Annotated in this window: 53 protein-coding genes and 1 tRNA gene; 40 read left to right on the top strand and 14 right to left on the bottom strand. The window is 71.1% G+C overall.

Annotation, left to right across the window (positions count from 1 at the left end; translation table 11 throughout):
* Positions 1-507: carbohydrate ABC transporter permease (locus AB0N73_RS13235; protein ID WP_363564192.1), on the top strand; the 507-nt coding region annotated here is incomplete at its 5' end.
* A 9-nt stretch (positions 508-516) separates the two neighbouring features.
* Here the strand turns inward: AB0N73_RS13235 and AB0N73_RS13230 are convergent.
* Positions 517-1,329 carry a shikimate 5-dehydrogenase gene (locus AB0N73_RS13230; protein ID WP_363564190.1) on the bottom strand — a complete coding sequence of 271 codons (813 nt, stop codon included), beginning with the start codon at positions 1,327-1,329 and terminating at the stop codon, positions 517-519.
* 105 nt (positions 1,330-1,434) lie between these two features.
* Here AB0N73_RS13230 and AB0N73_RS13225 point away from each other — a divergent pair, with 105 nt between their 5' ends.
* The 3 genes from AB0N73_RS13225 to AB0N73_RS13215 all read left to right on the top strand — a co-directional run bounded on the left by AB0N73_RS13225 (position 1,435) and on the right by AB0N73_RS13215 (position 2,803).
* Positions 1,435-1,701, top strand: a complete 267-nt coding sequence (locus AB0N73_RS13225; RefSeq protein WP_363564188.1) for a hypothetical protein — start codon at positions 1,435-1,437, stop codon at positions 1,699-1,701.
* 95 nt (positions 1,702-1,796) lie between these two features.
* Complete coding sequence (locus tag AB0N73_RS13220) at positions 1,797-2,435, top strand: acyl-CoA synthetase (RefSeq protein WP_363564186.1); 639 nt, start codon at positions 1,797-1,799, stop codon at positions 2,433-2,435.
* Positions 2,432-2,803, top strand: a complete 372-nt coding sequence (locus tag AB0N73_RS13215) for an amino acid transporter (RefSeq protein WP_363564184.1) — start codon at positions 2,432-2,434, stop codon at positions 2,801-2,803. The genes AB0N73_RS13220 and AB0N73_RS13215 overlap by 4 nt, the downstream gene beginning before the upstream one ends.
* A 167-nt stretch (positions 2,804-2,970) precedes the next feature.
* Here AB0N73_RS13215 and purB read toward each other — a convergent pair whose 3' ends face one another.
* Complete coding sequence (purB, locus tag AB0N73_RS13210; protein WP_363564182.1) at positions 2,971-4,350, bottom strand: adenylosuccinate lyase; 1,380 nt, start codon at positions 4,348-4,350, stop codon at positions 2,971-2,973.
* A 32-nt stretch (positions 4,351-4,382) separates the two neighbouring features.
* Positions 4,383-4,886, bottom strand: a complete 504-nt coding sequence (locus tag AB0N73_RS13205; RefSeq protein ID WP_363564180.1) for a low molecular weight protein-tyrosine-phosphatase — start codon at positions 4,884-4,886, stop codon at positions 4,383-4,385.
* Positions 4,887-5,001: 115 nt separating this feature from the next.
* On the opposite strand from AB0N73_RS13205, the gene AB0N73_RS13200 reads away from it, so the two are divergent.
* Positions 5,002-5,295 (top strand): hypothetical protein, encoded by a 294-nt coding sequence (locus AB0N73_RS13200; protein WP_363564178.1) that lies wholly within the window; start codon positions 5,002-5,004, stop codon positions 5,293-5,295.
* Positions 5,292-6,635: a hypothetical protein gene (locus AB0N73_RS13195; RefSeq protein ID WP_363564176.1), complete on the top strand. Its 1,344-nt coding sequence runs from the start codon at positions 5,292-5,294 to the stop codon at positions 6,633-6,635. Before AB0N73_RS13200 ends, AB0N73_RS13195 begins: the two co-directional genes overlap by 4 nt.
* Here AB0N73_RS13195 and AB0N73_RS13190 read toward each other — a convergent pair.
* On the bottom strand, positions 6,607-6,999 hold the full coding sequence (locus AB0N73_RS13190; RefSeq protein WP_363564174.1) for a phage holin family protein: 393 nt from the start codon (positions 6,997-6,999) through the stop codon (positions 6,607-6,609). The two genes, AB0N73_RS13195 and AB0N73_RS13190, sit on opposite strands and share 29 nt — an antisense overlap.
* Positions 7,000-7,050: 51 nt before the next feature.
* Here AB0N73_RS13190 and AB0N73_RS13185 point away from each other — a divergent pair, with 51 nt between their 5' ends.
* From AB0N73_RS13185 to AB0N73_RS13105, 17 genes are all read left to right on the top strand, one after another.
* Positions 7,051-8,148 carry a histidinol-phosphate transaminase gene (locus AB0N73_RS13185; RefSeq protein ID WP_363564172.1) on the top strand — a complete coding sequence of 366 codons (1,098 nt, stop codon included), beginning with the start codon at positions 7,051-7,053 and terminating at the stop codon, positions 8,146-8,148.
* A gap of 10 nt (positions 8,149-8,158) precedes the next feature.
* Complete coding sequence (locus AB0N73_RS13180) at positions 8,159-9,319, top strand: thiamine pyrophosphate-dependent dehydrogenase E1 component subunit alpha (RefSeq protein WP_363564170.1); 1,161 nt, start codon at positions 8,159-8,161, stop codon at positions 9,317-9,319.
* A complete protein-coding gene (locus AB0N73_RS13175) occupies positions 9,316-10,299 on the top strand; it encodes an alpha-ketoacid dehydrogenase subunit beta (protein WP_363564168.1) in 984 nt (327 codons plus the stop codon). Before AB0N73_RS13180 ends, AB0N73_RS13175 begins: the two co-directional genes overlap by 4 nt.
* Before the next feature lie 38 nt (positions 10,300-10,337).
* Complete coding sequence (locus AB0N73_RS13170; protein ID WP_363564166.1) at positions 10,338-11,720, top strand: dihydrolipoamide acetyltransferase family protein; 1,383 nt, start codon at positions 10,338-10,340, stop codon at positions 11,718-11,720.
* A 59-nt stretch (positions 11,721-11,779) separates the two neighbouring features.
* Complete coding sequence (locus AB0N73_RS13165; protein ID WP_363564164.1) at positions 11,780-12,802, top strand: zinc ABC transporter substrate-binding protein; 1,023 nt, start codon at positions 11,780-11,782, stop codon at positions 12,800-12,802.
* Positions 12,799-13,617 carry an ATP-binding cassette domain-containing protein gene (locus tag AB0N73_RS13160; RefSeq protein ID WP_363564162.1) on the top strand — a complete coding sequence of 273 codons (819 nt, stop codon included), beginning with the start codon at positions 12,799-12,801 and terminating at the stop codon, positions 13,615-13,617. Before AB0N73_RS13165 ends, AB0N73_RS13160 begins: the two co-directional genes overlap by 4 nt.
* Positions 13,614-14,474 carry a metal ABC transporter permease gene (locus AB0N73_RS13155; RefSeq protein ID WP_363564160.1) on the top strand — a complete coding sequence of 287 codons (861 nt, stop codon included), beginning with the start codon at positions 13,614-13,616 and terminating at the stop codon, positions 14,472-14,474. The genes AB0N73_RS13160 and AB0N73_RS13155 overlap by 4 nt, the downstream gene beginning before the upstream one ends.
* A 614-nt stretch (positions 14,475-15,088) precedes the next feature.
* Positions 15,089-15,508, top strand: coding sequence for a transcriptional repressor (locus AB0N73_RS13150; RefSeq protein WP_363564158.1), 420 nt, complete (start codon positions 15,089-15,091; stop codon positions 15,506-15,508).
* Positions 15,509-15,581: 73 nt separating this feature from the next.
* Positions 15,582-16,520, top strand: a complete 939-nt coding sequence (locus AB0N73_RS13145) for a permease (RefSeq protein WP_363564200.1) — start codon at positions 15,582-15,584, stop codon at positions 16,518-16,520.
* Entirely contained in the window at positions 16,513-17,370 is an 858-nt protein-coding gene (locus tag AB0N73_RS13140; protein WP_363564156.1) for a DUF1980 domain-containing protein, read from the top strand. Before AB0N73_RS13145 ends, AB0N73_RS13140 begins: the two co-directional genes overlap by 8 nt.
* Positions 17,360-18,790 carry a hypothetical protein gene (locus AB0N73_RS13135; RefSeq protein ID WP_363564154.1) on the top strand — a complete coding sequence of 477 codons (1,431 nt, stop codon included), beginning with the start codon at positions 17,360-17,362 and terminating at the stop codon, positions 18,788-18,790. Before AB0N73_RS13140 ends, AB0N73_RS13135 begins: the two co-directional genes overlap by 11 nt.
* Positions 18,787-19,455 (top strand): DNA-3-methyladenine glycosylase, encoded by a 669-nt coding sequence (locus AB0N73_RS13130; RefSeq protein ID WP_363564152.1) that lies wholly within the window; start codon positions 18,787-18,789, stop codon positions 19,453-19,455. Before AB0N73_RS13135 ends, AB0N73_RS13130 begins: the two co-directional genes overlap by 4 nt.
* A 210-nt stretch (positions 19,456-19,665) precedes the next feature.
* The gene (gene rpmB, locus AB0N73_RS13125; RefSeq protein ID WP_344093433.1) at positions 19,666-19,902 is read left to right on the top strand and encodes a 50S ribosomal protein L28; all 237 of its coding nucleotides are present in this window, start codon (positions 19,666-19,668) and stop codon (positions 19,900-19,902) included.
* Positions 19,902-20,072, top strand: a complete 171-nt coding sequence (gene rpmG, locus AB0N73_RS13120; protein ID WP_029145259.1) for a 50S ribosomal protein L33 — start codon at positions 19,902-19,904, stop codon at positions 20,070-20,072. Before rpmB ends, rpmG begins: the two co-directional genes overlap by 1 nt.
* A 3-nt stretch (positions 20,073-20,075) precedes the next feature.
* Positions 20,076-20,381 (top strand): 30S ribosomal protein S14, encoded by a 306-nt coding sequence (rpsN, locus tag AB0N73_RS13115; RefSeq protein WP_363564150.1) that lies wholly within the window; start codon positions 20,076-20,078, stop codon positions 20,379-20,381.
* Positions 20,382-20,648: 267 nt separating this feature from the next.
* Entirely contained in the window at positions 20,649-20,936 is a 288-nt protein-coding gene (locus AB0N73_RS13110; RefSeq protein WP_363564148.1) for an HU family DNA-binding protein, read from the top strand.
* Between the two features lie 190 nt (positions 20,937-21,126).
* Positions 21,127-23,070: a cytochrome c oxidase assembly protein gene (locus AB0N73_RS13105; RefSeq protein WP_363564198.1), complete on the top strand. Its 1,944-nt coding sequence runs from the start codon at positions 21,127-21,129 to the stop codon at positions 23,068-23,070.
* A gap of 6 nt (positions 23,071-23,076) precedes the next feature.
* On the opposite strand, the gene AB0N73_RS13100 is transcribed toward AB0N73_RS13105, so the two are convergent.
* The gene (locus AB0N73_RS13100) at positions 23,077-24,141 is read right to left on the bottom strand and encodes a hypothetical protein (protein ID WP_363564146.1); all 1,065 of its coding nucleotides are present in this window, start codon (positions 24,139-24,141) and stop codon (positions 23,077-23,079) included.
* Between the two features lie 118 nt (positions 24,142-24,259).
* Here AB0N73_RS13100 and AB0N73_RS13095 point away from each other — a divergent pair, with 118 nt between their 5' ends.
* Positions 24,260-25,618: an AAA family ATPase gene (locus AB0N73_RS13095; RefSeq protein WP_363564196.1), complete on the top strand. Its 1,359-nt coding sequence runs from the start codon at positions 24,260-24,262 to the stop codon at positions 25,616-25,618.
* A gap of 184 nt (positions 25,619-25,802) precedes the next feature.
* On the opposite strand, the gene AB0N73_RS13090 is transcribed toward AB0N73_RS13095, so the two are convergent.
* Together AB0N73_RS13090 and AB0N73_RS13085 are read right to left on the bottom strand one after the other, a co-directional pair.
* Entirely contained in the window at positions 25,803-26,459 is a 657-nt protein-coding gene (locus AB0N73_RS13090; protein WP_363564144.1) for a biliverdin-producing heme oxygenase, read from the bottom strand.
* Between the two features lie 66 nt (positions 26,460-26,525).
* Positions 26,526-26,834, bottom strand: coding sequence for a DUF2470 domain-containing protein (locus tag AB0N73_RS13085; protein WP_363564142.1), 309 nt, complete (start codon positions 26,832-26,834; stop codon positions 26,526-26,528).
* A 55-nt stretch (positions 26,835-26,889) separates the two neighbouring features.
* Here AB0N73_RS13085 and AB0N73_RS13080 point away from each other — a divergent pair, with 55 nt between their 5' ends.
* Together AB0N73_RS13080 and AB0N73_RS13075 are read left to right on the top strand one after the other, a co-directional pair.
* Positions 26,890-28,167, top strand: coding sequence for a serine hydrolase domain-containing protein (locus AB0N73_RS13080; RefSeq protein WP_363564140.1), 1,278 nt, complete (start codon positions 26,890-26,892; stop codon positions 28,165-28,167).
* 34 nt (positions 28,168-28,201) lie between these two features.
* Positions 28,202-29,095 (top strand): EamA family transporter, encoded by an 894-nt coding sequence (locus AB0N73_RS13075; protein ID WP_363564138.1) that lies wholly within the window; start codon positions 28,202-28,204, stop codon positions 29,093-29,095.
* Positions 29,096-29,275: 180 nt separating this feature from the next.
* Here the strand turns inward: AB0N73_RS13075 and AB0N73_RS13070 are convergent, their stop codons facing one another.
* Complete coding sequence (locus AB0N73_RS13070; protein ID WP_363564136.1) at positions 29,276-30,229, bottom strand: nucleoside hydrolase; 954 nt, start codon at positions 30,227-30,229, stop codon at positions 29,276-29,278.
* 232 nt (positions 30,230-30,461) lie between these two features.
* On the opposite strand from AB0N73_RS13070, the gene AB0N73_RS13065 reads away from it, so the two are divergent.
* Both AB0N73_RS13065 and AB0N73_RS13060 read left to right on the top strand, forming a co-directional pair.
* Positions 30,462-30,680, top strand: coding sequence for a hypothetical protein (locus AB0N73_RS13065; RefSeq protein WP_363564134.1), 219 nt, complete (start codon positions 30,462-30,464; stop codon positions 30,678-30,680).
* A 25-nt stretch (positions 30,681-30,705) separates the two neighbouring features.
* The gene (locus tag AB0N73_RS13060; protein WP_363564132.1) at positions 30,706-31,746 is read left to right on the top strand and encodes an aldo/keto reductase; all 1,041 of its coding nucleotides are present in this window, start codon (positions 30,706-30,708) and stop codon (positions 31,744-31,746) included.
* A 66-nt stretch (positions 31,747-31,812) separates the two neighbouring features.
* On the opposite strand, the gene AB0N73_RS13055 is transcribed toward AB0N73_RS13060, so the two are convergent.
* From AB0N73_RS13055 to AB0N73_RS13045, 3 genes are all read right to left on the bottom strand, one after another.
* Positions 31,813-32,598 carry an SDR family oxidoreductase gene (locus tag AB0N73_RS13055; protein WP_363564130.1) on the bottom strand — a complete coding sequence of 262 codons (786 nt, stop codon included), beginning with the start codon at positions 32,596-32,598 and terminating at the stop codon, positions 31,813-31,815.
* The gene (locus tag AB0N73_RS13050) at positions 32,595-33,167 is read right to left on the bottom strand and encodes a TetR/AcrR family transcriptional regulator (RefSeq protein WP_363564128.1); all 573 of its coding nucleotides are present in this window, start codon (positions 33,165-33,167) and stop codon (positions 32,595-32,597) included. Before AB0N73_RS13050 ends, AB0N73_RS13055 begins: the two co-directional genes overlap by 4 nt.
* A gap of 136 nt (positions 33,168-33,303) precedes the next feature.
* Positions 33,304-33,906, bottom strand: a complete 603-nt coding sequence (locus AB0N73_RS13045; protein WP_363564126.1) for a TetR/AcrR family transcriptional regulator — start codon at positions 33,904-33,906, stop codon at positions 33,304-33,306.
* A gap of 79 nt (positions 33,907-33,985) precedes the next feature.
* On the opposite strand from AB0N73_RS13045, the gene AB0N73_RS13040 reads away from it, so the two are divergent.
* Complete coding sequence (locus tag AB0N73_RS13040; RefSeq protein ID WP_363564124.1) at positions 33,986-34,750, top strand: hypothetical protein; 765 nt, start codon at positions 33,986-33,988, stop codon at positions 34,748-34,750.
* 199 nt (positions 34,751-34,949) lie between these two features.
* Here AB0N73_RS13040 and AB0N73_RS13035 read toward each other — a convergent pair.
* Positions 34,950-35,023, bottom strand: a tRNA-Gly gene (locus tag AB0N73_RS13035).
* A gap of 57 nt (positions 35,024-35,080) precedes the next feature.
* Here AB0N73_RS13035 and dcd point away from each other — a divergent pair.
* Both dcd and AB0N73_RS13025 read left to right on the top strand, forming a co-directional pair.
* Complete coding sequence (dcd, locus tag AB0N73_RS13030) at positions 35,081-35,686, top strand: dCTP deaminase (RefSeq protein ID WP_363564122.1); 606 nt, start codon at positions 35,081-35,083, stop codon at positions 35,684-35,686.
* 56 nt (positions 35,687-35,742) lie between these two features.
* Entirely contained in the window at positions 35,743-36,975 is a 1,233-nt protein-coding gene (locus AB0N73_RS13025) for an ATP-binding protein (protein WP_363564120.1), read from the top strand.
* Between the two features lie 58 nt (positions 36,976-37,033).
* Here AB0N73_RS13025 and AB0N73_RS13020 read toward each other — a convergent pair whose 3' ends face one another.
* Positions 37,034-37,744, bottom strand: a complete 711-nt coding sequence (locus tag AB0N73_RS13020) for a hypothetical protein (RefSeq protein ID WP_363564118.1) — start codon at positions 37,742-37,744, stop codon at positions 37,034-37,036.
* Positions 37,745-37,856: 112 nt separating this feature from the next.
* Between AB0N73_RS13020 and AB0N73_RS13015 the strand changes: the two genes are divergently transcribed.
* From AB0N73_RS13015 to AB0N73_RS13000, 4 genes are all read left to right on the top strand, one after another.
* Positions 37,857-38,432 carry a MarR family winged helix-turn-helix transcriptional regulator gene (locus AB0N73_RS13015; RefSeq protein WP_363564116.1) on the top strand — a complete coding sequence of 192 codons (576 nt, stop codon included), beginning with the start codon at positions 37,857-37,859 and terminating at the stop codon, positions 38,430-38,432.
* 140 nt (positions 38,433-38,572) lie between these two features.
* Positions 38,573-40,180 carry a BCCT family transporter gene (locus tag AB0N73_RS13010; protein WP_363564194.1) on the top strand — a complete coding sequence of 536 codons (1,608 nt, stop codon included), beginning with the start codon at positions 38,573-38,575 and terminating at the stop codon, positions 40,178-40,180.
* A 9-nt stretch (positions 40,181-40,189) separates the two neighbouring features.
* Positions 40,190-40,639 (top strand): GNAT family N-acetyltransferase, encoded by a 450-nt coding sequence (locus AB0N73_RS13005; RefSeq protein ID WP_363564114.1) that lies wholly within the window; start codon positions 40,190-40,192, stop codon positions 40,637-40,639.
* 36 nt (positions 40,640-40,675) lie between these two features.
* A complete protein-coding gene (locus AB0N73_RS13000; RefSeq protein WP_363564112.1) occupies positions 40,676-41,311 on the top strand; it encodes an NAD(P)-binding domain-containing protein in 636 nt (211 codons plus the stop codon).
* Between the two features lie 428 nt (positions 41,312-41,739).
* On the opposite strand, the gene AB0N73_RS12995 is transcribed toward AB0N73_RS13000, so the two are convergent.
* On the bottom strand, positions 41,740-43,080 hold the full coding sequence (locus tag AB0N73_RS12995; protein ID WP_363564110.1) for an MFS transporter: 1,341 nt from the start codon (positions 43,078-43,080) through the stop codon (positions 41,740-41,742).
* 245 nt (positions 43,081-43,325) lie between these two features.
* Here AB0N73_RS12995 and dnaK point away from each other — a divergent pair, with 245 nt between their 5' ends.
* The 5 genes from dnaK (at position 43,326) to AB0N73_RS12970 (ending at position 51,787) form a co-directional block, all read left to right on the top strand.
* Positions 43,326-45,197, top strand: a complete 1,872-nt coding sequence (gene dnaK, locus AB0N73_RS12990) for a molecular chaperone DnaK (protein ID WP_363564108.1) — start codon at positions 43,326-43,328, stop codon at positions 45,195-45,197.
* Positions 45,198-45,206: 9 nt separating this feature from the next.
* Positions 45,207-45,800: a nucleotide exchange factor GrpE gene (locus AB0N73_RS12985; protein ID WP_363564106.1), complete on the top strand. Its 594-nt coding sequence runs from the start codon at positions 45,207-45,209 to the stop codon at positions 45,798-45,800.
* A gap of 9 nt (positions 45,801-45,809) precedes the next feature.
* Positions 45,810-46,802 carry a DnaJ C-terminal domain-containing protein gene (locus AB0N73_RS12980; protein WP_363564104.1) on the top strand — a complete coding sequence of 331 codons (993 nt, stop codon included), beginning with the start codon at positions 45,810-45,812 and terminating at the stop codon, positions 46,800-46,802.
* 88 nt (positions 46,803-46,890) lie between these two features.
* On the top strand, positions 46,891-47,337 hold the full coding sequence (locus AB0N73_RS12975; protein WP_363564102.1) for a MerR family transcriptional regulator: 447 nt from the start codon (positions 46,891-46,893) through the stop codon (positions 47,335-47,337).
* Between the two features lie 208 nt (positions 47,338-47,545).
* Positions 47,546-51,787, top strand: coding sequence for a discoidin domain-containing protein (locus AB0N73_RS12970; RefSeq protein WP_363564100.1), 4,242 nt, complete (start codon positions 47,546-47,548; stop codon positions 51,785-51,787).
* The last annotated feature ends 19 nt before the right edge of the window (positions 51,788-51,806 follow it).

Raw genomic sequence — 51,806 nt, 5'->3', positions numbered from 1 at the left:
AGCTGCTGGCTCCTCATCCCGAGCGAGGTGACGATCGTCCCGCTGTTCCAGATGTTCAACTCGCTGGGACTCGTGAACACGCACTGGCCGATCCTGCTGGTCACCACCTTCGGGGCGCCGAGCGTGCTCGCGACGTTCATCATGCGGCAGTTCTTCCTCACGCTCCCGGTCGAGCTCGAGGAGGCCGCCCGGCTCGACGGTCTCGGCCGATGGGCGATCTGGTGGCGGATCGCGGTGCCGCTCTCGCGGACGGCGCTCGCCGCGGTCGCGATCTTCACGTTCCTGCACGTGTGGAACCTGTACCTCGAGCCGACGGTCTATCTGCTCTCGCCCGAGCTCTTCACGCTGCCGCAAGCGCTCACCCGCTACACCGACGCCTACGGCGGAGAGATGTGGAACGTGCAGATGGCGGCGTCCACGATGACGGCGTTGCCGGTGCTGATCGTCTTCGTGTTCGCGCAGAAGCAGTTCGTCGAGGGCCTGGCGCAGACCGGCCTCAAGGGCTGACCGGAGGGGTCACTCCCGCGAGAACGCCGACGCCCGTGCGACCTGCTCGGGCGTCGGCGTCACGCCCGTGTAGCGGCTGAACTGCCGGGCAGCCTGCAGGGCGATGACCTCGGCGCCCGTGATGACGGGGATGTCGCGGGCGCGCGCGGCGACGATGAGGGGCGTCTCGGCGGGGAAGGCGACGACGTCGAAGACCGTGCGCGCGGCGTCGATGTGCGAGGCGGGGAAGGCGAGGGCGTCGGCATCCGGTCCGTTCATCCCGAGCGGCGTCACGTTGACCAGCACGGCGTCGCCCGGCGCGGGCGCCTCGGTCACCGCGCGGTAGCCGTAGCGCTCTGCGAGGCTCCGGCCCGCCGCCTCGTTGCGCGCGAGCACCGTCACGTCGGCGAAACCGGCACCGTGGAACGCGGCGACGACGGCCTTGGCCATGCCGCCCGAGCCGCGCACGAGCACGGGCAGACCCGGGTCCACGGCGTGGACGGACAGAAGCTCCGCGACGGCCTCGTAGTCGGTGTTGGACGCGATCAGACGCCCGCCGTCGTTGACGATCGTGTTCACCGAGTCGATCGCGGCCCCCGAGGGCTCGATCTCATCGACCAGCGGGATGACCGCCTCCTTGAACGGCATCGACACCGAGCACCCGCGGATGCCGAGGGCCCGCACCCCCGCGATCGCACCGTCGATGTCGGTCGTCGTGAACGCCTTGTAGACGAAGTTCAGCCCCAGCTCGTCGTAGAGGTAGTTGTGGAAGCGCGTCCCGATGTTCGACGGCCGCGCCGCGAGCGAGATGCACAGGGTCATGTCCTTGTTGAGAATCGGCACGCTCCCATTCTCTTCCCGCCGCGGCCGAGCCGCCGTGTCAACCCGGTGCGCGGCGGGGTCGGGTGCGCGCAGGCTGGAGCACCACCCCATCCCCCAGGAGGACCCATGAGCGAGAACACCCCGCACACCCGCGACAGCGACGACGCCCACGCCGACGGCGCACCGCCCACCGAGTCGATCACGGACGAGGTCAAGGCCTCGGCCGCCGTCGCCGCCGGTCAGCTGCGCCCGGACGGCGGGGCGGCGCCGGAGCAGCCGGACGACTCCGCCGCGGAGGCGGCCGCGGCCACCGACGACGTCGCGGCGTCGGACGACGGCTCGGAAGACATCGACGACCTGCAGGACGACGCCATCGCCGAGGGCACGTCCTGACCCTCCGCGACGGCGACGAGCCGGACCGGTGCGGGACGACGACGTAGACTGGGGCCATCCTTCCCGCCGCCACGCCCCCTTCGACGAGCCCCGCCATGCCCGAAAGCACCCGCGAGCGCACCTTCACGGTGCGCCACCTGCAATTGGCGCGCGCGCTGTTCGCGATCATCGCCGCCGTGATGATCACGTTCTCGCCGGACCACTCGGCGTCGGTGGGCCTCGCGGCGTTCAGCGGATTCGTCACCGCCACGGCCCTGGTGTTCTTCTTGTCGGCGTGGCTCGTGTTCGGGCGGGGGCAGCGTGCGCTGCCGATCCTGCTCGGACTGCTCGCCGTCGCCGCCGGCGCGGCGGCCAGCGTCCCCGCGTGGCGCACGCCCGCCGGGTTCTTCTCGGTCGTCATCGTCTGGGCCCTGGTCAGCGGGCTGGTCGAGGGCATCGCGGGACTGCGCGCGCTGCGCGGCAGCGAACGCGGATCCGCCGAGCGCTCCGAAGCGCGTGACGCGCTGACCGTCGGCGCCGTCGGCGTCGTGCTGGCGCTCGGGCTCGTGCTCCCGACCGGATTCGCCCCGCTCGAGTACTACATCGAGGACGCCGGTCGGACGTTCACCCTCACCGGCATCACGATCGGCGTCGGGCTCTTCGGCGCCTACGCCGCCATCGTGGGTGTCTACCTCGCGATCGCCGGTTTCTCGCCGCGGCGCGAAACCCTCGCTCCCGGGAAGGATGCCGCGTGACCGACAAGCCGACCCGTCGCGACCTCATGAAGCCGGTGCAGTTGCTGGGCCTCGCGTTCGTCGCCGCGCTGTTCGCCGGCGTCGTGACGCTGATCTCGATGGGGTTCTTCCAGAACCGTTCGCCCGGTCAGTCGGGCCACGCGCTGGTCGTCGGCTCGATCGTCGCGGGCATCACGTTCATTGCGACGCTCGTGATCATCGCGCTGCTGGTCCTCGCCGTCGATCCGTCCGACGTCACGAAGACCCTCGATCGCCCCGTCCTCCTGCCCAAGGACGACGCGGACGGCCAGGCACCGAGCGCGTCCGACGCATCCGATGCGTCCGCGGAGGGCGACGACCGCCCGACGCCGCCGTCCCCCACCCCCTGACGACCGGCCGGCGCACGCCGCCGTCCGCCCTCCGCAGCGCGGACGGGTCGGTGAGCTGCGAGCCTCCCGCGTTTCTCGGAGAAACGCACGGATCTCGGAGGATGCGGGGCCGATCCTCCGAGAAACGCGCCGAACTCCGAGAAACGCGTCGGAAGGAGCCCGGGGGGTCAGCCCCCGGTGACGAGGCGTTCGGCGTAGCCGGTGTAGCTCGACGGGGTCAGCGCCAGCAGACGCTCCTTGGCCGCGTCGCCGATATCGAGCCCGCGCACGAACTCGGCGAGCTCGGGCGCACCCACCCGGCGACCGCGGGTCAGCTCCTTGAGCAGCGCGTAGGGATCGGTGATCTGCGAACGACCCGCCACGACCTCGGCGCGCACGACCGTCTGGATCGCCTCGGCGAGGACCTCCCAGTTGGTGTCGAGGTCGGCCAGCAGGACGTCCCGCGACAGCGAGATCTCGCCGAGCCCCCGCAGCAGGTTGTCGAGCGCCAGCAGCGAGTGGCCGAACGCCACCCCGATGTTGCGCTGCGTGGTCGAGTCCGTTAGGTCGCGCTGCAGGCGCGAGGTGACCAGCGTCGACGCGAGGGTCTGGAACAGCCCGCCGGCGATCTCGAGGTTCGCCTCGGCGTTCTCGAAGCGGATGGGGTTGATCTTGTGGGGCATGGTCGAGGACCCGGTGGCGCCGGCGACGGGGATCTGGGCGAAGTAGCCGAGCGAGATGTACGTCCAGATGTCGGTCGCCAGGTTGTGCAGGATGCCGCCGGCGTGACGGGCGCGGTCGTAGAGCTCGACCTGCCAGTCGTGCGACTCGATCTGCGTGGTCAGCTCGTTGAACCCCAGGCCCAGGCCCGTGACGAACGCACGGGAGATCTCGACCCAGTCGGCATCCGGATCGGCCGAGAGATGGGCCGACCAGGTGCCCGTGGCGCCCGAGAACTTCGCGAGGTACTCCGCGTCGTCGAGCTGGCGCAGCACGCGCTCCAGACGCCAGGCGAAGACCGCGATCTCCTTGCCCATCGTGGTGGGCGTCGCCGGCTGGCCGTGCGTGCGCGCGAGCATCGCCGCATCCTTCGCCTCGATCGAGAGAGCCCGCAGCCGTTCGACGACCTGACGCGCCTTCGGCAGCCATACCTCGGTGACGGCGCGCTTGACGGTGAGGGCGTACGCGGCGGAGTTGATGTCCTCGCTCGTGCACGCGAAGTGCGTGAGCTCGGCGATGCGGCTGAGGCCCAGGGCGTCGAGCCGGTCGCGCACGAGGTACTCGACGGCCTTGACGTCGTGGCGGGTGACCGCCTCGCGCGCGGCGAGCCAGTCGATCTCCTCCTGGCCGAAGTCGCGGTACAGCGCGCGCAGGCTCTGCTTCTCGGTCTCGCTCAGCGCCTGCGTGTCGAAGAGGCCTCGGTCGGTGAGGGCGATGAGCCACTCGACCTCGACCTCGACGCGGGCGCGGTTGAGGCCCGCCTCGGAGAGGAACGCGCCGAGGGGCGAGACGGCGGCCTGGTAACGACCATCGAGGGGGCTGAGCGGCTGAGCGGGGAAGGTCGACACGGTTCTCCGTCGAGAGCGGTCCGCCTCGCGGGTCATCCCGCGGAGCGGATGGCGGGTTCGAGTTGCCGGAAGAGCGCCCGGCACGCGCTCTCGATCATACCGAGCACCTCGTCGAAGGCCTCGGTGCCGGCGTAGTAGGGGTCGGGGACGTCGACCCCGCCGTCCTCCGGCGCATCGAACGAGCCGAGCAGGAGCACCTTGTCGGAATCGGCGTCGGAGCGCGCCCACGCGCCGAGGTTGCGCTCGTGCGAGCGGTCGAGCGCGATCACCAGGTCGTTGCGGTCGAAGTCGGTGTCGCTGAACTGGCGGGCGCGATGCCGGGTGCCGTCGTACCCGCGGCGGCGGAGCGCCTCGATCGTGCGCGGATCGGCCGGTTCGCCCACGTGCCAGTCCCCGGTGCCGGCGCTCGTCGACACGATGCGGTCGCCGAGCCCCACCGACTCGGCGAACCAGCGGAACACGACCTCGGCCATCGGCGAACGGCAGATGTTCCCGGTGCAGACGAAGACCACCCGGAACGGTGCGGACGCGGTCATGGCTTCATTCTGGTGCCGGTCGACCTCTCCTGCACAGCCGGATGCTCGCGCGGCCTCATCCACGGTGGGCGCGGAGGCGCGGACGGGCGGGCGCGGGGCTCGGAGGATGGGGCGCATGCTGCAGTTCGAGCCCTATGACCGCGCCCACGCCGTCGCCGACCTCGCGGCGGCCGCCGACGACGTGCAGACCGCCCGACGACTGCTGGAGGAGGTGGAGCGCGGAGCCGACGACGCACTCGCCGAGACGGCGTGGTCGTCGCCCGCGATGCACGCGTTCCGGGTGCAGAGCGCCCACTGGTGCGCCGACGTCGTCGAGCGGTGCGCCGCGCTCGATGCGCTGACGGATCGGATCGAGCGAGCGCGCACCGAGCTCATCTCCCGCCCCGGAACCACCGGCGGGCCGACATGAGCGACGGGCTCTCGCTCTCGTCCGGCGGCGCGATCGCCGTCGACACCGTCTCGCTCGACGCGGCCGCGGTGGCGTTCGCGCACCTCGCCCGGCGGCTGACCCGCGCGGCGGTCGCGCTGGACGCTGCGGCCACCCGCATCCGCCCCCTCGGGTACCCGATGTGGCAGCTCGACGCGGATGTCGACGCGCGCGCGGTGAGCGATCTCGCCGACCGGGCGCGCGCGCTCTGCGCCGACCTGTCGACGGCGTCCGCCACCTACGAGCTCGTCGAACTGCGGGCGACGGCGGCGCTCGCCGAGGCGGGCGGGGACGAGGTCGCGGCGGCGCGGGCGGAACGCCGCATCCTGGCGCTGGAGCGGGCGTACCCGGATGCCGTGGCCGCCGCCGATGCCGCGCGCGAGGGCCTTGCCCGCGGCGCGAACGAGGTGCTGCGCCAGATGTGGGCGGCCACCGCGCTGGTCGGCGCGGGCGTCGCCGGGGTGCCGTTGCTGCTCGGCATCGTGCTGCAGGCGCTGCGCGAGGGCGGCGCCGGCCGCATCCCGTACGGCAGTCGTCCCACGGGGGCGGGCACCCCGGGGGTGCTGACGCCCGTCGCCACCACGGGGATGCCCACGGGCGCACCGCCCGGGAGCCTCGCCGATGCCGCGGCACGGATCCCGCAGTCGGGCGATGCCCGGGTGCGTATCGAGTGGTACGTCACGGCGGGCGGACAGCGTGTCGCCGCGGTGTACATCTCGGGCACACGCTCGATCACGGGCGACGATCCGTGGAACATGCCGTCCAACGCCGACGCCTACACCGGCACCGAGTCCGACGCGCTCGCCACCGTCAAGGCCGCGCTCGCCGCGGCGGGGGTGGCCCCCGGCGACGCGGTGCAGCTCTACGGCCACTCGCAGGGCGGCATGCTGGCGGGGCAGCTGGCCGCCAGCGGCGACTACGACGTGCAGGTGCTCGGCACGTTCGGCTCTCCCACCTCGGCCGATCCCGGGCCGGGCGCGCTGAGCGTCGAGGTGCGGCACCTCGACGACCCGGTGGCCGCGCTCGCGGGCGGCGGGCACACGGCGCAGGTGGGTGCCGCCGACAGCCTCGTCGCGGAGCGGCTGATCGACCCGTTGCCGTCCGCGAGCGATCTGTCGCTCGGCGCGCATCACCTCTCCGAGTACGCCGAGACCGCCGAGCGCATGGACGCCTCGGGCGATCCCCGGATGGGGGCGGTGAGGACGAGACTCGGTCAGCTGGCCGATGCCCAGCTGGTCTCGGTGGTCGAGTACGGCGCGCGCCTCCCGGCGTCGACGCCCGCGACCACCGGGGTCAGTCGCGCCGCTTCGGGCGCAGGATGACGCCGAAGATCCAGTTGATGAGCGTGATGATCAGCGCGGCGACCACACCCCACCAGAAGTCCTCGACGCGCAGGCCCCACGCCCAGAACTCGGTGATCCAGCTGGTGAGCCACAGCAGGAACCCGTTCACGATGAGAGAGAAGAGGCCCAGCGTGAGGATGTAGATGGGGAAGGTCAGCACCTTCACGACCGTGCCGACGATCGTGTTGACCAGGGCGAAGATCGCGGCGATCACGAGCAGCGAGATGACCAGCTGCAGGGTCTCGCCGGGCGGGAAGGCGATCACGCTCACCGACAGAGCCGGGATGAGCGTCACGACCCAGATGGCGAAGGCGTTCACGACGACGCGGATGAGGAATCCCATGCGTGAAGTGTGGCACGGGGCCGCGCGATCCGCGCCTCCTAGACTCGCTGTGTGACCGACTCCATTCCCGTCCGTGTCCGCGCCGAGATCGCCGCCCTCCCCGCCTACCGGCAGGGCAAGCAGGCCGCGGGCGACGCGTTCAAGCTGTCGAGCAACGAGAATCCCTTCGACCCGCTGCCGCACGTTGTCGAGGCGCTGCGGCGAGCGGACGCGCTCAACCGCTACCCCGACGCAACCGCCGGCCGGCTGCGCGAGCGCCTGGCGGAGCGCTTCGGCGTCACCGCCGACGATGTGCACGTGGGGGCAGGCAGCGTCTCGGTCATCGCGCAGCTGTTGCTGGCCGTGGCGGGACCGGGCGACCGTGTCGTCTACGCCTGGCGCTCGTTCGAGGCCTACCCGAGCCTCGTGGTGGTCGCCGGCGCCGAGCCCGTCGAGGTGCCGCTGACCGCCGACGGTCGCCACGACCTCCCCGCGATGGCGGCGGCCATCGATGACCGCACCCGCGCGGTCATCGTCTGCAGCCCCAACAACCCCACCGGCACGGTCGTCACCCAGGAGGAGTTCGACGCGTTCCTCGCCGCCGTTCCCCGCGACGTCCTCGTCATCCTCGACGAGGCGTACGCCGAGTTCGTCACCGCCCCCGATGCGGTCGACGGGCTCCGCGAGCTCGGCATCCGCAGCCCCAACGTGGTCGCCCTCCGCACCTTCTCGAAGGCGTACGGCCTGGCGGGCCTGCGCATCGGGTACGGCGTGGGCCACCACCGGGTGCTGGATGCCGCGCGAGCGACCGCCATCCCCCTCTCGGTCACCGCACAGGCCGAGGAGGCGGCGCTGGCCAGCCTCGACGCCGAAGACGAGCTGCTCGCGCGGGTGCGCGTGATCGCCGAGCGCCGCGACCGGATCGCGGCGGGTCTGCGCGAGAGCGGATGGGTCGTCCCCGAGGCGCAGGGCAACTTCGTCTGGCTGGGGCTCGGCGCGGAGACCGCGGCCCTCGCTCCCGCCTTCGACGAGGCCGGACTCATCGTCCGCGTGTTCGCCGGAGACGGCGTGCGCATCTCGGTCGGCGAGGAGGAATCTGTCGACAAGGTGCTACAGATCGCGGCATCCGTTGTCGCAGACCTCCCAGAAGGCCACTCGGCGAGGAGATAGCGTAGATCCCGTGACCTCGCCCGACACGGTGCCCTCTGCGGCGTTCCACCCCGATGACCCGCGGCTGGTGCGGGTGCTCGCGGCGGACGGAACGTTCGCCCCCACCCCGGCCGCCGAGCCCTATCTGGACGCCATCGCCGCTCTGCGCGACGACGATCTCGAGACCTTCTACCGCGACATGGTCGTGGTGCGGGCCTTCGACCGTCAGGCGACGAACCTGCAGCGCCAGGGTCAGCTCGCGCTCTGGCCGCCGAGCCTGGGGCAGGAGGCGGCCCAGGTCGGATCCGCCCGCGCGGCGCGCGCGCAGGACCACATCTTCCCGTCGTACCGCGAGCACGTCGTGTGCACGATCCGCGGGGTCGATCCCGTCGACATCGTGCGTCTGATGCGCGGTCTGACGCACGGCGGATGGGACCCGTTCGACCCCAAGAACGGCAACACGCACGTCTACACGCTCGTGCTCGGGTCGCACACCCTGCACGCCACGGGCCTCGGCATGGGCCTGGTGTTCGACGGCAAGCTCGGCACCGGCGACCTCGACCGCGACGAAGCCGTCATCGTCTACTACGGCGACGGCGCGTCCAGCCAGGGCGACGTGCACGAAGCCATGGTCTTCGCGGCGAGCTACCGCACGCCGCAGGTGTTCTTCCTGCAGAACAACCACTGGGCCATCTCGGTGCCGGTGAGCACGCAGTCGCGCGCGCCGCTGTTCCTGCGCAGCGCCGGCTACGGCATGCCCAGCGTCCAGGTCGACGGCAACGACGTGCTCGCCAGCTACGCGGTGACCCGCCGGGCGTTGGATGAGGCGCGCGAGGGCGAAGGTCCCCGCGCGATCGAGGCCATGACCTACCGCATGGGCGCGCACACCACGAGCGACGACCCGACCAAGTACCGCACCTCCGACGAGGAGCGCGCGTGGGCCGGTCGCGACCCGATCGCCCGGATGTCGGCGTACCTCCGCTCGCGCGGGGCGGACGATGCGTTCTTCGCCTCGATCGACGAGGAGGCCGCGGCCTTCGCCGACGACGTGCGCGTGCGCACGACCGCGCTCGGCACGATCCCGGCCGACACGATGTTCGACAACGTGTACAGCGAGCCCCATCCGCTGATCGACGAGCAGCGTCGCTGGCTCGCGCAGTACGAGGAGTCGTTCGGGCAGGAGCAGGCATGAGCGATCTGACCACCATGCCCTTCAGCAAGGCCGTGAACGCGGGGCTTCGCCAGGCGATGCTCGACAGCGACCGGGTGCTGCTCATGGGCGAGGACATCGGGCCGCTCGGCGGCGTCTTCCGCGTCACCGAGGGCCTGCAGGCCGAGTTCGGGCCGCAGCGCGTGATCGACACGCCTCTCGCCGAGTCCGGCATCCTGGGCACCGCGATCGGTCTCGCGATGGGCGGGTTCCGTCCGGTGTGCGAGATCCAGTTCGACGGCTTCGTCTTCCCCGCCTTCGACCAGATCACCACGCAGCTCGCCAAGCTCACCAACCGTCACGAGGGCGCGCTGCGGATGCCGGTGGTCGTCCGCATCCCCTACGGCGGACACATCGGCGCCGTCGAGCACCACCAGGAGAGCCCGGAGGCGTACTTCGCGCACACGCCGGGCCTGCGGGTGGTCAGCCCCTCGACGCCGAACGACGCGTACTGGATGATCCAGGACGCGATCGCCTCGGACGACCCCGTGATCTTCCTCGAGCCCAAGAGTCGCTACTGGCACAAGGGCGAGGTCGATCTGCGCACCCGCGGTGCCGCGCTCCACGCCTCCCGCATCGTGCGCCGGGGCACCGACGTGACCCTGGTCGGCCACGGCGCGATCGTCAGCACCCTGCTCGAGGCCGCGGCGCTCGCCGAGTCCGAGGGCACGAGCTGCGAGGTCGTCGACGTCCGTTCGCTGTCGCCGGTCGACTACGGCCCCATCCTCGACTCGGTCGGCCGCACCGGCCGCATGGTCTACGTGCAGGAGGCCCCGGGGCACGTCTCGGTGGGCTCCGAGATCGCGGCGACCGTGACCGAGCGCGCGTTCTACTCGCTCGAGGCGCCGGTGCTCCGCGTCTCCGGGTTCGACGTGCCCTTCCCGCCCGCGAAGCTCGAGGGGCTCTTCCTGCCGGATGCCGACCGCATCCTCGAGGCCGTCGACCGCGCCCTCGCGTACTGACTCGTCATGGTGACGCCGTTCGCCGAAAGGAACTCCCGATGAGCGACCAGATCTTCCACCTCCCCGATGTGGGCGAGGGCTTGACCGAAGCCGAGATCGTGTCCTGGCACGTCGCTCCCGGGCAGACGGTGGCCGTCAACGATGTGCTCGTCGAGATCGAGACCGCCAAGTCGCTCGTCGAGCTCCCCTCGCCGTTCGCCGGCGTGGTCGGCGACGTTCTGGTGGCCGAGGGCGCGACGGTGGATGTCGGATCCCCGATCATCACGATCAGCGGTGCCGAGGCGGCATCCGTGCCGGCGCCCGGCGACCCGGGTGCGCCCGCGGCCGCCGCGGCCGCTCCCGCAGCTCCCGCAGCTCCGGCGGCCGCTCCCGCCGCCGACGAGGGTGGCGGGTCGGTGCTCGTGGGCTACGGCTCGGCCGGGCAGGTGTCGTCGCGCCGGCGCAAGCCCGCCGTCACCCCCGCGGCATCCACGGCCGGTGTCGTGGCGAAGCCGCCCATCCGCAAGCTCGCCCGCGACCTGGGCGTCGACCTCACCGCGGTGGTGCCGTCCGGTGCCGCCGGTGAGATCACCCGCGACGACGTCGTGAAGCACGCGTCGCAGGCCAGCGTGTTCCGCAACATCGAGACGCCCGAGTGGCCCGACGTGCGCGAGGAGACCATTCCGGTGGCCGATCCCGCCGAACCCGTCGTCTCGTCCGACCCCGCCGCATCCACCGATCCGCGCGAGGAGTCGATCCCGGTGCGCGGTGTGCGCAAGGCCACGGCCGGATCGATGGTGCGCAGCGCCTACTCGGCCCCCCACGTCTCGGTGTGGACCGACGTCGATGCGACGCGCACGATGGAGCTGGTCAAGCGCCTCAAGTCCTCGCCCGACTACGCCGACGTCAAGGTCTCGCCGCTGCTGATCATGGCGCGTGCCGTGATCTGGGCCGTCCGGCGCACGCCCATGGTCAACGCCTCGTGGATCGACGGCGACAGCGGTGCGCAGATCAACGTGCACCACTTCGTCAACCTGGGCATCGCCGCGGCGACGCCGCGCGGGCTCATCGTGCCCAACATCAAGGACGCGCAGAACCTCAGCATGCGCGAGCTCGCGAAGGCCCTCGAGCGGCTGACGCTCACCGCGCGCGAGGGCAAGACACCGGTCGCCGACCAGCAGCAGGGCACCATCACCATCACCAACATCGGTGTCTTCGGCATGGATGCGGGCACGCCCATCATCAACCCGGGTGAGGCCGGCATCGTGGCCATGGGCACGATCCGCCAGAAGCCGTGGGTCGTCGACGGCGAGGTGCGTCCGCGCTTCGTGACGACCGTGTCGGGCTCGTTCGACCACCGCGTGATCGACGGCGACGGCATGAGCCGCTTCATCGCGGATGTCGCCGCCGTGCTCGAGGAGCCCGCCCTGCTCGTGGAGTGATGCGCAGGCGGGTGCCTGTCGAGTTTGATAACGATTATCAGTAGGCGTAGAGTTCCGGCATGCCCGCATCCCGCCGCCTTCTCCTTCTGCCCGCCCTCGGCGCCGCATCCGTCCTCGCGCTCGCCGGTTGCGCCAGCGCGTCGGCCGCGCCCGCCGCATCCGACGACGCCACGATCACCGTCGTCACCTCGACCAACGTCTACGGGCAGATCGCGCAGGAGATCGCCGGCGACGCCGTCGAGGTCGTGCCGATCATCTCGTCCGGTGCCCAGGACCCCCACGGCTACGAGGCGACCGCGGCCGACCAGCTGACCGTGCAGAACGCCGACCTGATCATCGAGAACGGGGGCGGGTACGACTCGTTCATGGACTCCCTGATCGAGGGCAGCGGCTCCGAGGCGCCGGTCATCGTGGCCGCCGAGTACTCGCACAGCTGGCCGGGCACCGAGGCCGACGAGCACACGACCGACGAGCTCGAAGAGACGCCGCACGCCGAAGAGGAGCACGCCGACGACGTGCACGCGGATGACCACGACCACGATCACGACCACGTCGAGGGCTTCAACGAGCACGTCTGGTACGACCCGCACACGATCGAGCACGTGGCCGAGGCCATCGCCGACGAACTGTCGACGCTGGTTCCCGCCGAGGCTGACACGTTCGCCGCCAACGCCGACGCGTTCATCACGCAGATCGGCGGCCTCGAGGCCAGCCTCGCCGAGATCGACGCAGCCCACGCCGGTGCGCAGGTCTTCGTGACCGAGCCGGTTCCCGGGTACCTGATCGCCGCCGCCGGTCTCGCCAACGCGACACCCGACGAGTTCAGCGAGGCCGTCGAAGAGGGCCAGGACGTGCCGCCGGCCACCCTGCTCGAGGCGCTCGACGCCGTGCGTTCGGGCGATGTGAAGGTCGTCATCGCGAACGCCCAGACCGGCGGAGCCGAGACCACGCAGGTCATCGATGCGGCCACCGCCGCGGGTCTTCCGGTGCTCGAGTTCACGGAAACGCTTCCGGAGGGTCAGACTTACATCCAGTGGATGCAGCAGAACATCGAGGAGCTCGCCGGGGCACTCGGGGCGTGACGACGGGCGACAGCCCGCTCGTCATCGCGTCCGCCGCGCTGGAGCGCGGCGGACGCGAGCTGTGGAGCGGCCTCGATCTGACGGTGGCGCCGGGCGAGCTCATCGCGGTCCTCGGCCCCAGCGGCGCGGGCAAGACGACGCTGCTGCGCGCGATCCTCGGCCTCGACCGGCTGAGCTCCGGCTCGATCACCGCGCTCGGCGCACCGGTCACGCGGGCGGGCAACCGGCGCATCGGATACATCCCGCAGCAGCGACCTCTGCCGCGCGACACGTCCATGCGCGGACGCGACCTCATCTCCCTCGGTGTCGACGGGCACCGCTTCGGCTTCCCCCTCCCGCGTCGCGGCGATCGCGAGCGGGTGGACGCCCTGCTCGCCGCCGTCGGCGCCGAGGCCTTCGCCGATCGTCCCGTGGGATTGCTCTCGGGCGGCGAGCAGCAGCGCCTGCGCGTCGGCCAGGCACTCGCCGACGACCCTCGACTGCTGCTGTGCGACGAGCCGCTCACGAGCCTCGACCTCGCCAACCAGCAGGCCGTCGTCGGTCTCATCGACCGTCATCGTCGCGAGAGCGGCGCCGGTGTGCTGCTGGTCACCCACGACATCAACCCGGTGCTCGATGCGGTCGACCGCATCCTCTACATCGCGGGCGGCACGTTCATGCTGGGCACGCCCGACGAGGTGCTGGACTCGCGCGTCCTGAGCGATCTGTACGGCGCCCCGGTGCACGTGCTGCGCGCGGGCGGGCGACTCGTCGTGGTCGGCGCTCCCGACGCGGATGCGGCGCACCACCATCACGACGACGAGGCCCACGCATGAACTGGGACGACATCGGCAACGCGCTCTTCGGCGGAGCCGCGCAGTACGGCGCGATCCTCGCCCTGGTGCAGAACTCGGTGTGGGCGGGAGCCCTGCTGGGGATCGTCGGCGGCCTCATCGGCGTCTTCGTGATGCAGCGCGACATGGCCTTCGCCGTGCACGGCATCAGCGAGCTCTCGTTCGCCGGTGCCGCAGCGGCCCTCCTCCTCGGCTTCGACGTGGTCACCGGCTCGATCGTGGGCTCGGTCATCGCGGCCGCCCTCATCGGATGGCTCGGCGCCCGCGCGCGCGACCGCAACTCGATCATCGGTGTGCTCATGCCGTTCGGCCTGGGTCTCGGCATCCTGTTCCTCTCGCTCTACAGCGGGCGCAGCGCCAACCGGTTCAGCCTGCTGACCGGTCAGATCGTGTCGGTGCAGAGCGGTCAGCTCGGGGTGCTCGCGGGGATCTCGGCGGTCGTGCTGGTCGGCCTGCTGCTCATCTGGCGCCCGCTGCGCTTCGACTCGCTCGATCCGCAGTCCGCCGCGGCGCGCGGGGTGCCCACGGCCTGGGTGTCGCTCATCTTCATGCTGCTGCTCGGACTCGTCGTGGCCGTCGCCGTGCACATCATCGGCGCCCTGCTGGTCATGGCCCTGCTCGTGACCCCCGCCGCCGCCGCCATGCGGGTGTCGACCGGCCCGGTCGCGGTCCCGCTCCTCGCCGCACTGTTCGGCGTGGTCTCGGCCGTCGGCGGCATCCTGCTGGCCATCGCGGGCACCCTGCCCGTGAGCCCCTACATCACCACGATCTCCTTCCTCATCTACCTGGTCTGCCGTCTCATCGGCGCCCGTCGCGACCGCATCACCCGCGCCGCCTGACCCGCCCCGGGGGCGGGCTGCCTTGTCGGTGCTGCCTTGTCGGTGCTGCCTCCTCGGTGCCGTGCCGCCGTCTCGGTGCACAACGGCGGATCTGTCGGTCGACACCCCGGGGCCGGGGGCTGGGGGTGCGGCGTGTCGGTCCTGCGGTCCGCCGTTGTGCCGGCTGTGGGATCGGGGCGGGGGATGGGGCGGGTCTGGCGGTGACCGGCGGTTGGGCGCTGGCAGCCCCATCCCGCGTACGGCCCCATCCCGCGCACAACCCCGTTTCCGTGCACAACGGCGGATCTGTCGGCCGACACCCCGGGCCCGGGCCTGGGGATGCGGCGTGTCGGTCCTGCGGTCCGCCGTTGTGCAGGCTGTGGAACCGGGGCGGGGGATGGGGTGGGTCTGGCGGTGACCGGCGGTTGGGCGGTAGTCGCCGCATCCCCGGCACAACGGCGGATCTGTCGGCCGACACCCCGGGCCCGGGCCTGGGGATGCGGCGTGTCGGTCCTGCGGTCCGCCGTTGTGCAGCGGATGCGGGGCGCACGGGCCGCGGAGCACCACACCCGCATCCAGCACATGGATGTGGGGCGCCCGGCCACCTGCCAGTGAGCGCCGGTAGACTCCGGGCCATGGTCCAGCGCAACACATGGCAGCGCGAGCGCGTGCGCGAGGCCCTGTCCGACGCGCAGGGTTTCGTGAGCGCCCAGGCGCTGCACGCACGCCTCCGCGACGAGAACACCGGTATCGGGCTCGCGACGGTGTACCGAGCCCTGGCGGGACTCGCCGCCGGCGGCGGAGCGGACTCGCTGCAGAGCCCCGAAGGCGAGAACCTGTACCGCGCGTGCGCGTCGTCCGGGCACCACCACCACCTCATCTGTCGCAACTGCGGCCTGGCGGTCGAGATCGAGGCCTCCGAGGTCGAGCAGTGGGCCAAGCGCACCGCCGCGGCGCACGGGTTCTCCGAGGCCGAGCACATCGTCGACATCTTCGGTCTGTGCAGCTCCTGCGCGGCGGCGCGGGCCGCGGAACGTGGCGACGACAAGATCTGAGCAGAGGGCGTCGGCCCCGGTCCGCTCCGGCGGCTCCCGCTCATCCGTCGCGCTCCTGGTCGGCGTGGGGCTTCTGCTCGCGCTCGTCCTCATCGACGTGCTCGCTCCGGCCGCGCTGCCGGGCGACGTGCCCACCCGCCTCCAGGACGGCGTGACGCTCGCCCTCAGCGTGCTCATCGAGTCGCTGCCGTTCGTGGCGCTCGGCGTGGTGCTGTCGATCCTCGTCCAGGTCTGGGTGCCGGCGGGCTTCATCGAACGGTGGATGCCGCGGCGCGCGTGGGCGCGACGGGCCGTGCTCTCGCTGCTCGGCATGATCGTGCCGGTCTGCGAGTGCGGCAACGTGCCGTTCGCGCGCGGACTGCTGATGCGCGGCTTCAGCGTGTCCGAGACCATGACCTTCTTGATCGCGGCGCCCATCGTGAACCCGATCGTCATCATCACGACGCACCAGGCGTTCGGGTTCAGCGACGGCATCCTCGTCGCCCGCCTGATCGGCGGCTACGCCGTGGCGAACCTCATCGGGTGGATCTACAGCCGTCACCCCTCGCCGGATGCTCTGCTCACCGATCGCTTCCGCGAGACCTGCGCCCTCGTGATCGCCGAGCCCGGCGGCCGCGGACGCCGGAGCCTGGCCCAGTTCATCGTGGAGCTGCGCGCCGTGATGCCCGCGCTCGTGCTCGGCTCGGCCCTGGCCGGTGCGGTGCAGGTGCTCGTGCCGCGCGACGCCCTGCTCGCGATCGGCTCGAATCCGGTGCTCTCGATCGTCGCGATGATGATGCTCGCGATCGTCGTGTCGATCTGCTCCAACATCGACGCGTTCTTCGCGCTGTCGTTCGCCTCCACGTTCACGCCGGGCTCGCTCGTCGCCTTCCTCGTGACCGGGCCGCTCGTCGACGTCAAGATGATCGCCCTGCTGCGCACCACCTTCTCGACCCGGGCGCTGGTCGGGATCGTCTCGATCGTGCTGCTCTTCTCGTTCGCCCTGGGAACGGCGGTGAACCTTCTTGCGTGAGGCACGGTGGATCGGATCCCGGTGGCTGGGCGTGGGCCTGGCGGCCGTCGTCGCCGTCATCACCCTCGTCCTCGCCGTCACCGGACGCATCGGTCTGTACATCAACCCCGACGGCGCCTGGTTCGCGATCGGGATGTCGGTCGTCGTCGTCGTGGGAGCAGTGCTGAGCTTCCTCGTGCCGCTCGGAGCCGAAGCCGATCACGGCCACGACCACGGCGACGTGGCTCACGACGACCACGAGCACCACGACCACGAGCGCCACCACGACGCCGCGGGCCACGCGCACGACGGCGATCACGGCGACGCCCCGCATCCCTCGGCCGCGCCCCGACACCGCCCCGCCACCGTGGCGGTGGGACGGGTGGCGGTGCTCACCGGCGGAGTGCTGGCGTCCGGTGTGGTGCTCACGATGCTCGTCCTGCCGCCGGCATCGCTGTCGGCCGAGCTCGCCGCCTCGCGGGATGTGGGGGCCCCGCCGTTGTTCTCGGGCGCCGACTCCGTGACGCTCGCGGCAACCGGCGACACCTCGAGCTTCGGTGTCGGCGACTGGGCCGCGGTCTTCGCGACGGCCACCAACCCCGAGGCCTTCGACGGCGACACGGTGACCCTCACCGGCTTCGTCGGGGGCGACGCATCCGCCGGTTTCGACCTGACGCGCCTGATCATCACGCACTGCGTGATCGACGCGCAGCCCGCGAGCCTCGAGATCACCGCCGACCGCGCCGTGCCCGCGCAGGGGCAGTGGGTGACGGTCAGCGGCACGGTGCGCAGCTCCGCCACCGGTGAGCTCTCGATCGTCGCCGACGAGGTGACCCCGATCGACGAACCGAGCGATCCCTATGAGTACTGAGCGGCGCCCCCGCTCGCGCCGCGATCAGACGCGTCGCCGACGCGGCCGCGCCTTCGTCTGGGCGCTGCTCGCGGTCATCGGCGTGCTGGCGGTGGTCGGCGCGGGACTCGGCGCCGTCGGAGCCCTGCAGGGACCCCGTGTCACCGACGTGCAGTTCGACCCGGACGCCGCGGTGTCGGTGGCCGGGTCGCGCCTCATCCTCACCACCAGTCAGACGCTCGCCGAGGTCGACCCGTCGCAGGTCACAGTGGAGCCCGCCGCCGACGTGACGGTCGAGACGTCCGGTCGCAGCGTCGGGCTGCGCTTCGCCCTTCCGCTGCGCGACGACACCGAGTACACCGTCACCGTGTCGGATGTGGCGGGCCTCGGCTCGGACGCGACCGGCACGCTGACCCAGACCTTCCGCACGCCGCCGCTCGAGGTCTACGTGCTGCAGCGCGGTGCCGACGGCGCCGACGACACCGTCTTCCGCACCGGGCTCGACGGCGAGAACGCGGTGCCCGTCTACACGCATCCGCACATCGAGGACTTCCGCGCCACCAACGCGCACCTCGTGATGTCGGTGCAGGACGACAGCGGTGCCCCGCAGCTGATCGTCACCGACCTGGCGGGCGAGGGCGAACGCGCGCTGCCGCTGCCCGGACCGGGAGCGGTGCAGGACCTGCAGACCGCCGACCGCGGCGAAAGCATCGGCTACACCTACACGGATCCCGACATGACCGCGCCGGGGGCGCGCGCGAGCGTGCTGTACCTCGCGTCGCTGCGGGCGTCGGATGCGGAGGCCCCGCCCACCCGCGTGGATGTGGCGGGCGAGCCGGTGAGCGTCGCGCAGTGGCGGTTCGTGCCCGGCACCGACAGCCTGCTGCTCCTCACCTTCGAGGGCCGCCTGCAGCTGACCGCGGCCGGTGGCAGCGACCCCGTCGACCTCGGCTCGGCGGCCCAGATCGAGGGCATCGCCCGCGGCTCGACCACCGCGACGATCCTCCGCGCCGACGGTCTGTACGAGGTGGACCTGACGGACGGCAGCGAGGTGCCCCTCGTGAGCGCGACAGGAGCCGAGGGATTCCTCGGCGGCATCATCCCGCTCATCGGCACCGACACCCTCCGCCAGTTCACGGTCGCCGCGGGCACCGACGGCACCGGCAGCACGACGCTCTACCGGGTGGGCGTCGACGGCGCGGCGACGCCGGTGTTCTCGGTCTCGGGGCGTTCGGCGCTGCTGCAGACGTGCGTGTCGCCGTCCGGCCGCTACGTCGCGGTCCTCGTGCAGCCGGATGCGGCGACCAACGCCTACGACACCTCCTACGCGATGCCGCTGCCGCAGCGCGTCGAGACCCACATCATCGACCTCGAGGACGCCGCCGAGCTGCCGAGCCTGGACGCGTTCGACATCTCGTGGTGCCAGGTGCCGCTGCGGTGACCGACCGCATCCCCGCCACCCGCCGCGACCTGGCGGATCTGCCGCTCGCCGTCGCGCCGAGGCTGCTCGACGCCGTTCTGGAGACCACGGTGGCCGGCGAGCGGGTCTCCCTGCGCATCACCGAGGTCGAGGCGTACCACGGGCGCGGCACGGGATCCGTGCCCGACCCGGGCTCGCACGCACGGATGGGGCCGACGGCCCGCAACGCCACGATGTGGGGCGAGCCGGGGCACCTGTACGTCTATCTGAGCCACGGCATCCACTCGTGCGTCAACGTCGTGTGCGGGCCCGAGGGCACCGCCGGGGGAGTGCTGCTGCGCGGTGCCGAGGTGATCGCGGGGGCGGATGCGGCGCGGCGCCGCCGTGAGGAGCGGGGTGTGGTGCGCACCGACCGCGACCTGGCCCGCGGTCCCGGTCGGCTCGGTGACGCGTCGGGCCTGCGCTATCCGCACCACGACGGGCTGGATGCGATCACGGGCGCCCGCCACGCCGGGGCGTCGGCGCGGCTGCTGCTGGCCGCGGAACCACCCGCCGACTACGCCTCCGGTCCGCGGGTGGGCGTGGCGGGGATCGCCGGCACCGCTGCCTTCCCCTGGCGCTTCTGGATCGCCGACGACCCGACGGTCTCGCCGTTCCGGTGGGGCCGGGGCGCCGCCACGGCCTGATCCGCGGTGGGGCCGCATCCCCTCGCCGACGCGCGACGCAAGGCGACACGCCGGTGCGTGCTAGGATGATTCCTTGTCCGCGTGCACTCCAGCGTGCGGTTCGCACCCTCCCTCTTCTTCCCGGTCGGAAACGACCTGTGGAGAGCTGGGCGCAGACAAGGGATCTTGGGTGAGGCCGTCCGGCCTCACGGTACAGAAGGAGACATCACCATGGCAGCAGTGTGCCAGGTGACAGGAGCAGTTCCCGGCTTCGGTCACAACATCTCGCACTCGCACCGCCGGACGAAGCGCCGCTTCGACCCGAACGTGCAGAAGAAGACCTACTACGTCCCGTCGCTGGGCCGCAGCATCAAGCTGAACGTGTCGGCGAAGGGCATCAAGGTCATTGACGCCCGCGGCATCGAGTCCGTCGTCAAGGACCTCCTCGCGAAGGGTGTGAAGCTCTAATGGCGAAGAAGGCTCAGGACGTACGTCCGATCATCAAGCTGCGTTCGACCGCCGGCACGGGGTACACCTACGTGACGCGCAAGAACCGTCGCAACAACCCCGACCGCATCGTGCTCAAGAAGTACGACCCGGTCGTCCGCAAGCACGTCGAATTCAGAGAGGAGCGCTGACCTATGGCCAAGAAGAGCAAGATCGCGCGCAACAAGCAGCGCCAGGAAGTCGTCGACCGCTACGCCGCGAAGCGACTCGAGCTGAAGAAGGCGCTCGTGTCGCCGGAGTCCACCGACGAGCAGCGTGAAGCCGCTCGCGTGGGCCTGCAGAAGCTGCCCCGCAACGCATCGCCGGTGCGCCTGCGCAGCCGCGACGTCATCGACGGACGCCCCCGCGGTGTCCTCACGAAGTTCGGCATCTCCCGTGTGCGCTTCCGCGACATGGCCCACCGTGGCGAGCTGCCCGGTGTGACCAAGTCCAGCTGGTAAGCACTCGCATCCGCACGAAGGCCCGGCCCCCGAGGGGTGCCGGGCCTTCGTCGTTCCACCCCCGCCGGAGGCCTCCGGGGCACCGCTTTCGGCGCATCTGACCCGATTCTCGGTGACACGCCGTCACAGGATGTCGAATTCCCGCGGAAATCCGCGGAATCTCAGCGAATCTGGGTATATTCGAGCACGGTCGATCCGACCAACCGGGACGATGTTCCCGGGCCGAAGTCAAGAAGCGACGTTCGCGTCGTTTGGAGGACAACCCACATGGCCGACAAGTCCATCACCAAGACCGAGCTCGTCGCGAGCATCGCCAGCGCCACCGGACAGAGCCAGTCCGCCGTGTCGGGCGTGCTCGACTCCCTCTTCGCGACCGTCTCCGAGGCCGTCGCCAAGGGCACGAAGGTCTCGATCCCGGGCTGGATCGCGTTCGAGCAGGTCGACACCTCGGCCCGCACCGGCCGCAACCCCCAGACCGGCGAAGAGATCGCCATCCCCGCCGGCAAGCGCGTCAAGGTGACCGCCGGCTCCAAGCTGAAGGCCGCCGTCAAGTAATCGACGACGACCGACGAAGGGGGGATGCCGCGAGGCATCCCCCCTTCGTCATGTCCGGGCGCGGCTACCGCGCCGACGACGCGCCTAGGCTGGAGCGGTGACCCTCACGTCCTCCTCGCGCGGCACCGGTGCCCCCCGCGCAACCGCGCGGCGTGCCGCGAACCCGCAGGCCCTGCGGGTGGCGGGCCCGGTGATCCTGGTCGTCACCGCCTTCGCCGCGCTCGTGGCCGCGTTGATTTACGGCGGCGGCGCCGCCCCCCTCGTCATCGCGGATGCGGGTCCGGTCGTCCGGTGGAGCCTGCCCGCCGTCAAGCTCGTGCTCAACCTCGCCGCCGCCGGGATGATCGGCGCGCTCGTGCTGGCGCTGTTCGCGCTGAAGCCCGAGGACCGGGCCTTCGAGGCGGCGCTCGACACCGCATCCATCTCGGCCGCGATCTTCACGATCACGGCGGCGATCACGGGCTTCCTCACCTTCGTCAACGTCTTCAACGCCACCCCCAGCGCCGACGCCGTCTTCGGACAGCAGCTGGGCCGCTTCCTGGTCGAGGTCGAACTCGGCCGCACCTGGCTGATCACGACGATCGCCGGCGCCATCCTCACCGTCCTCACCTTCGCCGTGCGGTCGTGGACGCCCACGCTGCTGGTCGCGATCCTGGCGCTCGCCTCACTCGTGCCGATGGGCACCCAGGGGCACTCGGGCGAGCTGGCCAACCACACCCTCGCGACGACGTCGCTGGTGCTGCACATCAGCGCGGCGGCCGTCTGGCTGGGCGGGCTGCTGCTGCTCGTGGTGATCCGCCCGCTCATCGATCGCGGCCGGATGCATGCCGTCCTCCTGCGCTACTCGAGCATCGCGCTCGTGGCGTTCGTCGTGGTCGCGATCTCGGGCACGCTGCGCGCCACGGTCAGCCTCGGCGCCCTCCCGGCGATCTTCAGCCCGTACGGCGCGATCCTCATGGTGAAGGTCGTCGCCCTGATCGGGATGGGGCTCCTCGGCGCCTGGTACCGGTTGCGGCTCATCGGCCGGGCCAAGGACGAGAGCGGTTCCCGGCACTTCTGGTCGCTGATCGCGGTCGAGATCGCGCTCATGGGCATCGCCAGCGGTGCGGCCGCCGCGCTCGCCCGCACCGCACCGCCGTCGGATCAGACGGTGCCCTCGGTGCGCACCCCGGCCGAGTTCCTCACCGAGGCGCCGCTGCCGCCCGAGCTCACGCTCGAGCGCTGGTTCACCGCCTGGAACGCCGACATCCTGTGGGCGTTCGTCGTGGGGTTCGGTCTGGTCTTCTACTTCGCGGGGGTGTGGCGTCTGCGCCGCCGCGGCGACCGGTGGCCGATCTACCGCACGGTGCTGTGGACGGCGGGCATGCTCCTGCTGCTGTGGGTCACCGCCGGACCGATCAACGTGTACCAGGACTACCTGTTCAGCGTTCACATGATGGGGCACATGCTCCTCACCATGGCGATCCCGCTGCTGCTCGTACCCGGTGCTCCCGTCACGCTCGCACTCCGCGCCATCCGCAAGCGCGATGACGGCACGCGCGGCGGGCGCGAGTGGATCCTGTGGGCCGTGCACACGCCGTTCTCGAAGATCGTCACGCACCCGGTGTTCGCCGCCGCCATGTTCGTCGGCTCGCTGTGGGCGTTCTACTACACCGACCTGTTCCGCTGGTCGCTGTACGACCACCTCGGCCACGTCTGGATGGTGGCGCACTTCCTCATCACGGGCTACCTGTTCGTGCTGTCGCTGATCGGCATCGACCCGGTGCCCTACCGGTTCCCGTTCCCGTTCCGGTTGCTGACGCTGGGCGTGGTCATCGCCGCGCACGCGTTCTTCGGCGTGGCGATCATGATGCAGACGGGGCTCTTCATCGCCGAGTGGTTCGGCTCGATGGGGCGCACGTGGGGTCCGTCGCCGATCGAGGACCAGAACGTCGGCGGCGGCATCGCCTGGGGTGTGGGCGAGATCCCCGCGCTCATCCTCGGGATCACGGTCGCCATCCAATGGAGCCGCAGCGACGATCGGCTGCAGCGCGCGACGGATCGCCAGGCCGACCGTACCGGCGATGCCGAGCTCGAGGCCTACAACGCGCAGCTCGCCGCTCTCGCCGAGCGCGATCGTCGCCGACAGCGCTGACGCGGATCAGCCGGTGCGGTCGTAGCCGCCGAGGCGGATGGATGCGGTGCCGTCCGGCAGGATGTCGATCGTGCCGTTGAGCACGAAGGGCACGTCCTCCGACACCTCGCGCAGCGACCCGTCGAACAGCGAGCGGATCTCGAGATCGATGTGGGCGGTGGCCTGCGCGTCGGGGATGCGCCATCCGGCGCCGTCGGGCTCGACCTGCACCTGCGGCTGCTGCGTGATGCTCCACGTCGGCAGCTCTTCGACCCGGTTGCGCACGACATAGCCGAACGGGCATCCGGTGGGCTGCAGCACCTGCTGCGCGGTGCAGCCGGTGAGGAACTCCTCGACGCGCTCCTGCACCACCGCCACGAACTCCTCGGTGGGCTGCGCCTGCAACTGCACCGGGACGTTGACCATGGGGGCGTCCGCCAGCACGGCCAGGCCCGGGGTGGTGGCGAGCGGGGTGTCGACCGAGATCGAGTACAGGCCGGGCGAGAACACCAGCATCGGCAGGGGAGCCACCGGGTCGACCTCGAGACCCTCGGGGGCGACCTGGCGCTTGTCGAGCACGAAGTCGTTGATCGTGAAGCTCATCGACCCGAGGACCATGAGGTTCATGACCGACAGGGGGCTGCGGCTGAACCGCCACGTGGGGGCGATGCCGATCACGCCGTTGTCGCGCACCCGGAACGTGGTCGTCCCGTCGTGCCCGCCCGCCGTGTAGGCGGCCGTGACGACCGTGTCGACGCCGTCCTGCTCCTCCGACACGACGCGGGCATCGGTGAGCGAGGTGAGGGCGGCGCTGCGCAGCAGCACGTCGCTGGCGGTCTCGGGCATGCCCGCTGCCGACAGGTCGGCCGAGTCGAGGGCGACGCCCGGCAGCGCGAGCGCGTCGGCCGCGCGCCCGGACTCCAGCAGCGACAGATACCGCATCACGAACGCCGACGGACTGTAGAACTCGCGGTACAGCACCGCGGCGCCGGCGCCGAGAGCCGCGACGAGCAGCACGCCGATCACGCTCAGCGCCGTGAGATCGACCGCGAGACGCGCGCCCGCGCGCCGCATGCGAGTCGATGCTGCCACCTGGTCAGTCTAGGAAACGGCAGCCGGGAGTGACCGGTGAGTTGCCGCGGAGGGTCTCGGTGTGCTGTGGGGCGGCGACATCCGTCCGGCGACGGCGGGGATCGGCGCGGCGCCTAGCATGGAGGGCGTGAACATCCCGCCGCTGTCCGCCGAGCAGGAGGCGCTCTTCCGGCTCATCGAGGACACCCGAGAGCACGTGTTCGTCACCGGGCGCGCGGGAACCGGCAAGTCGACGCTGCTGCAGCACCTGGCCTGGCACACCTCCAAGCAGATCGCCGTGTGCGCCCCCACCGGCGTCGCCGCTCTCAACGTCGAGGGGCAGACGATCCACTCCCTGTTCCGCCTGCCGATCGGTTTGATCGCGAACGGAGACATCGACCAGACCGACGCGACGCGCAAGATCCTCAACGCCATCGACACCCTCGTGATCGACGAGATCTCGATGGTGAACGCCGACCTGATGGACGGGATGGACCGGGCGCTGCGGCAGGCCCGCGGGCGGCGTGCCGAGTCGTTCGGCGGCGTGCAGATCGTCATGTTCGGGGATCCGTACCAGCTCGCCCCCGTGCCACCCCGCGGCGACGAACTGCGGTACGTGCGCGATCACTACCGCTCGTTCTGGTTCTTCGACGCCCACGTCTGGGCGGGCGAGGCGAGCGGCGACGGTCTCGTCGACCTCGGCCGCTACGGCGCCGAGCTGCGCGTCGCGGAGCTGCGCGACATCCACCGCCAGGCGGACCCCGGCTTCAAGGCGCTGCTGAACGCCGTGCGGTACGGGCAGGTCACCGCCGACATGGCCAAGATCCTCAACGACACCGGCGCCCGCACGCCTCCGGCCGCCACCGCCGACGACGAGGCGCCCATCATCACGCTCGCCACCCGCAACGACATCGTCAACACGATCAACCGCCGTCACCTCGACGCGCTGCCGGGGCGGCTGCAGACCGCACGCGCCGAGATCAGCGGCGATTTCGGGCGCGGCGAGGCGTCGTACCCGGCGGACTCGCAGCTGCAGCTCAAGGTGGGGGCGCAGGTCATGTTCCTGCGCAACGACATCCAGCCCTACGGCGAGGGCCCGCGCTGGGTGAACGGCACGATCGGCACGGTCGTGCGCATCACGGGCGACAGTGTGCGCGTCGAGATCGACGGGCGCGACCACGACGTCGAGCCCGCGGTGTGGGAACGCTTCCGGTACGCCTACGACCCGGCCTCCCGCAAACTCAGCCGCGACATCGTGGCGGAGTTCACGCAGTTCCCCCTGCGACTGGCCTGGGCGGTCACCATCCACAAGTCGCAGGGCAAGACCTACGAGCGCGCGATCATCGATCTGGGCTCCGGTGCCTTCGCGCCGGGTCAGACCTATGTCGCGCTGTCGCGCCTCACCTCGCTCGACGGGCTCTACCTGTCGCGGCCGCTCCGGCCCTCCGACATCCGCGTCGACAGCGACGTGCAGCGCTTCATGGCCCGCGCGCGCTGATCCGTCGGGTCGGTCGGGCCGCCCGGGTCGTTCGGGTCGCCCGGGTCGTTCGGGCCTCATCCGGTCGGCCGCGTCGCGTGCACGCGGCACAACGGCGGATCCGGGAGACGACACCCCGGCTGTGGATGCGGTCGCCCGGGGTGTCGGGCGCGATATCCGCCGTTGTGCGGGCGGTGAGTCGGGCTCAGGCGGCGACGGAGGCGGCCTTCGCGCGGGCCAGGTCCTCGAAGAGCTCGGTGTTGAACTGGTAGGCCAGCAGCACCTCGTCGATCACGCGCTCCTTCTCGGCTTCGTCCCACGGGGCGGCGTCGAGCTGGTCGCGGTAGACCTCCTTGAACTCCTTCGGGTCGGCGATGTCGGCGAAGATGTAGAAGCCGATGCCGTTGGTGTCGAACCCGAACCGGCGCTGCATGAGCTTGCCGATGAAGAGGCCGCCCGAGAGGTCGCCGAGGTAGCGCGTGTAGTGGTGGGCGACGAAGCCGCCGGGCCACGTGGCGCCGACCTGGTTGATGCGATCGACGTAGCGCTGCGTGGTCGGCAGCGGCTCGATCGTCTCGCGCCAGTCGGGACCGACGAGGAACTCGAGGTCGGCGGCGAGGGCGGGGAGGCGGGTGAGGCGGTCGCTGATGAACACGGCGGCCAGCGGGTCGCGCCGCATCCGCTCGGCGGCTCCCTCGAGGGCCTCGTAGATGAACCAGTGCTGGGTGACGAGCGCGATGTAGTCCTCGCGCGTGCCATCGCCCTTGATGAGGTCGGACATGAACCCGGCGCCTTCGCTGCCGGAGTGGGCGCCGCTGGAACGCTCGCGCAGGGCGGTGGAGAAGGAGATCGGGTCGGTCATGCCGCCCACTATACCTTCAGCTAAGCGGAACCTTACCTGCGAGTTTTCGTCGGATGTCGTCGGTGCTCAGTGAGGACGCGGCTCGATGTCCAGTCGGGCGCAGGCGGCGTCGTACAGCGCGACGATCTCGCGGCGCACCTCGCGGCGTTCGGTGATCGATCCGCCCGGCCACGGCACGCGCAGCTCGGAGGTCGCGCCGCCGGCGCCGGTCACGACCCAATCGCCGCCATCACCGTCGAACGACACCATCCGCGACCCGACGGGCGCCTCGTCGGCGCCGAACGCGCGGGCGATGAGCAGGTTGTCGTCGGAGTGGTCGGAGTTCATATGCCCCAGCACACCGGCCAGGGTTTCGTCGTCGAACGCATGGGTCATGCAGCACAGCGTAAGCCGACCGTGATGGTCTTGTGATGTGCGTATGTTTGAATACTTGAGCACGATCACGGGGGTGAGCATGCCGAGCGGTTCCGGCTTCAGACGCGCCGCCGCCCTCGTTGCGGCCGGTGTCACTCTGGCGTTGGCGCTCGCCGGCTGTAGCCCCGAAGGCACCGTCGAGATCGAGACGCCGACGCAGGTCGAAGGCGCCTTCCCCGCCGAGACGCAGGCGCAGCTGGAAGCCGCCGTATCGTTCGCGATGGCCGCGACCGGCTCGACCGGCGCCGTCGTGAGCGTCTCGTCGCCGTGGAGCGGATCCTGGGTGGCCGGCGTCGGCGAGGCCGAGGTCGACGACGCCTTCCGTGTGGCGCAGCTGACGCGTCCGATGGTCTGCGACCTGCTCTACCAGATGGTCGATCAGGGCATCGTCGCCCTCGACGACGAGGTGCGCGACTACGTCACGAGCGTGGCGGGCATCGAGGGCGTCACCCTCCAGATGCTCTGCGACGGCACGAGCGGTCTCGGCCGGTACGAGCAGGCGCTCCAGGGCACGGCTCTGCAGCTGCCGACGCGTCGCTGGAACGGCAACGAGCTCGCGGCATACGGCATCACCGGCTTCGACCCCGCGCGCGCGGGCGTCGGCTACAGCGACTCCGACACGGGCTACGTGCTGCTGGGGCTCGCGCTCGAGAACGCGGCCAACCGTTCGGTCTCGTCCCTGCTGAAGGACGATGTCTTCCGCCCGCTCGGCCTGAACAGCACCTCCCTGCCCGGCAGCGTGGCGGCGGCCCCCGGTGACCCGGCGCTCACCGGACTGCTCTCGCAGCCCGGTGCCGACGGTGCGCTCGCCTGCGCGGAGCCCACCGACGTCACCGTCCGCTCGGCGAGCTTCTTCTTCACCGACAGCGGCGTCGTCTCGACGATCGCGGATGTGGTGCGCTACACGCAGGCGTTGGCCACCGGCGCGCTCGCGCCCGAGGGCACCGACCGCTTCGCGACGCCGCACACGCTCGGCGGCGACCAGCCGTCGTGGCTGACGGCCGCCGGAGGAGCCCTGCAGGCCGGTTCGCTCGTCGGCCAGTACGGATCCGTGCCCGGCTACATCACCGCCGCGTTCTCCGACCCGGCCACCGGGATGACGGTGGCGGTCACGCTCAACAACTCGGCCGCATCCGACACGGTCGGTGCGTATCTCGCGTGGGAGCTCGCCTCCATCGCCTCCAAGGCCCCCGCGGCGAGCGGGCAGACGGTCCCGGATGCGGGCCTGCCCTGGACGGCGCAGCAGTACCACGACGCCATCGCCGCCGCTGCGGTCTGCCCGCTGCCCGCATGAACCGGCCCGCCGTCTTCGTGATCGCGTCGGCGCGGTGAACGCCCGCACCTCGGCGGCACCCGCGGTGCTGTTCGTCCTGGTGGGTCTGGCCTGCCAGGAGGTCGGTGCCTCCGTCGCGGTGCTGCTGTTCCCGCAGGTCGGGCCGCTCGGCATGGTCATGCTGCGGCTGGTGTTCGCGGCGGTCGTGCTCATGGCGATCGCCCGGCCCCGGCTGTCGGGTCATTCGCGGGCGGCGTGGATCGGCGTGCTGCAGTTCGGTGTGGTGCTGGCCTGCATGAACGGGCTGTTCTACCTCGCCCTCGAGCAGCTGCCGCTGGGGGTGACGGTGACGATCGAGGTGCTCGGTCCGCTCGCGCTGTCGATCATCGTCGCGCGTCGGGCGAGCGCCTGGGTATGGGCCGGGTTGGCGCTCGTCGGCATCCTCGCGCTGGGAGGCGGCGGCTGGGACCGGCTGACGGTGCCGGGCGTGCTGTTCGCCCTCGGCGCGGCGGCCAGCTGGGCCTTCTACATCCTCGCGTCGGCGAAGGTCGGGCGCCAGTTCCCCCGCCTCGACGGTCTCGCTCTGGCGATGGTGGTGGGTGCGGTGCTCTCGCTGCCCTTCGGCATCGTGGATGCGGGCGCCGCGCTGCTGCGCCCCGACCTGCTCGCGCTGGGCGCCGCGGTCGCGGTGCTGTCGTCGACGGTGCCCTACGCGTTGGAGCTCATCGCGTTGCGGCGCCTGGCCGCATCCGTCTTCGCGATCCTGATGAGTCTCGGGCCCGCCACCGCGTCGCTCGCGGGGTTCCTGCTGCTGGGCCAGCACCTGGTCGCGCTCGAGCTGGTGGGCATCGCGCTGGTCATCGCCGCGAGCATCGGCGCCGTGCTGACCGCGCCGCGTCCTCGCCCTCGCGCCGCCCCCGCGCTCCCGCCCGCCGAACCCCTCGCCTGACGCCCCGCCCGACCGCCCGACCGCCCGACCCGCCCGCCCGCTGGACCGCCCGACCCGACCGCCCGCTGGACCGCCGAGACAGCACTTTCGCGCCGAGACCGCGGGTTAAACCCACTGTCTCGGCGCGAAAGTGCTGTCTCGCGGGTCAGGCGAGGCCGGGGCCGGGGCGGCGCGGGCGGGTCAGGCGAGGATGGTGGCGACGAGGTGGGCGGCGGCGTCGTCGTCGACGTCGAGCACCAGGCGGGTGCGGACGCCCTCGTGGTGGCGGGGGCCGGTGCGCTGGCCGCGGAGGTCGGCGATCGTCTGCCCGCGCCCGGGACCCTGCGACACATCGACGACCACCGGCACCTGGAGCGCCCGGGAGGGCGAGACGCCGCCGGCAGCGATGGCCGCGGCGAGCGGGTCGTGCAGGGCGCAGGTGCGCGCGCCGTACGAGGGCAGGTAGAAGTCGAAGTAGTGGTCGAGGATCTGCCCGACCGCCACGACGAAGGGCCGGTCGTCGGCGAGGAACTGCTGACGCTGCTCCTCGCTCAGCGTGTGCTCGAGCGTCACGTCGAGGGGCACGAGGGTGACGTCCCAGTCGGCGTCGAGGAGGGCCGCGGCGGCCTGCGGATCGTTGTAGATGTTCGCCTCGGCCACGGGCGTGATGTTGCCCGGCGACAGCGCGGCGCCGCCCATCACGGTCACCTCGGCGATGCGGTCCGGCAGCGACGGGTCGGCCTCGAGCGCGTGCGCGATGTTGGTGAGCGGACCGATGGCCAGGATGTGCAGACGCCCGGCATACGTGCGCGACAGGTCGAGCAGCAGCTCGACGGCGGTGCGCTCGTCGACCTCGCGGTCGGAGCGCGGCAGCACGATGCCGCCGACGCCGTTGTCGCCGTGCACATGCGGGGCGCCGCCGCTGAAGGGGTGGTCGAGGTGGTCGTGGGCGCCGAGGGCGACGGGGATGTCGTCGCGCCCGGCCAGCGCCAGGAGGTCGAGCGTGTTGCGGGCGGCCTGAGCCGCCGACGTGTTGCCGCTCACGGTGCCGACGCCCACGAGCTCCACCGCCGGCGATGCCAGGAGGTAGGCGATCGCGACGGTGTCGTCCACGCCGGGGTCGCAGTCGAGGTAGACGGGGACGGGTGCGGTCATGGCGGGCTCCTCGCAGGGGTCGAAAAGGGACGCCGTCGTCCGACGTGCCCCGGGTGGGCACTGTTCGGTTATATCCCGCACGGGCGGCGGATGCCGCATCCGTGACGTCGATGCCCGTGTCGTGAGGTCACGGCGGATGTCGCGGCGTGACCGACGGGGGATGACGCCGTGCCGCGCCGGGCGTAGTGTCGGCGCACCGTTCGCACCCGCGGGCGGCGATGAAGGAGGGCGTATGTCGACCACGAGTCCGGCCCCGATCGGCGGGGGCATCGATCACGAGCAGCGACTGGGCGCCGCACGGCGCGAGTTCCGCCGGGCGCAGGCAGCGCTGGAGGACGCCCGGCGCGAGCTGCTGGCGCTCGCCGCCGGTCGCTCCCGCACGGACCCGCGAGAGGTCGCCCCGGCCTCCATCGCCGCGGTGCGTCGGGGGGATGTGGCAGAGTTCCAGTGACCCCGAACCTCGTCGAAAGAGTCGTATGCCCATCGCTGCCGATGACCCCCGCCTGACGACCGCCTACACCGCGGCCACCACCCGCTACGACGACGTGCCGTTCGCTCGTGCCGGCGCCAGCGGCATCCCGCTTCCGCGCATCTCGCTCGGTCTCTGGCAGAACTTCGGTCGCGACCGCTCGATCGAGACGCAGCGCGAGATCCTGCTGCACGCGTTCGACCGCGGCGTCGTGCACATCGACCTGGCCAACAACTACGGCCCGCCCTACGGCGCCGCCGAGTCCACGCTCGGCACGGTGCTCGCGAGCGATCTGGGCCGATACCGCGACGAGCTGTTCCTCACCAGCAAGGCCGGTTACGACATGTGGCCGGGGCCGTACGGCGACGGCGGCTCGCGCAAGTACCTCACGCGGTCGCTCGAGCAGAGCCTGCGCCGGCTCGGCATCGACCACGTCGACGTCTTCTACTCGCACCGCCCCGACCCCGAGACGCCTCTCGAGGAGACCGTGCAGGCGCTGGTCGACATCGTCCGCAGTGGCAAGGCGCTCTACGTCGGCATCTCGAACTACCCGGCCGAGCTCACGCGTCGTGCGCACGAGCTGCTCGCCGGCGAGGGCGTGCGCCTGCTGCTGCACCAGCCGCGGTACTCGCTGTTCGACCGCCGCCCGGAGGAGGACCTGTTCCCCCTGCTGCGCGAACTGCAGGTGGGCAGCGCCGTGTTCTCCCCGCTCGCCCAGGGGCTGCTGACGGCCAAGTACATCGACGGCGTCGTTCCCGACGACTCCCGCGCCGCGAACAGCTTCTTTCTCGACGGCTCGGCGCTCACCGACGACTACCTGCGCCGCATCCGCGGCATCGCGGGCATCGCGGATGAGGCGGGCCTGTCGATCCCGCAGCTGGCGATCGCGTGGGTGCTGCGCGACCCGGTGGTGACCACCGCGATCATCGGTGCGTCGCGGCCCGGTCAGATCGACGACGCGATCACCGCGAGCAAGGCCGAGCTGCCCGCCGAGGTCATCACGGCGCTCGACGAGTTCGCGGCACCGATCGGCAGCGCCACCGCCTGATCCGTCATACGCAGAAAGAGGGGCCGGTCGGAACATCCGACCGGCCCCTCTTTCTGCGCGGGCGCGTCAGACGGCCTCGGGTCGCCGGATGCTCTCGGCGCCACCGTCGACGAAGATGATCTGGCCGGTCACGTAGGCGTTGTCCTCGCTGGTGAGCCAGGCGAGCAGGTTCGCCACGGCGCGGGGGTGGGCGGCGGGTCCGCCGTACGGTGCGGGGGCGCCGGCGTCGAGCGCGGCCCGGCCCTCCTCGGTCTCGAGCGCCGCCGCGGTCATGGGGGTCAGGATGACGCCGGGAGCGACCGCGTTCAGGGCGATGCCCGCCTTCGCCCACTCGGCCGTCGGCGCGGTGCGCCGCACCCAGCGGGCGATCGACAGCTTCGAGGTCGTGTACAACACGCTGGAGCCGGTCGCGTTCGCCGTGGCCCCGAGCGATTCGGCGAAGGCGAGCGCCTCGGCCTCGTCGCCCGATTCGATGCGCCGCAGCAGTTCCTCGTCGACCTCCTCGAGCGCCGCCAGCGACGCGACGACGGCGGCGCGCGGGGCTTCGGAGCGGGCCAGCAAGGGCCGCAGGCCTTCGAGCGTCGCGACGGCGCCGAAGTGGTTCACCGCGACGGTGACCGGTGCCGGCACCACGAGCCCCGCGACGGCCAGGACGCCATCCAGGACGCCGCCGCTGATGCGGGTGGCGTCGGCGACCAGCTTCTCGCGCCCCTCGGTCGTGGTCAGGTCGGCGTCGATGTCCGCATCGTGGAGGTCGACGCCGATGACGCGGTGCCCGTCGGCTCGCAGCTTCTCGGCGGTCTCCTTGCCGATGCCGGATGCCGAGCCGGTGACGAGGTAGGTACGGGTCATGGGAGGTGCCTTTCATCGTTGAGGAGCCATGCCGGCAGGAGATTCAGCAGTTGCTGCTGGATCCGTTCCGCAGGCTCCGGGTGTTCGCTTCCGATCCACTCGACGAGCACGCTCAGCGTCCCGCCGGCGACGTAGCGCGCGGCGACGTCGGCGTCGAGGTGCGGGGGTGCGGTCGCGAGCATCGTTCCGCGCGCTTGCGCGGCGAACGCGTCCTGCACCGCGCGGTGCGCCTCGGTGGTCCGGCCGGAGAGTACGCCCGCGTACAACGCGCGATTGCGGGAGAAGGCCTCGACCAACTGCGTCGTCGTGGTCACCGCGGTCTCGCGGGAGGTCCGTGTCCGACGCAACGCCAGGTCCACCTGCTCGATGCCGGCGAAGGCCTCCGAGAGCACCGCGACCGCGAGGGCGTCGAGGTCGCGGTATTGCGCGTAGAAGGCGGATCTGCTGATCCCGGCGGCATCGACGATCGCGGAGACCGTGATCGCCGCGTTCCGGGACGAGAGCGACTCGACCGCCGCGAGGATCGCGGCCCGCGTGCGGGCGGGACGCGGATCCTCGGCACGGGTCATGCCTCGAACCTAACATTTTCCATACAGCTGTAGGAAAAATATGGACGGCATCGAAGCTGCGGATGCCGCGCACCGCCCGGTGCACGCAGGCGAACCGGCGGGCTCAGGTCACCGGGCTCAGGTCACCGGGCTCAGGTCAGGAGGGCGCGTTCGTGCGTGCGGCGGCGTCGGTCGTCACGCGGAGGACGTGCGTGATATTGGCGTGGAGGCCGGGATCGTCGACGTCCGTGCTGCGTACGACCAGCGCCGCCGTGCCGTAGACGAGCGTCATACCGAGAGGCAGCTCTACGCGCGCGTCCCGTCCCATCAGTGCCGCGGCGACCCGATCCACCATCGCATCGACGGTGACGGCGAGATCGCCGGTGAGCGCTGCGCGGTCGAAGAAGAACATGTTGATCACGCGGCGGTGGGTCACGACGAAGTCGGCGTAGAACGACCGGGCGGCGTCGGCCCGTTCGCTGGGGTCGTCGAGGTGCTCGATCCGCTCGAGGCCCGCTGCTGCGTCGGCGATGACCGGGCTCATGAGCGCTTCGACGATGTCGTCCCGGGAGCGGAAGTGGTGATAGATCGCCGGCTTGGAGACGCCTAAGCGGTCCGCGATCATCTGCAACGACGTCCCCGCCAGGCCGTTGCGTCCGAACAGCTCCGCCGCCACGGACAGCAGCCGTTCTCGCCCCCCGCGCGTGCGCTTGAGGCTCCGCGGGTCGGGCGTGGCGTTGTCGAGCTGGTCGTCGATCATCGAGCCCAACTTACCATTCGTACAGTTCTGTAGTAACTTACCGTTCGTTAAGTTACGACGACGGACGCGAGGAGTCCCGATGCCCTCTTGGTACGACCAGCTGATCGACAGCTTCACGTTGGACAACACACCGCTGCTGATCTCCGCGGCGGTGACGTTCTTCATCGGCTATCTCGAGTACATGTACTCGTTCGCCCTCATCCGACGGGAGAAGAAGGCGCCCTACCCGGTCTGGATGCACACGTTCTATCTCGCGCACGACAGCAGCTGGGCGGTGATCATGTTGTTCGCGGCATCGCGCAACGACTGGAACTGGTTCCTCACCGCCTGCGGCGTCGCGTTGCTCGTATGGAACGTCTTCGAGGTGTACAACATCACGAAGGTCATCACCGTCGAACGCCAGGAGGTGTACGGCGACTATGTGAGAGGTGAGGTCAGCGTCGGCCGAGCCGTGTTGCTGACCGGCATCCAGATCCCGGCGATGTTCGCGCTGGTGTGGATACTGATCGGGTTCATGGGCGAGGGATCCATCCTGCAGTGGTTCCTCTTCACGAACATGCTGATCGCGGCAGCGCCGGGTGTGCTGTGGCTCAAGCGAGGCGCCCGCGAGGGCACGCGCTACGGTTCGAGCGTCGGGCTCGCCATCGTCATCCTGCTGGGGACGATCAACACGTTCCTCCCGGGCGCCAACATGTGGGTGCTGGCGATGCCGGAGGTCTTCAGTAACTGGGTCTTCTACGTCACCGGAGCCGTGTTCGTGGCGATCGCGGCGTTCAATCTCGCGACGGTCCTCCGACTGCCCGCGAAGACTCCGACGACGGAGATCCCGAAGCCGGTGTGGTGAGGCGCCGGCCTCGTTCCTGATCGGGGTGCGGCGCGCGCACCGCACCCCGATCAGTGGGATCGGGAGGACCGGCGGATGACCGCTCTCGCCGGAGCCACAGATGCACGGATCGATGCCAGCTGAGGGCGAAGGCGCGGGATACCGACGGGATCACGGTGGGGCCGGGATGTGCCACGAGGGCAGCTTCGGAAGTGACCAGTGGAGGGGCTGACGGGAATCGAACCCGCGCTATCTGCTTGGGAAGCAGAAGTTCTGCCATTGAACTACAGCCCCGAACGCCCGAAGGCGTCGGCTCAGCATAGCAAAGCGCCGGATCGCTAGGCTGGGCCCGTGCTGCTCTCGGATCGCGACATCAAGCAGGAACTCGGCTCTGGACGCATCGGGCTGGAGCCGAGCGACCCTCGGATGATCCAGCCGTCGAGCGTCGATGTGCGCCTCGACCGGTACTTCCGGTTGTTCGACAACCACAAGTACCCCTTCATCGATCCGGCGGTCGACCAGCCCGAGCTCACTCGGCTCATCGAGGTCGCTCCCGACGAGCCGTTCATCCTGCATCCCGGCGAGTTCGCGCTGGGTGCCACCTACGAGAGCGTGACGCTGCCGGATGACGTGGCGGCGCGCCTCGAGGGCAAGTCGTCGCTCGGGCGGCTCGGGCTGCTCACCCACTCGACGGCGGGATTCATCGACCCGGGCTTCACCGGTCACGTCACGCTCGAGCTCTCGAACGTCGCCACGCTGCCGATCAAGCTCTGGCCGGGGATGAAGATCGGTCAGCTCTGCTTCTTCCGCCTCACCTCGCCCGCCGAGAATCCCTATGGATCCGGTCCCTACGGCAACCGGTACCAGGGGCAGCGGGGCCCGACCGCATCCCGTTCGTTCCAGAACTTCCACGTCACCGACGTCGGTGTGACGGATGCGGGAGCCACCGGCGGCTGAGCCGCACACCCTCGCCCGGCGGTAAAATCGCCATGCGACCACAGGGAGGAGCGCACGTGAGCGCGCAGGATGTGATCGAGGACTACCGCGTTCTCACCGACCCGCCCGACGCCCTGCACTCCGTGGTGGAACTCGCGGCCTTCGTCGCCGAAGTCCCGATGGCGACGATCAACATCATCACCGTCGACGCGCAGTACCAGCTCGCCGCCGTGGGATTCGATGCGTCGATCTGCCGCCGCGAGGACTCCATGTGCGCGTTGTCGCTGCGCGCGGGAAAGCCCGTGGCTGTGCCCGACGCGAGCAAGGACGACCGCTTCCGCGACAATCCCTTCGTGACCGGTGTGTTGGGGCACGTGCGCTTCTACGCGAACCACCCGCTGGTGCTCGACGGTGAGACGATCGGCACGCTCTGCGTGTTCGACACCGAGCCGCGCGAGATCGACGAGCACCGGCGTGCGCTTCTCGCCGTGCTGGCCGCGCGGGTCGTCGACATTCTGCAGCTCGATCGCCAGACCCGCTATCTGCGCACCGTGCTGAATCAGAGCGAGCAGTTGCGCAGCGAGCTGCGCCGCTCCAACGACCATCTCTCGGCGTTCGCCGGGCAGATCAGCCACGACCTGGCGAGCCCGCTCACGGCGGTCACGATGTCGCTGGAGCTGCTGCACGAGGAGTTCGAAGCCGACTCCGCGCTCCCGCCGGTCATGGAGGGCTGGGTCGAGACCGGGCTCCGCGGCACGTCGCGCATGGGGGGCATGATCCGCGACATCCTGAGCTTCGCCCGTCTGGGCGGCGTGCTGCAGAAGCATCCCGCCGACCTCGCGCACGTGGTGCGCGACGCCCTGGGCGACGTCGGCGTGAAGGCGGACGACCCACGGGTGACGATCGCCGAGCTCCCGGTCGTCTCGGGTGATGTCAGCCAGCTGCGCGCCGTGCTGCAGAACCTCTTGAGCAACGCCCTCAAGTTCGGGGGCGACGATCCGCGCATCGAGGTCTCGTCCGAACGCGAGGACGACGGGTGGTGCATCCAGGTCGCCGACCGTGGGCGCGGCATCGACCCGGGCGACACCGAGCGCGTGTTCGATCCGCTCGTGCGCGGTCAGAGCGACGTCGAGGGGACCGGTATCGGCCTGTCGACCTGCCGTCGCATCGTGCAGGCCCACGGCGGCACCATCGGCATCGCGCCCCGCGAGGGCGGCGGGAGCGTGGCGTGGTTCTGGTTGCCCGACGAGGAGAGCGTCGTGGATGACCCGCCGCACGCCGAGGCGTGCGCGCGGGCCGGCGAGGCGTAACGACGAGAACGCACGCCCCGCCGGATGACCGGCGAGGCGTGCGTTGCGGGTGGAGCGTTCAGATGCGCGGGTCGGTGTCCGACCCGACGGGGCCCTCTCCCGGGCCGAAGCCGCGGTGGCGGTTGCCGCCCTCCGCGTCGTGCGGGTGCGGCCGGTGGCCTCGGTGGCACGGCTCGTCGCCGTGACCGCGGGGGTCGCCCCACGGCGCGGTCCCGCGGGGGTCGCCTCCGAAGCGGCGCCCGAAGCCCCGGAATCCCGGGCCGAACCCGCCCCGGCCGAAGGGGCCGAAGCCGCGCGGGCCGAAGCCGTGACGGCCGCGGCCGCGCCGTTCGGCGCGCTCGGCGTCGGTGAGGCTCTCGCCGACCCGATCGGTGATGGTGCGGAGTGTGGCGAGGGTCGTGGCGAGCGCCTCGGCGTCGACGGAGCCCTCGGCTTCGGCGCGGAGCGCGGTGAGACGCTCCTCGACCCGCGCGAGGATCGCGCGCCCGGCGGCAGTGGGGCGCCAGGCGCCCTTCTCCTCCTCGGCCCAGCCGTGCTCGTAGAGGCCGTGCAGGGCGGGGCCGGCGAATCCGCGGTGATGGTCGTGGTCTGGACGGCTCTCGTCGGTGGTGGTGGCGGCGTCGAGGGCGCGCAGGGCTGCCCACTCGTGCCGGGCGATGCCCTCTTCGCGGAGGATGCGTCGTCGTCGGGCGGCGACGACCTGTCGCAGCGCCCGCAGCTGATGCCCGAGGCGATGCTCGGGCGTGGTGTTGTTCGTGTCGTCCGTCATGGGACGTCCTTCCTCTGGGTGCTGGTTCCGCCAGCATTACTTGTCATTGTGCATGCATATGTAGGATGACATGCAGATGCGTTCCATGTCAAGCAGCATGTAAATTCGGAGGATGTCCTCGGAGCGCCCCCACGACCCCGCCGGTGAACCGGCCGATCCCGCAGAGGCGATCGCGGCGGCGCTCGGACGCATCCGCGGCCCACGCGGTCCGCGCGGCATGCGGGGTCCGGAGCGCGAGGGCGGGGCCGACCCCCACCACGCCCACGGCGGCATGCACGGCCACGGTCCGCGCGGACCGTTCGGTCACGGCGGGCTGCCGCCCGGGCCCCCGTGGATGATGCCGGGCGGCCGCGGCGGCCCCGCGCGGATGCGGCTGCTCGACGCGTTGGCGGCGGCATCCACGCCCCTGTCGGTGAGCGAGATCGGCGAGGCCATCGGCGTCGATCAGCCCCGCGCGTCGCGACTGGTGCAGCAGGCGGTCGAGTTCGAGCTGGTGCGCCGGGAAGCCGACCCGGACGACGCGCGCCGCACCCGCATCGCGCTGACCCCGCGGGGTTCGGCGCTCGCGCACGGCTTCCGCGGTGAGCGCCGCGAGGCGATCCGCACCGCGCTGTCGAGCTTCAGCGACGCCGAGCAGCAGGATCTCGCCCGTCTGCTGGCGAAACTGGCCGACGCCTGGCCTCGCTGACCCAATACCTCCCGTCGCGGTCGCAGGCAAGAGCGACGACGTCGTTCAGCGCGAATTCGTAGGGTGGTGCGGTGAGTGAACGCGTCGACGCCCCCGCGCCCCCGTCCGATCCGCACCCCGGACGCCGCGTCGCACCCTGGGTGTTCTGGCCCGCCGCGGTCGTCGTCCTCTCCTTCAGCGCCTTCGCGATCTTCTTCCCCGCGGCCGCCGAGATCTTCTTCGGCACCATCCAGACGACCGTGGTCAACGCGTTCAACTGGTACTACGTGCTCATCGCCGCGTTCTTCGTGGCCTTCGCCGTGTTCGTCGGGTTCAGCCGTTTCGGCGACATCAAGCTCGGCCGCGACGCCGACGAGCCCGAGTTCTCTCTCGGCGCATGGTTCTCGCTCCTCTTCGCCGCCGGTATGGGCATCGGTCTCGTCTTCTACGGGGTGAGCGAGCCCCTCAGCCATTACGTGGACCCGCGGCCCGGCGTCGAGGGCACACCCGCGCAGCTGGCGCAGTCGGCGCTCACGCAGACCTACCTGCACTGGGGCGTGCACGCGTGGGCGATGTACGTGGTGGTCGGTCTCGCGCTGGCGTACGCCATCCATCGCCGTCGTCGGCCGATCTCGATCCGTTGGGCGCTCGAGCCGCTGCTCGGCAAGCGCGTGCGCGGCGGATGGGGCAACGCCATCGACACGGTCGCGCTCGCCGGCACCATCTTCGGTGTCGCCACCTCGCTCGGTCTCGGTGTGCTGCAGATCGGCGCGGGCCTTCAGGTGGCGGGCCTGCCCGAGCCCGACATGCTGATGAACATCGCCATCATCGGCATCATCACCCTCTTCGTGCTCTTCTCGGTGCTGTCGGGCGTCAGCCGCGGGATGAAGTGGCTCTCGAGCTTCAACCTGATGCTGGCCGCCGCGCTGCTCGTGTTCGTGCTGACCTTCGGTCAGACCGAGTACCTGCTGCGCGAGTGGGTGCAGTCGATCGGTGCCTACCTGCAGAACTTCGTCGGGCTGAGCTTCACCGTGAGCGCCTTCCAGGGCACCGCCGGCGAGGAGTGGCAGGCGGCGTGGACCTCGTTCTACTGGGGCTGGTGGATCTCGTGGGCGCCCTTCGTCGGCATCTTCATCGCCCGTGTGAGCAAGGGGCGCACCGTCCGGCAGTTCGTGATGGGCGTGCTCATCGTCCCGACGCTCGTCGGCATCCTGTGGTTCGCCGTCCTCGGCGGGTCCGCGCTCTACCAGGAGATGCAGAACCCCGGCTCGATGCTCGACGGCGAGGGCGGGGTCGACCTGCAGGGCGCGCTGTTCCAGCTCTTCCAGCATCTGCCGGCCGCCCCCGTGCTGACGATCGGGGCCATCATCCTGATCGCGATCTTCTTCGTCACCTCCGCCGACTCGGGCGCGCTCGTGATGGGCATGCTCGCCACGGGCGGCACCCCCGAGCCCGCGCGCTGGGTGCGCATCTTCTTCACCCTGGCCACGTCGCTGCTGGCCATCGCGCTGCTGATCGCGGGTGGACTCACCGCGCTGCAATCGGCGGCGATCCTCATCGCCCTGCCCTTCAGCATCATCATGCTGCTCATGTGCTGGTCGACGATCGTCGCCTTCCAGCGCGAGCGACGCGTGTACGACCGGGTGCAGCAGGCCCAGCTGCTCGAGCAGATCGGCGAGCATTACGGCCTCGAGGTCGAAGAGGCCAATGAGGGCGGTCTGCGGTGGCCGAGCTGGATGCGGCGCGAGAGCCGCACGCCCCGCGAGTAGCGTGGAGAGGTGACCGTCGACATCCACCGCGCGCCGCTCCGCGAGATCCCGGCTGACACGCTCTACCGGATCCTGTGGCTGCGCGTGCAGGTGTTCGTGGTCGAGCAGGAGGCCGCCTACCCCGAGCTCGACGGGCGTGACCTCGAGCCCGACGCCGAGCTGCTGTGGGCCGAGGAGGGCGGGCAGGTCATCGCGACCCTCCGCGTGCTGCACGACGGCGACAACGCGAGGATCGGCCGCGTGGCGACGGCGCTGAGCGCCCGTGGACGCGGTGTCGCGGCCGACCTGATGCGCCCCGCGGTCGCGCGTGCCGAGGAGCGGTGGCCGCGGCATCCGATCCTCCTCGACGCCCAGCAGCACCTCGCGCCCTGGTACGGACGCTTCGGGTTCGCGGCCGACGGCGACGTGTTCCACGAGGACGGCATCCCGCACGTGCCGATGCGACGCGGCGTGCGCTGAGGGGAATTCCTCGCCGGGGGAGGCGTTGTCGCCCCTATGAGCACAGTAGGAATCATCGGAGCAGGACACATCGGTTCGACCCTCGCCCAGGGGCTGGTCGACCGCGGCTACGACGTCGTGATCAGCAACTCCCGCGGGCCCGAGACGCTGGCGGACCTGGTGGCATCGCTCGGTTCGTCCGCGCGCGCCGCCACACCGCAGGAGGCCGCCGAGGCGGGCGAGTTCGTCATCGTGACGGTGCCGCTGAAGGCGCTGGAGCAGGTGCCGGTCGCGCCCCTCGCCGGCAAGATCGTGCTCGACACCAACAACTACTACTGGGAGCGCGACGGCCGCATCGCCGCGCTCGACGAGAAGCGCACGACGACGTCGCAGATGCTGCAGGAGCACCTGCCCGCATCCACCGTGGTGAAGGCGTTCAACCACATCACATCGGCCGACATCCTGACCGACGGAACCCCCGCGGGCACGGCGGATCGCCGCGCGCTCGCGACGGCCGGCGACGACGAGAGCGGCGTCGCCCTCGTCACCGCGCTCTACGACGCCTTCGGCTACGACACGGTGAACATCGGCCCGTTGGCCGACAGCTGGCGCGTCGAGCGCGACCAGCCCGCCTACGTCGTGCGGCAGAACGCCGCCGAGCTCGAGGCGAACCTGGCCCGCGCCACCCGCTGACCCGCGAGCGCGGCTCCCGCCGCGCGCGGGCACCCGGCTCGACGCGCCCGCGCATCCGGGCCGACGCGCCCGGGTCACGCTCCGCGCCCCCGCACCTTGGCCGAGCGCACATCCGGTGGCCGAGCGCACATGCCGGACGATGTGCGCTCGGCGACGGGGTATGCGCTCGCCGGAGGTTGGGGTGGGCGTAGGGCCGCCGCGGGCGCGCTCCCGTGCGGGCGCGAGACCGGGCGCGCTCGGAGCCGGCGCGAGCGAGAGTGGGGCGCTCGTGCTGGCCGAGCGCACATCCGGTGGTCGAGCGCACATGCCGGACGGTATGCGCTCGGCGACGGGATGTGCGCTCGCGGGGATGGGGTGGGCGCGCGAGGGCGAGACCCGCGCGCGAGACCGGGGGCGGGCGGGACCCGCGCGGGACCTGAGCGCGCGAGCTAGCGGGCGGGGCGGGCGGCGGCGCGGACGGGGATGAGCAGCGCGAGCCCGATCAGCAGGATGAGCACGATGCCGAGGATGCCCCAGTACTGGGCGCCGCCGATCGTGACGAAGACGCCGAACGCGGTGGGGGCCAGGAACACCGCGGCGCGGCCCGTGGTCGCGTACAGGCCGAACACCTCGCCCTCCCGGCCGGCGGGGATGAGGCGCGCCAGGAACGTGCGGGATGCCGACTGCGCCGGTCCCACGAACAGGCAGAGGATCAGGCCGAAGATCCAGAACATCGTCTGCCCGCCGTCGTGGAACAGGAACACGCACAGTCCGCTGATCACCAGGCCCACGAGCGAGACCAGGATGAGCGGCTTCGGGCCGAACCGGTCGTCGAGGCTGCCGGACGCGATCGTCGCGACACCCGCGACGACGTTGGCGACGATGGCGAAGACGATGACCTCGCTGGGCGAGAAGCCGAACGTGCCGGCGGCGAGGATGCCGCCGTAGGTGAAGACGCCGGTGAGGCCGTCGCGGAACACAGCGCTCGAGAGCAGGAAGTAGACGGTGTGCCGGCTCTCGCGCCAGAGCCGCGCGATGTTGCGGAAGAGCAGGCGGTACGACTCGAAGAACCCGATCCGCTCCGGCGCGACGAAGAGCGGCTTGTTCTCGGGGACGGCGAAGAACACCGGGATCGCCGACAGCGCGAACCACGCTGCCGCGACGAGCATCGAGACCCGGATGGCGAGGCCGTCCTCGCTGGTCACCCCGAAGAGGCCGACCTCGGGGTTGATGAAGCCGAAGTAGACGATGAGCAGCAGCACGATGCCGCCGATGTAGCCCATGCCCCATCCGAAGCCCGAGACCTTGCCGATGGTGCTCGGGGTGGAGATCTGCGCGAGCATCGCGTTGTAGTTGACCCCGGCCAGCTCGAAGAAGACGGTGCCGATCGCGAGCAGGGCCAGCCCGAACCACAGGTACGCCGGATCGGGCTCGACGAAGAACATGAGGGCGAGCGCGACGACCACGACGGCGGTGTTGATCGCGAGCCAGCGCTTGCGGTGCGCCGAGATGTCGGAGCGCTGACCGGTGACCGGCGCCGTGATCAGCACGATGATGCCGGCGCCGGCGAGGGCCCACGAGAGCGCGGCGGACGTGGAGGTCGCGTCACCGAACGAGGAGCTCGTGAGGTACACCGAGAACACGAACGTCGTGGCGAGGGCGTTGAAGGCGGCCGAGCCCCAGTCCCACAGGCCCCACGCGATGACCGGGCCCCGGCGCGTGCGCCCCGCGGTGGTCGTGGATGCGGTGCGTGTCGGGACGGGCGCGGACGCTCCGGAATCGGCGGACATGTGCGGCACGGTAGGACCCTTCGGTGAACAGCCGGTGCGTCCGCGGCGGCGCCGCCGCGACTGCGCTCAGCGTAACGCGGGTGCGCCGCGACGGCAGGATGACGCGGGCGGCACCCGATCCTGAGAACTTGATATCAGCGGGCTCAAGTTCAATTGACACGATGAACGGGGCGCGATACCGTTGAGTCATCGCGACTCAGGTTCGAGTCGCCCCAGACTTTTCAGTTCACACGAAGGAGAAACACATGCCCCGTGCAGTTGGAATCGACCTCGGTACGACGAACTCCGTCGTCAGCGTCCTCGAGGGTGGTGAGCCGAAGGTCATCGCCAACGCCGAGGGCTTCCGCACCACCCCCTCCGTCGTCGCCTTCACGAAGGACGGCGAGGTGCTGGTCGGCGAGACCGCCAAGCGCCAGGCCGTGACGAACGTCGACCGCACGCTCACCTCGGTGAAGCGTCACATGGGTACCGACTGGAAGACCCAGGCGATCGACGGCAAGGCGTACACGCCTCAGGAGATCTCGGCCCGCATCCTGCAGAAGCTCAAGCGCGACGCCGAGCAGTACCTCGGTGACACCGTCACCGACGCCGTCATCACGGTGCCCGCGTACTTCAACGACGCCGAGCGCCAGGCCACGAAGGAGGCCGGTGAGATCGCGGGCCTCAACGTGCTCCGCATCATCAACGAGCCGACCGCCGCCGCCCTGGCCTACGGCCTCGACCGCGGCAAGGAGGACGAGCTCATCCTCGTCTTCGACCTCGGTGGCGGAACCTTCGACGTCTCGCTGCTCGAAGTGGGCAAGGACGACGACTTCTCGACCATCCAGGTGCGCTCCACCTCGGGCGACAACCGCCTCGGCGGTGACGACTGGGACCAGCGCGTCGTCGACTACCTGATCAAGCAGTTCAAGGACACCACCGGCGTCGACGTCTCGGGTGACAAGATCGCGCTGCAGCGCCTCAAGGAGGCTGCAGAGCAGGCCAAGAAGGAGCTCTCCAGCTCCACCTCGACCTCGATCAACCTGCCCTACCTGTCGCTGACCGACTCGGGCCCCGTGTCGCTGTCGGAGACGCTGACGCGCGCCAAGTTCGAGGACCTCACCAAGGACCTCCTCGACCGCACGAAGAAGCCCTTCGACGACGTCATCCGCGAGGCCGGCATCAAGGTGGCCGACATCGACCACGTCGTGCTCGTCGGTGGATCGACCCGCATGCCCCAGGTCACCGAGCTCGTCAAGAAGCTCACCGGCGGCCAGGAGCCCAACAAGGGTGTGAACCCGGACGAGGTCGTCGCCGTCGGCGCCGCTCTCCAGGCCGGTGTCCTCAAGGGCGAGCGCAAGGACGTCCTGCTCATCGACGTGACCCCCCTGAGCCTCGGTATCGAGACCAAGGGCGGCATCATGACGAAGCTCATCGAGCGCAACACCGCCATCCCGACCAAGCGCAGCGAGACCTTCACGACCGCCGACGACAACCAGCCGTCTGTGGCCATCCAGGTCTTCCAGGGCGAGCGCGAGTTCACCCGCGACAACAAGCCGCTGGGCACGTTCGAGCTGACCGGCATCGCGCCGGCGCCGCGCGGCATCCCGCAGGTCGAGGTGACCTTCGACCTGGACGCCAACGGCATCGTGCACGTGTCGGCCAAGGACAAGGGCACCGGCAAGGAGCAGTCGATGACGATCACCGGCGGCTCGTCGCTGCCGAAGGAAGACATCGAGCGCATGGTGCGCGAGGCCGAGGAGCACGCCTCCGAGGACAAGAAGCGCCGCGAGTCCGCCGAGACCCGCAACCAGGCCGAGACACTCGCGTACTCCGTCGACAAGCTGATCTCGGAGAACGCCGACAAGCTGCCCGCCGAGGTCAAGGACTCCGTGCAGGCGGATGTCGACGCGCTCAAGACGGCGCTCGCCGGTGAGGACGACGACGCGGTCAAGACCGCGTTCGACAAGCTGAGCCAGAGCCAGGGTGCGATCGGCGAGGCCATCTACCAGCAGGCGCAGGCTCAGGGCGAGACCCCGGACCCGGCCGCCACCGACCCGGGCGACGGCACCGTGCCGAACCCCGAAGAGGATGTCGTCGACGCCGAAGTCGTCGACGACGAAGACGACAAGAAGTAAGACGGAATCATGACCGACAAGAACCGCGAAGAGCCGTACGGCGACGACGAGGTTCGGCCGGGCGCAGAGGGGTCGGAGGCTTCGGCCTCCGGCCCCGCTCCGCAGGAGCCGGAGCTGACCGTGGACGACATCCTCGGCGCCGAGCAGAACGTCGATGCTGCCGCGGAGGACGCCGCGACCGGCGACCTCGAGACCGCGCTGCTGAACGATCTCAAGCGCCTGCAGGCCGAGTACGCCAACTACCGTCGTCGCACCGAAGAGCAGCGGGAGGTCGAGATCGAGCGCGCCAAGGGCTCGGTCGCGAAGGGCCTGCTGCCGGTGCTCGACGATCTCGACCGCGCCGACAAGCACGGCGACCTCACCGAGGGCACCCCGTTCACCGCGATCGCCGAGAAGCTGCGCGGCGTCGCCGAGCGCATCGGACTCACCACCTTCGGGCAGGCGGGCGACGCGTTCGACCCGCAGCAGCACGAAGCGATCTTCCAGCAGCCCACTCCGGGTGCGAGCACGGCGACCGTGCTCGAGGTGGTCGAACTCGGCTACCGGCTGGGCTCGGTCGAACTGCGTCCCGCGAAGGTCGTGGTCGCCGTGCCGGCGGACTAGGAGGCGGATGTGGCCAGCCAGGACTGGTTCGACAAGGACTTCTACGCCGTGCTCGGCGTGTCCAAGGACGTCGCCGACGCGGATCTGAAGAAGACGTACCGCAAGCTCGCCCGCAAGTACCACCCGGACTCCAATCAGGGTGATGCCGCGGCCGAGGCGAAGTTCAAGGAGATCAGCGAGGCGTACGCCGTGCTGAGCGACAAGGAGCAGCGCGAGGAGTACGACCAGATCCGTGCCATGGGCTCCGGTGCCCGCTTCACGGCGGGCGGCCAGAACGCGGGCGGGTTCGAGGACGTGTTCTCGCGCTTCGGCCAGGGCCGCGGAGGCGGGCGCGTCGACCCCGACGACTTCGGGGACTTCTTCTCGATGTTCGACCGCGGCGGATCCGGCGGGTTCGGGTCCGGGCGCTTCGGCCAGACCACGGGCGGCTACCGCGGGTTCGGTGGTCCCAGCAAGGGCGCCGACGTCACCGCGCGGACGACGCTCGACTTCGCGACCGCCGTCGGCGGTGAGACGATCAGCCTGCAGGGCGAGGACGGCAAGCCGTTCAAGGTGAAGATCCCCGCGGGGGTCTCCGACGGACAGAAGATCCGCCTGCGCGGACGTGGCCGCCCGTCTCCGGACGGCGGCGAGGCCGGCGACATCGTCGTTCAGGTGGCCGTGCGGCCGCATCCCGTGTTCACCCGTGACGGGCTGAACCTGCGGCTGACCGTGCCGATCACCTTCACCGAGGCGACGCTCGGCGCGACGATCGAGGTGCCCACCCTGGGCGGCGAGACCGTGCGACTGCGCGTCGCACCGGGCACGCCCTCGGGCCGGGTGCTGCGGGTCAAGGGCCGCGGCGTCCACACGCAGAAGGGCACCGGCGATCTGCTCGCCGAGGTGCAGGTGGCCGTGCCCACCCACCTCGACGACGCCGCTCGCGAGGCGCTCGAACGGTTCCAGGAGCTGGAGCCGCAGGAGAACCCGCGCGCCGAGCTTCTGGCCAAGGCGCGCGGCTGACACCGTCGGCGCGGGGCCGCCTCATCCACACGGGATGCGGATGCGCCCCGCGCGACGGACGACGAGAGGAACGACGGCGGTGAGAGACATGTCGGACGATGAGATCGACGAGGACGCACCCGTCTTCGCCATCGCCACGGCGGCGGAGCTCGCCGGGATGCACCCCCAGACGTTGCGGCAGTACGACCGGCTCGGGCTGGTCGTGCCCGCCCGCACCAAGGGCGGGTCGCGCCGGTATTCGGTGCGCCACGTGGGCCAGCTCCGCGAAGTGGCGCGGCTGTCCTCGGACGGCATGAGCCTGCCCGCGATCTCGCGCATCATCGAGCTCGAGAACCGGGTGCGCGAACTGCACCTGCGGGTGCGCGACCTCGAGACCCAGGTGCGCGTGGAACGCGACCGCCGGCCGGGCGCCCGCGTCTTCGCCGCCGGTGCCACCGGTTCGGTCATCAGCCTCCGCTCGGGCACGCGCGTCCGCCGCGCCACCGACATCGTCGTGTGGCGCCCGCTGCGCGAACTGCCGCCGCCCGCCGAGTAGACCCCGGCCGCTCACGAACGCCCCCTCCCGCCCGGAGGGGGCGTTCGTGCGTGATGCGTAGAAACCGCGTAGCGCGTGCAACGGGCATCCACTAAGGTGAGGCTTACCTAAGCACTTACCCGAGCGCGGTCATCGCCTCCTTTCGCGGTCCTCCGGAACGAGGGGTGATCGTCGCGCCCGGACACAGCCCGCACGAAAGGTCTGCCTCTTGTCCCGCACGTTCACAACCCGGGTCGCCGCGGTCGCCGCCCTCGTCGCCCTGCTGGCGACGGGCGCCGCACCGGCGTCGGCCGCCACGGCGCGCACCAATCTCGCGCTGGGGGCCGATGTCACGGTCAGCTCCACGCATCCCCACAACAACTACGCCCTGTCGGGCGCGAACCTCGTCGACGGATCCCCCACCACGCGATGGGCGGCCGCGGATGACGCGACCCTGCCCCTCACGATCGACCTGACCTTCGCCTCCGAGATCACGTTCTCGGAGATCGTGCTGGCCGAGTACCTGGATGCGGGCACGGCGCCGCGTGTCGGTGCCTACGAGCTGCAGGAGTGGTCCGCGCAGACCGCGAGCTGGGAGACCTTCGAGAGCGCGTCCGGAATCGGGCGGTCCGCAACCGTCACCGGATTCGAGCCCGTGACGACCGAACGCCTGCGCGTGGCGATCACGAGCCTGCGCCAGGGAGAGATCTACACGCCGACGCTCACCGAGATCCAGGTCTTCGCCGAGGCATCGGCGCCGACGTCGCCCGGCGAGGAGCAGCCCCCCGCCGCGGACGACCCGTACATCGCCATGCACACGACGCCCGCGGGCGCCGTGGATGTCGCCGCGGACGCCGAGGTGACGCCGATCGACGGGACCTCGGCCGGCAGCGGCCACTCGCTGCGCCTGGTCGACTCGGGGGACGATCTCGTCGTCCAGCGCGTGGCCGAGGACTCGGGCGCGGTCACGCAGTCGCTCGACCTGTCGTCGCAGCTCGATGCGGTCTCCGACGCGACCGCATCCCTCGACTACGACGCGGGCACCCCCTACCGTCACAACCTCTATCTGCGGGGCACGAAGGACGGCAGCGAGGTGTTCGTGCGCGTCGTGACGCCCGGCGCCGACGTGCTGGAGCATCCGGCGACGACGATCGAGACCCTGTCGGCGGCCGACGTCGAGAGGATCAGCGGCGTCGCGCTGTCCGATCTGCGCCTGCTGCGCCCGTTCAGCACCGGCCTCATGGCCATCTACGAGGACGGCGACGGCTACAGCGCGAAGCGGCTCACGTACGCCCTCGCGCCGCAGGCCGGGCGCACGCCCGTCGCGCTCCCGCTGAGCGCCGAGGCGCGGACGTTCACGCTCGACAGCTACGGCGACCTCTACTCGAGCCGCCGCGGCGGCATCGACCGGTTGTCGCTGTACGACCCCGCCACCGTGACGCGGGTGGATGTCGCCGGGCTCGGCCTGGTCCAGTCCTGGATCGTCCAGGCGTACGCGTACCTGATCGTCGCCGACGACGCCGGCATGGTGGTGTCGGTCGGACTGAGCGGCGACCTCGTGCCCGCGGCCGTCATCACGCTCGATGCGCCCGCCGCGTCGGTGACCTACGTGAGCTCCCTCGGTGAGATCCAGGCGGCCACGGCCGGAAGCGACACGATCGTCCGCTTCGCGGCCGGCGACGGCTCCCCGCGCGCCGTGCTCGACGCGCCCGGCGGCGTCCTCGCCGGCTCGCTGCGCTCGCACATCGCCTGGAACCCCGCGACGACCTACCTCGCCGCGGTCGGCGAGCAGGTCTACGCCTACCGCTCCGCGTACGTCTCGAGCCCCAAGCCGTGGTCGACGCCGTCGCTCAGTGCGGCCGAGAGAGGCGCCGGCGTCGACTTCTCCTACGGCGCTGCCGGCACCGACGTCTCGCCGAGCACGGCGTGGTTCGAGTACAGCCTGGACGGCGGGGCGCACTGGGCCAAGCGCGACCAGGCGTGGACCGAGGCGGTCGCCGACAAGGGCGCCGTCACGACACAGCCTGACGCGCTCCCCGCGCCGATGGACGGAGTGGCGCCGCACCTGCGTCAGCCTCTCGACGAGGACATCTGGCAGTCGAGCACGATCGGTGCGTTCTGGGGTGGCATCGTGCTGTCGGCCGAGCAGTACGACGCCCTGTGGCGCTACCGCGTCGAGGGCGCCTACGGGTCGGTCCCCAGCGCCACCACGACGATCGTCATCGCCTCGGAGGAGGAGGTCGACACGACCCTCCGCGTCACCACGCAGCCCGCATCCGTGCGGGTGAGCGCGGGCGAGTCGTTCACGCTCACCGCGGCCGGCACGGCCGAGCAGGCGCCGTCCGTCCAGTGGCAGCGCGCCGACGGTGCCGGCGGGTGGGTCGATGTGCCCGGCGCGACGGCCGAGTCGCTGGAGGTCACGGCCGCAGCCGGCGACGACGGCGCGCAGTACCGTGCCGTCTTCACCGCCGGGTCCTCGAGCGTCGTGTCCGATGTCGCCGACGTCGCGGTCATGGTGCCCGGCGCCCCGCTCGTCGGCGCGGCGCCCCAGGGGGCGACCATCGTCTCGGACGCCCGGTTCGGGCTCGACCTCTCGCAGTACTCGCACGAGTGGATGCGGGCGGTCGCCGGAGCCGACGTGACCCTCGGCGACACCGGGTTCGTCTACGACGGCGGGTCCGGGTGGACCGTCGCCGCCACCGGCGAGAGCCAGCTCTCGTGGGAGGGCACCGCGGTGTACCGCCCGTACGGCGGGTACCTCGGGCTCTACCTGTCGTTCGCGAACCCGCATCTCGCGGTGGCGGCCGACGGACGGGGCACCCTCACGGCTGAGGTGGCGTGGAACGACGGGGCCGGGAGCTGGAGCGGACCCGTGGACGCCGCGTACACCCGCGTCATCATCGCGACCTTCGCCGGCACCGAGGTGACCGCGGCGGCGGACGGCGGTCTGAGCATCGCGGGCACCCCCGAATGGGAGGGGCGCGCCTACACCGAGGGCGCGGGCGAGGTCCGCCCGGACAGCTTCCCGGCATCGTTCGTCGACTACCTGGCCGCCGGAAACCGCCCCTGGTTCTACGCCTCGGGCAGCTCCCGCGACCCTGAGAAGGCGCCCCTGCCCGTCGGTGTCACGGCGCGTGCCACGGGCGAGGCCGCATCCACGGCAGGTGAGCGGATCGACGCCCTCGACCCGCTCGGCGACGGCGAGGACCCGTTCACGCCCACGGCTCCCGTCGTGGTCGGGCACCCCCGATCGGCGACCATCGGTCTTGGTGGCACGGTCGAGCTCGCCGCCGCCGCATCCGGGTCCCCGACGCCGTCGGTGCAGTGGCAGCAGCAGGTCGACGGCTCATGGGTGGATGTGGCCGGTGCCACGTCGCCGCGGCACACGGTCGTGGGCGAGACGGCGGGCGAGTACACGTTCCGCGCCGTCTTCACCGGGCGCGGGGTGTCGGTCGCGACGGATGCCGCGGTCGTCACGGTGACCTCCGAACCGGTCGAGCCGGAGCCGTCGGACGGCCCGGTGCTGACGGTCTCGCCGTCCACCGCACTCGCGGACGGCGCGCAGGTCTCGGTCTCCGGCTCGGGCTTCACCCAGAACACCAACCGCAGCGGCGTGTACGTGCTGTTCGGCTACGCGACGTCGTCGCCCGCGCAGGGCGGCACGCTCGGCGAGGACTACGACTACATCGCGGGCACCGACAACCAGCGCTTCGTCGCCTGGCCCGGTGCCGGCACCGCGGGCGGCGCGAACACGGTGTTCACGGATGACGGCGGCTTCGCCGTTGACGGGTTCACGGTGCGGAGCGCCTTCGTCGGCGCGTCCGGCGACACCGTCGACTGCCGCGCCGAGGGCGTCACCTGCGGTGTCTTCACGATCGGCGCGCACGGCGCAGCGGACGCGGCGGTCGAGACCTTCACGCCGGTCTCGTTCACGGCGACCGATCCCGGCACCGATCCGGGCACGGACCCGGGTACCGAGCCCGGAACGGACCCCGGTACCGATCCGGGAACCGAGCCCGGGGCGGAGGTGCAGCCGTCCGAGCCCGACCTGGTGGCCGACCTCGAGGGTCGGATCCTGGTGCCGGTGAGTGCCGAGGCCGGCTCGACGATCGTGGTGTCGGTGGGCCGCGAGCGCGCGGGCCAGAGCGTCAGCGCGTTCCTCTTCTCCGACCCGTCCGCCCTCGGCACGCACAGCGTCGCCGCGGACGGCACGATCACGGTGCGCCTGCCCGACGGCGTCACCGGCGTGCACCGCCTTGCGGTGTACGGCGCCGACGGCGCGCTCATCGGATGGGCGTCGCTGTCGATCTCGGCTCCGGTTCCGGCCACCGCACCGTCGGCGGGCGGACGCGACCTGGCCGTGACGGGCGCGGCGGCGCCCCTCGGGGCGCTCGCCCTGGCCGGTGCGCTCCTCCTCGTCGGCGTGCCGCTTGTGGTCGCGCGCCGGCGCCGGGCGCGCGTCGGAGGCTGACGGAGCAACGCCGCACGGC

Source organism: Microbacterium sp. NPDC089189 (genome assembly GCF_040685095.1).
Classification (GTDB): Bacteria; Actinomycetota; Actinomycetes; order Actinomycetales; family Microbacteriaceae; genus Microbacterium.
This window is presented reverse-complemented; position numbering and strand designations above follow the sequence as displayed.

Excerpts from the sequence above, each read along its gene's own strand:
- AB0N73_RS13225 (WP_363564188.1), top strand. The coding sequence starts at position 1,435 with ATGAGCGAGAACACCCCGCACACCCGCGACAGCGACGACGCCCACGCC.
- AB0N73_RS13220 (WP_363564186.1), top strand. The coding sequence starts at position 1,797 with ATGCCCGAAAGCACCCGCGAGCGCACCTTCACGGTGCGCCACCTGCAA.
- AB0N73_RS13205 (WP_363564180.1), bottom strand. The coding sequence starts at position 4,886 with ATGACCGCGTCCGCACCGTTCCGGGTGGTCTTCGTCTGCACCGGGAAC.
- AB0N73_RS13200 (WP_363564178.1), top strand. The coding sequence starts at position 5,002 with ATGCTGCAGTTCGAGCCCTATGACCGCGCCCACGCCGTCGCCGACCTC.
- AB0N73_RS13195 (WP_363564176.1), top strand. The coding sequence starts at position 5,292 with ATGAGCGACGGGCTCTCGCTCTCGTCCGGCGGCGCGATCGCCGTCGAC.
- AB0N73_RS13190 (WP_363564174.1), bottom strand. The coding sequence starts at position 6,999 with ATGGGATTCCTCATCCGCGTCGTCGTGAACGCCTTCGCCATCTGGGTC.
- AB0N73_RS13175 (WP_363564168.1), top strand. The coding sequence starts at position 9,316 with ATGAGCGATCTGACCACCATGCCCTTCAGCAAGGCCGTGAACGCGGGG.
- AB0N73_RS13170 (WP_363564166.1), top strand. The coding sequence starts at position 10,338 with ATGAGCGACCAGATCTTCCACCTCCCCGATGTGGGCGAGGGCTTGACC.
- AB0N73_RS13165 (WP_363564164.1), top strand. The coding sequence starts at position 11,780 with ATGCCCGCATCCCGCCGCCTTCTCCTTCTGCCCGCCCTCGGCGCCGCA.
- AB0N73_RS13155 (WP_363564160.1), top strand. The coding sequence starts at position 13,614 with ATGAACTGGGACGACATCGGCAACGCGCTCTTCGGCGGAGCCGCGCAG.
- AB0N73_RS13150 (WP_363564158.1), top strand. The coding sequence starts at position 15,089 with ATGGTCCAGCGCAACACATGGCAGCGCGAGCGCGTGCGCGAGGCCCTG.
- AB0N73_RS13135 (WP_363564154.1), top strand. The coding sequence starts at position 17,360 with ATGAGTACTGAGCGGCGCCCCCGCTCGCGCCGCGATCAGACGCGTCGC.
- rpmB (WP_344093433.1), top strand. The coding sequence starts at position 19,666 with ATGGCAGCAGTGTGCCAGGTGACAGGAGCAGTTCCCGGCTTCGGTCAC.
- rpmG (WP_029145259.1), top strand. The coding sequence starts at position 19,902 with ATGGCGAAGAAGGCTCAGGACGTACGTCCGATCATCAAGCTGCGTTCG.
- rpsN (WP_363564150.1), top strand. The coding sequence starts at position 20,076 with ATGGCCAAGAAGAGCAAGATCGCGCGCAACAAGCAGCGCCAGGAAGTC.
- AB0N73_RS13110 (WP_363564148.1), top strand. The coding sequence starts at position 20,649 with ATGGCCGACAAGTCCATCACCAAGACCGAGCTCGTCGCGAGCATCGCC.
- AB0N73_RS13095 (WP_363564196.1), top strand. The coding sequence starts at position 24,260 with ATGGAGGGCGTGAACATCCCGCCGCTGTCCGCCGAGCAGGAGGCGCTC.
- AB0N73_RS13090 (WP_363564144.1), bottom strand. The coding sequence starts at position 26,459 with ATGACCGACCCGATCTCCTTCTCCACCGCCCTGCGCGAGCGTTCCAGC.
- AB0N73_RS13085 (WP_363564142.1), bottom strand. The coding sequence starts at position 26,834 with ATGACCCATGCGTTCGACGACGAAACCCTGGCCGGTGTGCTGGGGCAT.
- AB0N73_RS13070 (WP_363564136.1), bottom strand. The coding sequence starts at position 30,229 with ATGACCGCACCCGTCCCCGTCTACCTCGACTGCGACCCCGGCGTGGAC.
- AB0N73_RS13065 (WP_363564134.1), top strand. The coding sequence starts at position 30,462 with ATGTCGACCACGAGTCCGGCCCCGATCGGCGGGGGCATCGATCACGAG.
- AB0N73_RS13060 (WP_363564132.1), top strand. The coding sequence starts at position 30,706 with ATGCCCATCGCTGCCGATGACCCCCGCCTGACGACCGCCTACACCGCG.
- AB0N73_RS13055 (WP_363564130.1), bottom strand. The coding sequence starts at position 32,598 with ATGACCCGTACCTACCTCGTCACCGGCTCGGCATCCGGCATCGGCAAG.
- AB0N73_RS13050 (WP_363564128.1), bottom strand. The coding sequence starts at position 33,167 with ATGACCCGTGCCGAGGATCCGCGTCCCGCCCGCACGCGGGCCGCGATC.
- AB0N73_RS13045 (WP_363564126.1), bottom strand. The coding sequence starts at position 33,906 with ATGATCGACGACCAGCTCGACAACGCCACGCCCGACCCGCGGAGCCTC.
- AB0N73_RS13040 (WP_363564124.1), top strand. The coding sequence starts at position 33,986 with ATGCCCTCTTGGTACGACCAGCTGATCGACAGCTTCACGTTGGACAAC.
- AB0N73_RS13020 (WP_363564118.1), bottom strand. The coding sequence starts at position 37,744 with ATGACGGACGACACGAACAACACCACGCCCGAGCATCGCCTCGGGCAT.
- AB0N73_RS13015 (WP_363564116.1), top strand. The coding sequence starts at position 37,857 with ATGTCCTCGGAGCGCCCCCACGACCCCGCCGGTGAACCGGCCGATCCC.
- AB0N73_RS13000 (WP_363564112.1), top strand. The coding sequence starts at position 40,676 with ATGAGCACAGTAGGAATCATCGGAGCAGGACACATCGGTTCGACCCTC.
- AB0N73_RS12995 (WP_363564110.1), bottom strand. The coding sequence starts at position 43,080 with ATGTCCGCCGATTCCGGAGCGTCCGCGCCCGTCCCGACACGCACCGCA.
- dnaK (WP_363564108.1), top strand. The coding sequence starts at position 43,326 with ATGCCCCGTGCAGTTGGAATCGACCTCGGTACGACGAACTCCGTCGTC.
- AB0N73_RS12985 (WP_363564106.1), top strand. The coding sequence starts at position 45,207 with ATGACCGACAAGAACCGCGAAGAGCCGTACGGCGACGACGAGGTTCGG.
- AB0N73_RS12975 (WP_363564102.1), top strand. The coding sequence starts at position 46,891 with ATGTCGGACGATGAGATCGACGAGGACGCACCCGTCTTCGCCATCGCC.